Here is a 56,891-nt window from a genome sequence, read left to right as displayed (position 1 = left end):
GCGCGCGACTGTCTGGATCGAAGCGATGTGGACGGACGAGGTTGTCTCTATCCGTATTCTCGATGACGGGCGCGGGTTCCCGCCGCAGCTGATCGGGCGAATCGGCGATCCGTTCATGCGTCGGCGCCGGTCCGACGCAGATCGGCGCGCGCGACCGGAATATGAAGGGATGGGCCTCGGCCTTTTCATCGCCAAAACGCTTCTGGAACGTTCTGGTGCGGAACTCAGCTTTGCCAACGGCTCTGATCCTTACGCGCCGATGACGGCGCCCGGCAACCCCGGCGGCGCCATTGTCGAAGTCGTCTGGCCGCGCGAAAAGATCGTGGCCAAGACGCCGCCAGGCACGCCCCTGGGTGAAAATCAGCGTTTCGATCACTGACCATAACAAAGCCCTTGCGCGTTTAACGCGTCGTTAACCATCATGAAGTATCCCGAGAGTTGGGTAGGTGAAAATGTTATGTAGGACCACTGAAGGGGCGTAAGTTTGCAGGAAATTGCAGTGATGGCGGTCGGGGCCAGCGTCGGAACGACGGCACTTGCGGTCCTCTTTTTGGCATTCGCCACGCTCAGACGCCGACAGTCAGGTCCAGAGGGCCGCCCCGTGCCGTCAGAGACGGTTGTCCTTTTGCGCAATGGGCGCGTTTTTGACCACACCGACGATGTCGTTCACCTGTTCAATCGCAGCGATATCAATGGCATGACCTGGTTCGAACTGCGTGACTCGCTGCTTTCCGGGTTTCCTGACCTACCCGAAGACGCGCCAACCGTGCCCGACGCATGGACCTGCGAATTCGTCGAAGGCGCGACACTGCGCGCCATGCCCTCTGGCACGACACTGCGGCTGACACTGCAGGCGCCAATGAGCAAACCGGCGCAAACCTATCGTGCCGCGCAGATCGAGCAATCCTTTGACCGGTTGTTTACCATTTGCGGCAACACCCCCTATCCCGTCTGGCAAACCTCCCGCGACGACGAGGTGACCTGGTACAACGACGCTTACGAAAAACTCTGCGAAGAGATCGGACAAGATCCAAACGACTGCCTGCCGTTTGCTCTGCCGGTGCCGCCATCTCGCAGCACACAAATGAATCGCCTAAGTCTTAGCGACGACACGGATAAAGCTCATTGGTTCGAGGTAATCTCCACGCCCACCGGGGAGGGCTGGGTGCACTTTGCGACCTCCATTGACAGCCTTGTCAACGCCGAGATGGCCCAGCGCAACTTTGTCCAGACGCTGACAAAGACCTTTGCGCATCTGCCTATTGGCCTCGCCGTTTTTGACAAGAACCGGCAATTGGTCCTGTTCAATCCATCCATGGTGGATCTGACGCATCTGCCGGTGGATTTCCTGAGTTCGAAACCGAATCTGCTCTCGTTCTTCGACCACATGCGCGAGAATCGCACGATGCCTGAGCCAAAAAACTACGCCAATTGGCGCGACAAGCTTTACGATGTTGTCACCGCCGCGCGCGAGGACCGCTACGCTGAAACATGGAACCTGCCCTCCGGCCTGACCTACAAGATCACCGGACGGCCACATCCCGACGGTGCCGTCGCCTTTTTGCTGGAAGACATATCCGCCGAGATCAGCCTGACACGCCGCTTCCGCTCCGAGCTCGAACTGACACAATCGGTGCTGGATTGCTTCGGGGATTCGGTCGCCGTTTTTTCGCGTCTGGGCGTGCTGACCTTTTCCAACGCAGCTTACCGCGAACGCTGGAAATGCGAGTCGGATTGCACCTTTGCCGAAGTGACGATCGTTGATGCCGTTTCCATCTGGCGCACAGCCTGCAAGCCCAGCCCGATCTGGTCCGAGCTACGGGAATTTGTGCTGACGCTGCGAGAGCGAACCGCATGGGAATCGGAACTGACAACCAACGACGGGGAGCGCCTGGTGTGCATCGTGGAACCGGTGGCCGCCGGTGCCACGATGGTGCGCTTTGCCAACCGCAGCGCTTCCGAAGCGACCGGAACGCTGCGCTACGTTCCCGCGGCCTACGCGGACCCGCAAATGCAACAGATCGAAGACGATCAGATAAAACAGCCCGGCCGCAGTCACGGCTGACCTTGCGGTGCGAAGATCCCTTGATATTTAGGCGGTATGAACAAGGTATCGCCGATCACAGCGCTCAACCTCGCCTCTCCGGAGGCCACCGCCGACTTCGCGCGCGCGTTGGGCAGCCAATTGCGCGCCGGGGACGTGCTGTTGCTGACCGGCAGTATTGGCGCCGGCAAGACGCATTTCGCTCGTGCGCTGATTCAGTCGCTGCTGACAGAGCCAGAAGACGTGCCATCGCCCACTTTCACCTTGGTTCAGGAGTATGAAACCGACCGGGGCCCGCTGTGGCACAGCGATCTGTACCGGCTTAACAGCCCTGATGAGATCGAAGAGCTTGGCCTGCTTGAGGCATTTTCCAACGCCATTTGCATTGTCGAATGGCCCGACAGGCTTGGCGATCTGGCCCCTGTCTCGTCGCTTATGTTGCAGTTCAGCGATGGCCCATCAGACAATAGCCGCCAGCTTGACATGCAATGGACCGATTCAGATTGGAACAAACGGATCGACGCCGCTTTGACCATGACATCCGGACCCGTGCATGGAGACGAGGTTGCAGATTTCCTTGCCACGTCCAACTGGAACGACGCCGAGGCGACACAGCTTGCAGGGGATGCCTCCTCCCGCCACTACACACGCCTTGATCGCCGAGGGCAAACCGCGATCCTTATGCAGGACCCGGATGGTGATACATCGCTTTTCGCAACCCTTGCACGTCACCTGACACACCAAGGCCTGTCCGCGCCCCACGTATTGGCGGAAGCGCCGGGCCTTCTTCTGCTCGAAGACCTTGGGGATGGTCTGGTGGCGAAATTGGCGATTGATGCCGAGGCGGAGAAGCAGCTCTACCTCCAGGCGGTGGACACATTGGTCGCGCTGCATCAAAAGGCCGCGCCGTCCCGCCTGCCCCGTGCGACGCCAGAGCTGCTCACTCAGTCAATTGACCTCGCCTTTACGCATTACGTCCGGAAGTATGAATTGCTGGAGGAGGCACAAAAGGCATTTGGCCCGATACTCGCTCAGCATGCCTCTCCGCAGGACGTGATGGTGCTGCGCGACTTTCACGCGGAAAACATCCTGCATCTGCCCGACCGCACGGGCGCAGCGCGCACAGGCTTGCTCGATTTTCAGGATGCGGTCTGCGGACACACCGCGTACGATCTGGTGTCGCTGTGCCGTGACGTGAGACGCGATCTTTTTCCCGATACCGAAAACGCCTGCATAGAGGCATACCTCGCCGCCACTGACAGCGATCCAGAAGCGTATCGCGCCGCATATGCCGTGCTTGGCGTACAGCGCAACCTTCGCATTCTTGGTGTCTTTGCCCGGCTCGCGGTCACGCACGGCAAGACGCGCTATCTCGACTTTCTGCCGCGGACATGGGACCACATTCAGGCACAAATGACCCATCCGGCTCTCGCCCCCATGCGCCCGATCATCTTGCAATTGCCCGCGCCCGAGGGCGACCATCTGAAGGATTTGCGCGCGCAATGCCCGACCGGATGACACCCGACGCGGTGATGCTTTTTGCCGCCGGGTTCGGCACACGCATGGCCCCGTTGACGAACACGCTGCCAAAACCGCTGATCCCCGTTGCGGGTCTTCCCCTGCTGGACCACGCCTTGAAGCTGACCGCAGGGCTCAGCACACGCGTGGTAAACGCCCACTACAGAGCCGATCAGATCGTCGCACACTTGGCCGGAACAGATGTGCACGTGAGTGTCGAAAAGCCGCAGATCCTCGACACGGGGGGCGGCCTGAAGCGGGCTTCGCCGATCTTGGGGGATGGTCCGGTTTTTACGCTGAACACGGATGCTGTTTGGCAGGGGCCAAATCCTTTGCAGCTGCTGCATGACGCCTGGAACCCGAACGCGATGGACGCGCTTTTGCTGTGCGTGCCGCTGTCCAACGCCACAGGGCGCAAAGGGGGCGGGGATTTCACCCTGACAGACGGCGGGCTGCATTGGGGAGGTGACATGGTCTACACGGGTGCCCAAATTGTAAAGACAGAAGCGCTGGCGCACATCGAGGACGAGGCTTTTTCTCTGCATAAGCTGTGGCACGAGGCAGAGGCAAAAGGCAGGTTCTGCGGGCTGTCCTATCCCGGTCTGTGGTGTGATGTGGGCCACCCCGGCGGCATCACCTTGGCCGAAGAGATGCTGCGCAGCACCGCCCCTGACAAAAGCTGACATCCTGGCCGAAACCGCCGGTTGCCCCGCGCCTCGGGACGGTCCATCTTGTGGGTCCGACGTGGGCGTCGGCTGATTGGGCGCGAGAGTTATATGTCTGAAACCAAAATCTTTTCCGCCAGTGGTCCGCGCCTGTATGGCCTGCCGTCAGGCGTCGATTTCCCGGCGGCTCTGATCGAGGGGCTGCGCGCGCGACTGGAAGGACAGCCGCCTGAAGCCATCGCGCAGGTCGAGCTCTATGTGAACACCGATCGCATGCGCCGCCGTTTGCGCAGCCTGTTCGATGCCGGTCCCGCGTCCCTGCTGCCGAAAATCAGGTTGGTCACCGACCTTGCCGACCCTCTGACCCGCGCGCAACTGCCCGCGCCTGTTCCCCCGCTGCGGCGCAGGCTTGAACTGACCGGTCTCGTTTCAGCCCTGTTGGAAAGCGCGCCAGAGCTCGCCCCGCGCGCCGCGCTGTTCGATCTGTCCGACAGTCTCGCCACGCTGATGGAGGAGATGCATGGCGAGAATGTGCCTCCCGATGCCGTTGCCGGCCTTGATGTCACCGATCAATCCGGCCATTGGGACCGCGCCTTGCGCTTCTTCAATATCGTGCAGCAGTATTTCCAGGACGACAGCGCACCTGACGCGCAGGCCTTCACCCGGCGGGCGCTGGCCCTGCGTCTGGCGCAATGGGAGCTTGATCCGCCGCAGCATCCCATCCTGATCGCAGGGTCGACCGGATCGCGCGGCACCACCCATGCCTTCATGCGCGCTGTTTCCCGGCTGCCGCAAGGCGCGGTTATCCTGCCCGGATTCGACACTGATATGCCGCAAAACGTCTGGGAGATGCTCAACGATCCGCTTACCGGGGAAGACCATCCGCAGTATCGCTTTGCCAAGCTGATGCGTGAACTGGATCTGAATCCGTCCGCCGTCCGTGACTGGGCGGAGACGAAGGCCCCCGCGCCGGAGCGCAACCGCGTGGTTTCGCTCGCCCTGCGCCCCGCGCCAGTCACGCACCAATGGTTGTCCGAGGGGCCGAAGCTGCCGGATCTGCCGAAAGCGATGGAGGATGTCACGCTGCTTGAAGCGCCGAGTTTGCGTGAAGAAGCGCTGGCCATCGCGCTCCGCCTGCGACAGGCGGCGATTGACGGAACCGAGGCCGCGCTTATCACGCCTGACCGGATGCTGACACGGCAGGTGACGTCGGCCCTGAACCACTGGGGCATCGTCCCCGACGACTCCGCAGGCATCCCGGCGCAGCTGACCCCGCCGGGACGCTTTTTGCGGCTTGTGGCCGATCTGTTCACCCGCCCCCTGGCTGCAGATTTGATGCTGTCGCTGCTGAAGCATCCTCTGTGTCACAAGGGCAAGGATCGCGGCCAGCACCTGCTGAACACACGCGATCTGGAACTGTCAATCCGGCGTGATGGCATGCCCTACCCGACACCTGAAACTTTGGCCGAATGGGGGACGAAGGCCGAACGACCCGCCTGGGCCGAATGGATTGCGCAGCTGTGCACGCAACATCATCCCGCGCCGCGGCCGCTTTCTGAGTGGGTGGATACACATCTCACCTTGGCCGAAGCCTTGGTCGCCGGTCCCGATGGAACACCCGCGCCGCTTTGGGACGAAGTGGCAGGCCGTCGTCTGCGCCAGATCACGGAGACCCTGCGCGCGGAGGCCGAGAATGGCACCGCCATGAGCGCCCGCGACTACGCCGACCTGTTCCAGGCTTTGCTCAGCCGCGAGGAAGTGCGTAATCCCGACACGCCGCACCCGCGCATTCGCATCTGGGGCACTTTGGAAGCGCGCGTGGCCGGGCCGGAGCTGCTGATCCTTGCCGGGTTGAATGAAGGCTCCTGGCCCGAAAGCCCTGCCGCCGACCCTTGGCTGAACCGCCGGATGCGGGCCGAAGCGGGTCTGTTGCTGCCGGAACGGCGTATCGGCCTGTCGGCGCATGACTTCCAACAGGCCGTTGCAGCGCCGCAGGTCTGGCTGACCCGTGCAATGAAATCCGACGATGCCGAGACGGTCCCAAGCCGTTGGATCAACCGGCTGGTCAACTTGATGAACGGCCTGCCCGATCGACACGGCGAAGAGGCGCTGACCCAGATGCGGGACCGCGCGAAACCGTGGCTGGCACTGGCCCGTGCGTCGGAAGCACCGATCCACGCAGAACCAGCCGTGCGCCCGTCCCCCGCGCCACCGGTTGACGCGCGTCCGACGCAACTGTCGGTTACGGCCATCAAACGACTGGTGCGTGATCCCTACGCCATCTACGCCAACAAGGTGCTGAACCTCAAACCACTGGACCCTTTGATGCAGGCCCCCGACGCATTGATGCGGGGCATTCTGACCCACAAGGTGATCGAAGATTTCATCCGCGAAACAGTCTCTGACCCGGCGCAACTCACACCGGAACGGCTGCGGGAGATCGCGGCGACCGAGCTGGCCCAAATTCCCTTCCCCACGGTTCGGACTCTCTGGCAGGCGCGGGTGGATCGCTTTTCCGGTTGGTTCGTCGCGTCCGAAGCGGAGCGTCGGCAACGCGCCGCACCGCAGGAGGCGAACTTTGAAATCACAGGTCAGGCGGAGCTCCCCATGCTGGGGTTCACGCTCACCGGCACGGCAGACCGCATCGACATGGACGCGCGTGGCGGCGCACATGTCTATGACTACAAGACCGGCGGCGCCCCCACGGAATCGCAGCAAAAGACCTTTGATAAACAGTTGCTGCTGGAGGCTGCGATGCTTCTGCAAGGGGCCTTCCCGAACTTGAAACCACGCCACATCGCGGCGGCCACGTATATCCAGCTCAAGCCCGGCGATCCAAAGGAGATCCCCGCCCCGCTCGACGATTGCCCGCCCGATCAGACATGGGCCGAGTTCACCGCGCTCATCGCCGCCTATATGCAGGCGGACAAGGGCTATACCGCGCGCCGCGCCCTGATGAAAGACACCGATCATGCGGATTATGACCACCTGTCGCGCTTTGGCGAATGGGATGTCACCGCCGAGGCCAAGCTGGACCCGCTGACATGAGAGACGACGCAACAGAAGCGCAGGTGCGCGCCGCCGCGCCCGGCCATTCGACGTGGCTTGCCGCAAACGCTGGGTCAGGCAAGACCCGTGTGCTGACCGACCGCGTGGCGCGTTTGCTGCTCGAGGGCGTCGACCCGAGCCATATCCTGTGCCTGACCTACACCAAGGCCGCCGCGACCGAGATGCAGAACCGCCTGTTCAAGCGGCTGGGCGGCTGGGCCATGCTGGCCGAGCCGAAGCTGCGCGATGAGCTGGATGAGTTGGGCGTCGATCAACAACCGACACCAGAGTTCCTGCGCGAGGCGCGAACCCTGTTTGCCCGCGCGGTCGAGACGCCCGGCGGGCTGCGCATCCAGACCATCCACTCATTTTGCGCGTCTCTGCTGCGGCGCTTCCCGTTGGAGGCACAGGTCTCCCCCCAGTTCAAGGAGATGGAGGATCGCGCGGCGGAACTGCTCCGCGCCGATCTGCTCGAAGACATCGCCGACGGCCCGGACAGGGGCCTGCTGGAGGGTATCGCGCCGTATCTGTCCGGCGACGATACGGAGGGACTGCTGCGGAGCCTTTGCGCGCGCCGCGATGTCTACCTCACGCCACCTTCGCCTCAGGACATTCGGGCCCATTACGGGCTGCGTCCCGAAGAGGATGAGGCCAGCGTGCTCGGGTCGATCTTTCTCGGCTCAGAAGGAGCGCTCGCCGCTGATCTGGTCCCGGTGTTCCAACAAGGCGGCAAGACTGAGCAAGGCATGGTCCCCGCACTGCAAGCCATCCATGGCAACGATGCCGCAGCGCTCGACCTCTGGAAGCAGATCTGCCTGACGCAGGCGGGCACCCCGCGCAAGAATTTCCCGACAAAGAAGACGCGCGGCAATTTTCCTGACCTCTGCGAACGCTTTGACCAGCTGACGGGGCGGATTGCGGATGCGTTGGAGGTGGAGAAGGCCCTGCATGCTGCCCAGCGCGACATTGCGCTGACCGCCTTTGCGGCGCGCTTCGTGCCCGCCTATGAGCGTGCAAAGCTGCTGCGCGGCTGGCTCGACTTCGATGACCTGATCACCCGCGCCCGCGATCTGCTGTCGAACGAAAAGGTGGCAGATTGGGTGCTTTACAAGCTCGACGGCGGCATTGACCACATTCTGGTGGACGAGGCGCAGGACACCTCGCCCGTGCAGTGGCAAGTGATCGAACGGCTCGCGCATGAGTTCACCTCCGGCGAGGGGGCGCGCACCGAGACGCGGCGCACGATCTTTGTCGTCGGCGACAAGAAGCAGTCGATCTATTCCTTCCAGGGGGCCGACCCCCGTGAATTTGACCGTATGCGCGAGGATTTTCGCCAACGGCTGGTGAATACGGATGCGCCGCTGGTAAACTCGGAGCTGGCCTTTTCCTTCCGCTCGGCAGAGCCGATCCTGCGGGTTGTGGACAACACCTTTACCGACGCGGCAGAGAGCGGTTTCGACGGCGCACTGCACCGGGCGTTCAAATCGAACATGCCGGGTCGCGTGGACCTCTGGCCGGTGGTCGAGAAGGTGAAGGACGACGATGACGGGCCCTGGCACGAACCGCTGGACCGCGCGGCGGCAACGCACCATTCGGTGATCCTCGCCCAGCGCATCGCGCGCTTCATCCGCCAGACCATCGACGCAGGCCATCCCATGCCGAAGGAAGTCGGGTTCACCAATACCTACACGGCGCGTCCTGTGCACGCCGGCGACTTTCTGATCCTCGTCCGGCGACGCGGACAATTGTTCAAGGAGATCATTCGCGCCTGCAAACAAGAGGGTCTGCCCATCGCCGGGGCCGACCGGCTGAAGGTTATGGCAGAGCTGGCGGTGCGGGATATCATCGCCGTGCTCAAGTTCCTTGAAACGCCTGAGGATTCGCTGTCGCTGGCCACGGCGCTGCGCTCGCCGCTGTTTGGCCTGTCCGAGCAGGACCTGTTCACGCTCGCGAATAACCGCCCGCGCAAATATCTATGGGAGGTGCTCCGCGGCAGCGATGCGCCTTATGTTGCGGTGCTGAACGATCTTCTCAAAAACACAGACTTTCTGCGTCCCTACGACCTGATTGATCGCATCCTGACACACCACAAAGGTCGGCGCTTGCTGATCGGGCGGCTTGGCGCAGAGGCGGAGGACGGTATCAACGCGCTTCTGCAACAGGCGTTGAGTTACGAGCAAACCGAAGTGCCGACGATGACCGGCTTCCTCGAATGGGCACAGGCAGATAATCTGGAGATCAAGCGCGCACCGGACGGGGCCGGCGCGACCCTGCGCGTCATGACGGTACATGGGTCTAAGGGTCTGGAAGCGCCCATCGTCATCCTGCCCGACTGCGCAAAGCCCGATACCTCGGTCAAGGCGGACCTGCTGGCCGACCCGGAGGGGGTCATGTGGAAACAGAGCGCCGCGCATCAACCAAGCCGTCAGACCGAGGCCATCGACATTGCCAAGGCACGGGAAGCGCAGGAGCGCGACCGCCTGCTGTATGTGGCCCTGACGCGGGCGGAGAAGTGGCTGATCGTCGGAGCAGCTGGCGAGTTGGGCAAGGATGGAGACGCCTGGTACGATCAGGTGGCCAAAGGCATGGAACGGTCCGGGGCCTTGCCGCATCCCTACGACTTTGGCGATCTTGGCGGTGGTGAGGGGCAGCGCATCGAATACGGCGACTGGTCGCTGCCAACCGAGGCCGCAAAGGATGTGCCTTCTGCCGAGCCGTTGGCGTATCCAGAGGCGCTGGACCGCCCCCTGCCCGCCCCGGTCCTGCCGCCAGAAACCCGCAGCCCGTCTGATCTTGGCGGGGCCAAGGCCTTGCCCGGTGCGGCCGGCGACACCGAAGACGTGGCCAAAGCACGCGGCACTGCCCTGCACCTGCTGCTGGAAACGCTCGCACCACTGACCGCCGCGCAGCGCGACCAGCTTGCGCCCTCTCTTCTGGAGGAAATGCGGCAAGGGGAAGATGCGGAACTCATCACGGAGCAATTGCCAATCCTTTTGCAAGAGGTCCTGACAGTGCTCGACACCCCTGCGTTGGCCCATCTGTTCACCAAGGGGGCGCTGACCGAAACCGCCATCACCGCTGATCTGCAAGGCCTCGGGCGTGTTCATGGCATCATTGATGTGCTGCATGTGACAGCAGACAAAATTACCATCGTCGATTTCAAAACCAACCGCACTGTGCCGGAAAAAGCGGAACAGACACCGGAAGGTTTGCTGCGCCAGATGGGAGCCTATGCCGCTGCTTTGACCCAACTTTATCCCGGACGCGAGATCGAGACAGGGCTGCTTTGGACGGCCACCGCACACTATATGCCGCTACCGCACGACCTCGTGACCCAAGCCCTTGAGAGGGCCGCCACACCTTGACGGCTGAGTGGGGCGTCCTTAGTTTCCAGATCCTGAATGGGCACACCCGCCCAAACCGCGATTCCGCAGCACTCCAACCCTCAGGAGAGATCCCATGGCCACCGTTGCCGTTACCGATGCCACATTCGACGCCGAAGTTAAAAACTCCTCCGTTCCGGTCGTCGTCGACTTCTGGGCCGAGTGGTGCGGCCCGTGCAAGCAGATCGGCCCCGCTCTCGAAGAGCTGTCCGCTGAATACGGCGACACCGTAAAAATCGCCAAGGTCGACGTGGACAGCAACCCGAACTCCGCCGCTGCCATGGGCGTGCGCGGCATTCCGGCGCTGTTCGTGTTCAAGGACGGCGCACCGGTGGCCAACCTTGCAGGCGCCCGCCCCAAGGCCGCGCTGAAATCCTGGATCGACGAATCCATCTGAATTTTGTCTGTTTCAGGCACAGTTTGAGATCGAGGGCCCCGTTTGGGGCCCTTTTGCGTCAAAGGGTGGCCGACAGCGTTGCTCCGTCCTTGGCGCGACACTCCGATCGCTTTATTTTCCCCCTTGTGCCCAGCCCCTGTTAACCTGCCATTTGCAGAAATGAACAAGCGGTGACGACCATGGCACGAGACATTGTCCTCCTCCTCGACGGCACCTCGAACGAGATTTGTGCCGACCGGACCAATATCCTGCGTTTGTACGGCACGCTGAAAAAGTCCGAGAGCCAGATCGTGTGGTACGATCCAGGCGTCGGCACATTTGGCGCGGAAAACAGCTGGTCGGAACTTTCTCGCAAGGCGCAAGAGCTTTGGGGCATGGCGACGGGCTGGGGTCTGGACAGCAACGTCAAGGAGGCCTACCGATTTCTCGTCGACACCGTGCAGACAGACGAGGACGGCGAACGCGACCGCATCTGGATCTTCGGGTTTTCTCGCGGGGCCTATACGGCGCGGGTGCTGGCTGGATTTTTACATGCCTTTGGCTTGATGGACCCCCGCAACCTGAACCTGCTGAATTACGCCTACCGCGCCTACAAACGCATTGGCAGCACCCAAGGCGAAGACGCCTTTGCCGAAATCGGTCTGTTCGAGAAGATCATTGATCCCCAGCGGGTCACCATCACGTTTCTCGGGCTGTTTGACACCGTGTCGTCCGTTATCGAAAGCGGGCGATTTCTGCCGCGGTTGCGCAGCCATGCCTTTACCAAGGTAAACACCTCCGTCGTGGCCGTTCGCCACGCGGTCGCCCTGTCGGAACGACGCACAATGTTCCGCCCGCAGCATTGGCCGGAGGGGCAGACCTACCGCAAGAACGTCTTCAACCCCAACAGCGGCGTGCCCCAGGACGCGCGAGAGGTGTGGTTTCGCGGCGTCCACGGGGATGTTGGCGGCGGCTACCCAGAGGACGAATCTGCACTGGGGAAGTTGCCGCTCTACTGGATGATAAGGGAGTCCGAGGAGCTTGGCCTGAAGTACATCCCGCAGACCGTGAACCGCATCGTGATGGGCCACAAATATCCCAGCGACGACAAGCAATACACTGCGCCTGACCCCAAAGCGAAGGAACACGATTCCATGTCGAAGGGGTGGAAACTGCTGGAGTACATCCCGCGCCGCAAGCCTACCGGATCGCAGAGAACGGCGTTTCGTGGGTGGATCTTGCCGCGCTCAGAGCCGCGAAATGTTCCTGATGGCGCGCGCATCCATGCCTCTGTTCTGGCGGCCGGCCCTTTGCCACCACAGATCCCCGCAGATCACGTCATCGAGCCGCAGCACATCTGGACCCCACCCACTCCGTAACGGCCGCACCCTTGCCTCCTGCGCACGCCGTTGCCATATCCCTCCCAAGCAAAGGAGACGACATGAGCAATGAATTCCCCGGCTGGCACGGCACCACCATCATCGGCGTCCGCAAGGGCGGCAAAGTCGTCGTCGCAGGCGATGGGCAGGTCTCCCTCGGCCAGACCGTGATCAAGGGCACAGCGCGCAAGGTGCGCCGCCTGTCGCCCGGCGGCTCTGACGTGGTTGTAGGGTTTGCCGGGTCGACCGCAGATGCCTTTACCCTGTTGGAACGGCTGGAGACGAAGCTGGAAGCCACCCCAGGCCAACTGCAACGCGCCTGTGTCGAACTGGCAAAGGACTGGCGCACCGACAAATACCTGTCCAAGCTCGAAGCCATGCTGATCGTCACCGATGGCACCGACCTTCTGGTCGTGACCGGGGCGGGCGACGTTCTGGAGCCGGAACATGACGTGGCTGCCATCGGCTCGGGCGGCAACTTTGCCCTCGCGGCGGCGCGCGGCATGATGGACACCGATAAGGATGCCGAAACCGTAGCACGCGAGGCCATGGCCATCGCAGCAGACATTTGCGTCTATACCAACGGGCGCCTGACGGTCGAAACGATCTAGGAACGTCTGCCTGTGCCTCCGCGTTGATCTGCGAAACGCAGCACGACGCGGAGGACGCAAAATGGAACTCTTTGTAAATGACACAGGCGGCACCGGTGATCCGATTGTCCTGATCCACGGTTGGCCACTTTCATCGGACGCGTGGGAGCCGCAAATCCCCGCTTTGGTCGACGCCGGCTATCGTGTGATCGCTTATGACCGCCGCGGGTTTGGCAAGTCTGACAAGCCGGGTGAAGGTTTTGACTACGACACTCTCGCGCATGACCTGCACGAATTGATCGAAAACCGTGGCCTCTCGAAGGTGACGCTGGTGGGCTTCTCCATGGGGGGCGGCGAGGTCGCGCGCTACATTGGACGATTTGGCGAGGATAAACTGCGGGCCGTAGTGTTCGCCTCGGCCGTTCCACCTTTCCTGATGAAGAGCGCGTCCAACCCAGATGGGCCGCTTGACCAAGCCACGGCCAACGAATTCGAAAAGAACCTTACCGACGACCGCGATTCGTTTTTCGAAGGCTTTACAAAGGATTTCTTTTCCGCCGACGGCGAGTTGAAAGTCTCCGAAGACGCGCGTCAGAAGGCGCTTTCGCTGTGCCACCAATCCTCGCAAGAGGCGGCTTTGGGATGCATGAAGGCCTGGGCCACCACGGATTTCCGCGACGATCTTGGGCAGATCAGTGTCCCGACATTGGTTCTGCACGGGACGGCTGATGGCATCGTGCCGATCGAAGGATCAGGCGAGCGGACGCATGAGATGGTCAAGCAGAGCATACTGCACCGTATCGAAGGCGCTCCGCACGGCTGCAACACGTCGCATCCGCTGGAATTCAACAAGGCGATTCTGGATTTCCTGATGGCGCCGGCGCGATCTGTGTCCGCTGAATAACCACAAGAAGGGGCGCCCCCATTGCGCCCCTTTCTTTATGCTTCCAGCGGCCCGTCTCTGCGCACCCACTGCCCGTTTTCTATGAAGAAACTCCGGGTTAGGCGCGGTGAGAAAATCAGGTTTTCCGCTCCCCAGCTTTCGACCCGGACAGAGTCAGCCGTGAGGTCCAGCACGTTGAACATGTTCTCTTCGCCGCGCACACGGCTGGACAGGCATGTCCCTGCCTGAACGAACAGAAGCTGCGGCCACGCCCGGAAGGGTGAGATCACCGTGTTGTGCAAATGCCCTGAGAGCACAATCTGTGCCCCACATTCCGCAAATGCTTTCAACGCGTCATCCGCGCCTGCCATCAGGCGCTTTTCGACTTCCGGCCCGTGCTGTAACGGATGGTGCAGCATCACCAGCCGTGACCGCTCATCGTGATCGCCAAAGGCCCGACAGGCGCGCTTTACCCGGCGATTTGAGAGTTTCCCACGCTGCCAGGCAAATCGATTTACCGTGTTCACGCCGACCACGACCATGCCGTCATCTTCAAAAACAGGCTCCAACTCGCCATGAATAGCGCGCTTGTAGCGCTTCCATGGTTTCGTCAATCTGACCCAGAGATTGTCCAACGGCGTATCATGATTGCCCGGCACAGCCAGCCAAGGCACGGTCAGCCGATCCAGAAACGTCGCTGCGCGATCAAATTGACCGCGGCGGGCGCGCTGCGTGAAATCGCCGGATATGGCCACCAGATCCGGGGCGAGCCGGTCGATGGTTTTCAATAAGGGATCTTCGAGATCAGCGCGGTCCTTGCCGTAGTGCAGATCAGATAGGTGTAGAACGCGCTTCATTCTTCCTCCGTCTCGTTGGCCAAGGGTTGGTAGCCTTGTGGGACGACCAGGCGCAACGGCGTATCAGACATGCCAAATTTCAAGGGCGCGTCCACCCGGCGCTTCTCGCCGTCATAGGCCAGCAATACGCGCTTGCGGCCCTCGACCTCCACGCACACTTCGTTGGCGGCAAAGAGGTCGTAATCCACGCCCTCTTCGACCGTGCCCAGCGCCAGTTTGAAGACGCGGCGGAACAGCTCCATCCGGGTATGCGCGTTGACCAGCAGCACGGCGAAGCCACCGCCCTTGATCGCGTCCGTCCCCTCCAGCCTGAAGTTTTCCAGCTGAAAGGCAGATCGCGCCACGAACACCAAAGCCGTGCGGTAGCGTCCGGCCACCCCATCGACGGTTATGCGCACCTTCATCGGTTTCCGGAACCGCAGGAATGTCTTTACCACCGACCAGTGCGCCATGATGCGACGACGGCCCCATTTCTGGTAGACCGTCTCGCGTACTTTCAGAATAGACGGGTAGATGCCGACCGAAGCATTGTTGAGAAAAGCCTGGCCGTTCACCTGACCGATCGTGATGTCGATCACCCGCCCCTGAGCCAACTGCTGAGCGGCCTCGCTTGGATCTTCGCTCAACCCCAGTCCGCGCGCAAAATAGTTGAAGGTTCCCAAGGGCAGCACACCATAGGCGACATCGGTCCCGAGGAAAGCATTCGCCACGGCCATCGCCGTACCGTCGCCTCCGGCGGAGATCACCAAGGACGGGCGACGTGCGCGGACCTGCTCGATGGTTGCCATCAGACCTTTGCCACCGCTGAACGATGCGATCTCACCTCCCAGCGTCTTGGCAGCTGCTTCAACGGCTTCGCGGTCGCGGGAATTACGACCCGATTTGCGGTTGGTGATGATGATCACCGGCCCCTCGCTGGCGAGCGGTGTCGGCAAATCCATGGGATAGGGACCTTGATCAGGCATGAGTTGCACTCCGTTACCTGGGTAAACACCCATTGGCGCGCGGCAGTTCCTTGGCGGCTGCAAAACCCCATCGTGCGGCAGGGCTTGGAATTTCCGTCTTAGCGGTTATCTGAGGATCAATCGTTGAAAAGGACCCCCATGACCGACCTCACGCCCCGCGAAATCGTCTCGGAACTTGACCGTTTCATCATTGGCCAGCAAGAAGCCAAGCGCGCCACCGCCGTGGCCCTGCGCAACCGCTGGCGTCGCAAACAGCTTGGCGATGACCTGCGCGACGAGGTCTATCCCAAGAACATCCTGATGATCGGCCCCACCGGCGTCGGCAAGACCGAGATCAGCCGCCGTTTGGCAAAACTGGCACGCGCCCCGTTCATCAAGATCGAAGCCACCAAGTTCACCGAGGTCGGCTATGTCGGCCGCGACGTGGAGCAGATCATCCGTGACCTGATGGATACGGCGATTGTCGACACCCGAGAGCACATGCGCGAGGACGTCAAGGCGCGCGCCCATGCCTCTGCCGAGGAACGCGTCATCGAGGCCGTCGCCGGCAAGGATGCCCGCGAGCAGACCCGCGAAATGTTCCGCCGCAAGCTGAAGGCCGGTGAACTGGACGACACGGTGATCGAGCTCGACGTCGCCGAGACCGCGAACCCCTTTCAGCAGATGGACATCCCCGGCCAGCCTGGCGCTGGCCAGATGATGAACCTTGGCGATATTTTCGGAAAGGCCTTTGGCGGGCGCACAACGCGCAAGTCGATGACCGTTGCACAAAGCTACGAGACGCTGATCGCCGAAGAAGCGGACAAGCTGCTGGACGATGAAAGCATCAAGGCCGCAGCGCTGGAAGCCGTGGAGCAAAACGGCATCGTCTTCCTCGACGAGATCGACAAGGTCTGCGCCAAATCCGATGCGCGCGGCGGGGATGTGTCCCGCGAAGGCGTACAGCGTGACCTGCTGCCGCTGATCGAAGGCACCGTTGTGTCGACCAAGCACGGCCCTGTGAAGACCGACCACATCCTGTTCATCGCCTCCGGTGCGTTCCACATCGCAAAGCCCTCGGACCTGCTGCCGGAATTGCAGGGCCGCCTGCCGATCCGCGTCACGCTGAGCGCGCTGACCGAGAATGACTTTGTCCGCATCCTGACGGAGACGGACAACGCCCTCACGCGCCAATATACGGCGCTGATGAAAACGGAGCAGGTCACTGTGACCTTCACCGAAGACGGTATACATGCGCTGGCGCGGATCGCGGCGGAGGTGAACGGCTCGGTCGAGAACATCGGCGCGCGGCGGCTGTACACGGTGATGGAGCGTGTCTTTGAGGAACTGAGCTTTCATGCGCCAGACAAGACCGGCGAAGAGATCACGGTAGACGCGGCTTTTGTCGAGGCGCAGCTGGGCGACCTCACCCGCTCGACGGATTTGTCGCGCTACGTTTTGTAAGCTTGTTTCAGGCGAACCGAAAAAAGCCCCGCATCTTTTGCGGGGCTTTTTGCTTTGGTCGGTGGCGCCTTCGTCAGGCCATCCACCAGCGTTCTGCCATGCGGGCATTGTCCATTTGCCAAAGGTTGCCCAGCATGTGCGGGCTGGCAATTTTGCGGCTCACGGCGTGCAGTTCGTTCGCGAACATCGGCACGATCACCCCACCGTCGTCGCGCAGGATGACCTGCATTTCGCGGTACATCTCGCGGCGCTTCATGCTGTCGAGCTCGACCCGTGCGGCCTTTAGCAGAGATTGAAACCGCGCGCTGTCCTGCCCGCTCCACTGGCTGTCGTTCCAAGGCGCAGCGCTGTCATAGGCGGTGGCGAACATCCAGTCCTCCGTCGCGCGCCCGGACCAGCCGCTGGCGCAGAAGGGCTTTTGCATCCAGACGTCGGACCAGTACCCATCCGCCCGCTCCGACACCACGTCGATGTGAATGCCGCCCGTCGCGGCGGAAGCCTGATAGAGGCCCGCTGCCTCCAAAGCCCCTTCGAAGGCCGCGTTCGAGGCGGAAAGCGTGATATCGAGCCGATCAAGACCTGCCTGTTTCAGATGATACCGTGCCTTGTCCGGATCATACGGCAACGGCGCGAGGTCGGCGGCGAAATACTGGTTGGCCGGTCCGATCGGGGTGTCATTGCCGACGCGACCATGGCCCAACAAAATCTTGTCGACCATGGACTGCCGGTCGATGCCATGCTTCAGCGCCTTGCGCAGGTTCACATCCCCTAGGGCAGAGGCCTTTGTCAGCATGGGAAAACTATAGTGCTGGTTGCCGGAGACCTCCCGTACCCGCAATTTTGCGTCTGCCTCCACCGCTGCGCGCGCTGCCGGGTTGATCCGATTGATCGCATCCACCTCGCCGCTGTGCAAAGCAGTCATCCGCTCCGCCGCGTCGTTCATGGCGATATATTCGATCTCGTCGAAGTGACCGACGTTGTCGCCCTTGTAGTGGTCAGGCACTCGGGTCGCTGTCAGACGCTCGCCGGGAGCGAAGCTCTGCACCCTGTACAGTCCGGTGCCGATGCCCTTGGCGATGGATTCCTGGATTTGACCCGCCGGATAAATCAGCAGGTGATAGTCAGACAGTAAATAGGGAAAATCCGCGTTGCCCTGCGCCAGCGTGAACTGCACCTGCCGCTCGCCAGTCTTTGTCATGTCGGTGATGGCCGCGACGATGTTGCGGACGGGGGACGCTGTGCCGTCCTCCAGATGCAACCGCAGGCTTTCGATCACGTCATCCGCACCAAAGGCTTTGCCGTTGTGAAACCGCACGCCTGACCGCAGGTTAAAGGACCAAGTGCGGGCGTCGGGCGTCGTCGCCCAATCGGTGGCAAGCTCTCCGGTGAGGGTGCCGTCTGCCTTCACCTCTGTCAGGCAGTCGAACACCGCGCCTTGTGCGCAGGCCATCATGAAGGTGTCCCGGTGCGTGCGCGCGTCCCAGCTGTCGGTTCCATGCGCACCGGACAACCCCGCCCGCAAACGCCCGCCTTTGCGCGTCTGTGCACGCAACGGCAGACCGGAGGCCGCCAGCACACCTGCCGCCGCGCCGGAGGTCAAAAGACCGCGTCTGCTAATCCGTGTCATACGTCGCTTCCTTGTCTGAACGCACAAGTCGCAAAACCTTAGTCACTCCGCCTGCCGGGGATCAACACCCAAGCGCACGCATCACGCCATTGCGAGTCAGGTCGCGTTCGGCGTTTGCAGCCCATCGCGTCGCGCGATTTCGTCCATGGCGCGCACCAGTTCGGCGCTGATGCCCGGCTCTGACAAGGCATGGCCGGCGTTTCGCACCATCCGCAGGTCGGAATCTGGCCAGGCCTGTGCCAATTCCCACGCCCGGCGCGGCGGGCAGATCATGTCGTAACGCCCCTGGACGATCACCCCGGGAATGCCTGCGAGCTTATCTGCGTTGTTCAGGATCCACCCGTCTTCGGGCAAGAAGCCCTTGTTGACGAAGTAGTGGTTTTCCAGCCGGGCAAAGGCGCGGGCGTATTCGCCGGGGGCCTCTCCGCCGTGCCCGTTGGAATAGACCGAAGCCAGCGCATTTTCCCACGCAGACCACGCCTGGGCAAACCGCGTCTCTTGCCGCATGTCACCACTGAACAGGCGGCGCGCATAGGCGGCGATGTAGTCGTGCTTTTCCTCATCGGGAACCAGATGCGTGAACCGCGCCCAAGGTTCCGGCCAGAATTGCCCGGCACCGCCGCCATAGAACCAATCCAGCTCCGCCTGCGTCATCAAAAAGACACCGCGCAGGATCAGGTGAGACACCCGCTCTGGATGGGAAATCGCATAGATCAGGGACAGAGTCGCCCCCCAGCTGCCGCCAAAGACACTGGCTTTTTCGATCTCCAACGTCTCTCGGATCAGTTCGATGTCGTGGACCAGATCCCATGTCGTGTTGTTTTTCACGCTGGCATGAGGGCGCGACCGTCCGCAGCCGCGCTGATCAAACAGGATCACCCGGTAGACCTGAGGGTCGAAATAGCGCCGCATTGCAGGGCTACAGCCACCGCCAGGCCCCCCGTGCAGCACGATGACCGGCCAGCCGTCAGGGTTGCCGCATTGCTCGACATAGACGCTGTGCCCGTCGCCCACGTCTAGCGTGCGCTGGTCGAACGGGTCGATGGGGGGATAAAGATATTGCACTGCGCGCTTTTGGCCCGGGATTTTGTCCATGTCCTACCTATATTGCGTAGTGTCAAAGAAAGACCATGGGGAACGCAATGACAACCACCGTCGACGCGCACGAGATTGCCAAATTCGAAGCTATGGCCGCCGAGTGGTGGGACCCCAACGGCAAGTTCAAGCCGCTTCACATGATGAATCCGGTGCGCCTGGATTATATCACGACGCAGATCGCCGGGGAGTTTGACCGCGACCTCACGTCGCAGCGCCCGTTTGAAGGGCTGCGCATCCTGGATATCGGCTGCGGCGGGGGGCTTTTGTGCGAACCGATGGCGCGGCTGGGGGCCGACATCGTGGGCGTCGATGCCGCCGAGCGCAACATCCCTGTCGCCGAGGCGCACGCGCGTCAATCCGGGCTGGACATTGACTACCGGTTCACCACGGCCGAAGCGATGGCCGACGCGGGCGAACAATTCGACGCCGTGCTTAACATGGAAGTGGTGGAACACGTGGCCGACCCGTTGGCCTACCTGACCGCCTGCCGGCAGTTGCTCAAGCCGGGCGGGCTGCATCTGTGTTCGACGATCAACCGAAATCCCAAGAGCTTTGCCATGGCGATTGTCGGCGCGGAATATGTCATGCGCTGGCTGCCCAAGGGGACGCATGAATGGTCGAAGTTCATCACGCCAGAGGAATTGTACGACCTGATGACACGTGCCGGAATGACGCCCGTGGACCGCAAGGGCTATGTTTTCAACCCGGTGTCGTGGAAATGGTCGATCTCTGACCGCGACCTTTCCGTGAACTACGTGACTGCCGCTTTGAAGCCGGAGGCCGCCTGATGCCCATCCCGGCCGGTCACCACTTGTTTGTCATCGACATCCGCTACACGGCACCGTCCGAGGATATCGAATCCGTCCGCGCCCCGCATATGACGTTTATTCAGCAATGCCTCGACGATGGGTTTATCCTTGTGTCTGGTCCGAAGGTGCCGCGTGACGGTGGGTTGATCATCGCCGTGGGCGAGAGCATGGACGCCGTGCAGGCGCGCATGGCGCAAGACCCCTTCAGCACCGCTGGCGTGGTGGAGATGACGTTTACCGAGTTCGATCCAAGCACGCGCCACCCGGCCTTGGCCGCATTGGCGCCACAGGCTTAAGCCTCAAGCTTGCTGCGCAGCTCACGCAGAACCGGAATGGCGGCGCGGACCTTTTCCTCCCCCAGGTCGCCCATGACTTCGTCAATCAGCGGGGTGATAGCGGCCAGCGCGGCATCACGGGCTGACCGCCCAGCAGGCGAGATCGACACCATTTTGCGCCGCGCGTCGTCCCAATCGGGGCGAATATGGACGTAACCTGCGATTTCCAGCTTTGACAGGGTGTTGGTCATTGCACCGCGCGTCACGTGAAACGCCCGTGCGAGTTGTGCGGGACTTTTCTCACCGCCGCGGGCCAGTTGGTTGAGCACCGAGAAATGCGAGATTTCCATCTTGTTTGGCAGGACCTTGGTCAGCCGGGCACGCAGCAATTGGTCGGCCACCAGCAGCTCGGAGAACAACGATATAGCGAGCCCGCTGCCTTCGCTCATGCGTCTGGCCCCTTGAACGTGCGGTCATGGGTCAGGGCGGGCACCTTGCGACGGGCATCCTCTACCTTGGCAAGATCCAGATCGACGCAATGCACGCCAGGGTCAGTGCCCGCATCCAGCAGCACCTCTCCCCACGGTGCGATTACCATCGAATGACCATAGGTCTGGCGTGACTTGCCGGATTGCGCCGGGTGCGTTCCGCATTGCGAGGGCGCGAGGACAAAGCATCCGGTTTCGATGGCGCGCGCCTGCAACAGCGGCTGCCAGTGCGCAGGTCCCGTGCCGGGCGAGAACGCGGACGGCACTGTCAGGATCTGCGCACCGGCCTGCGCCAAGGCTCTGTAAAGATAAGCGAACCGAAGATCGTAACAGATCGTCAGGCCAAAAGTCGCGCCCAGCGCCTGAGTGGTCACAGCGCGGTCGCCCGGCGCATAGCCGGACGATTCGCGGTACGTCTCAGCCTCGGATACCTGCACATCGAACATATGCATCTTGTCGTAGGTCGCAGTCACCGCCCCCTCGGGCGAGATCATCAGCGACCGGTTGGCAAAGCGCTGCTCCGGCGGGTCGGACTTCACCGCCAGCGACCCAAGCAAAACCCAGAGGCCCAGCGCCTGCGACTCTGCCTGAACCATGTGCAGCAGCTGGTCGTCCTCTTGAGGGGCCAAGACCCGGTGTTGATGCGCCCGGTCCATGGAGACGCAGTTCGTCACCTCCGGCGTCAGGGCCATCTCTGCCCCGGCGCCCTTGGCGGCGCGCAGCATCTCCCGCAGCGTGGCGCTGTTTTCGACCGGATCGTCGGACGAGGTCATCTGAAGCAGCGCAATCCGCATCAGGCTTCGAGCATCGGGTCCAGTTTGCCCGCCCGCTCCAGCGCGTACAGCTCGTCACAGCCCCCCACATGCGTTTCGCCGATGAAGATCTGCGGCACAGTGTGGCCGCCGTTTGCGCGGTCCATCATCTCGGACTTGCGCGCGGGGTCCTTGAGAACGTCGATCTCTGTGAAGTCGACACCCTTGGAGTTCAGCAGGCGCTTGGCAGAGTGGCAAAAGCCGCACAGCGGCGAAGTGTATATTTCAATATTCGGCATGGTGTTTTCCCTTTCGGCGTTACGGCCAGTTAAGGGTACTTAGGCATCCTGTGCAACGCGTGCCAGAACCGATACACAAACCTCACTTGCGCCTGCGGCGAGACAGGCCTCCGTACAGGCGGCGAGAGTCGCCCCGGTGGTCATCACATCATCGACAATCAAGACGGGCCGATCCTTTAGTAAGCGGGTGCGGATGGACGGCACGCTGATGCGCCCAGCGAGGGTTTCAAACCGTTCATGTCGGCTTTTGCCGTCGAGTGAGGGGGTCGCCTGCTGGCGCCGAAGCGCATCCGGGCACCAATCGCAGTCCAGTTGCTCCGAAAGTGCCTGCGCCAGCAACGCCGACTGGTTATATCGCCGCGACAGATGTCGGTGGAGGTGTAACGGCACGGGCACCAACAGCGTATCAGTATCAGGACGCAGGATTGGCCGCGTCACGCGCGCCATCCACTGCGCCGCAGGGCGCGCGATGTCGTGGCGGTCGCCATGTTTCAGCCCAAGCACCAGCCGCCGCCCAACATCCGCGTACACCAACGCCGCACGTCCCTGCGCCCAAGGCCGCGCAATCGCCAAGCACTCATCGCAATGCTCCACCCGGTCCGATTGGCCGGGTAAAGGCTTACCGCACGAATCGCAGACCAGCCCGGAAATGAATTGCGTGTCGCGCCAACACCCGCTGCACAAGCCAAAGTCAGTTTCCACGAGCCCGCCGCAATTCAGGCAGCGCGGCGGAAAAACAAGATGCACGAGGGTTTGCATCTGGGACGTCCAGAAATTATCTCCTCCCATATGGATAAACCCCCTCGCCTGACCGATCCCGAAGCTCTGCGGCGAAACCGCCGCCGCGCGCGCGCCGACGCACTGTTTCTGCATGACCTCGCTTTGGACGAGGCAGAGGATCGTCTCGCGATGGTTAACAAGACGTTTAAGAACATTGCGATCATATCGCCGTTTCCAAAGCTATGGCGTGCGCGTTTTCCCGATGCCATCTGCGTTCCCGATACCGAGGTGTTGGACCTGACGCCGGGTGCGCATGACTTGGTAATCCACGGCGTGTGTCTGCACTGGGCCGATGATCCGGTTGGGCAATTGGTCCAGATGCGGCATGCCTTACAGCCGGACGGCATGGCGCTTGTGGTGACGCTGGGCGGACAAACGCTGCACGAACTGCGCGCAGCCCTGGCGCAGGCGGAAACCGAAGTCACAGGGGGTCTGTCCCCGCGCGTGTTGCCAATGGCCGATATCCGCGACCTCGGCGCGTTGATGCAGCGGGCTGGTCTGGCCCTGCCGGTTGCAGACAGTGCGCCGCTTCGTACAAGCTACGCTACGCCGCTGCACCTGATGCACGAGCTTCGCGCGATGGGGGAGGCAAACGCGCTCGACAGTCGCCTTCGCCATCCGACACGACGCTCCGTTCTGCTGCGTGCCGCCCAGATCTATGCCGAGAGCTTTCCGGCGGAAAACGGTCGTGTTGCAGCGACCTTTGAGATGATTACCTTGGCGGGATGGGCACCCGACGCCAGCCAGCCGCAGCCGCTGCGGCCCGGCACTGCGACCCATCGTCTGGCACAAGCGCTTGGCACAGATGAAACCAAGCTAAAGGATTGACCGTATAAGCGGACAGGATACTTACGACACAACACATTCAAAAATTGGGACACAACCGATGCTCGATGCCGCAAACGAGGGCACCTGCCCTGTGCACGCCCCCGCCGACCACCCAAAAGTCAAGCCGCGCAAGGTGGGCATCCTGCTGGCCAATCTCGGGACACCGGATGGCACGGACTACTGGTCCATGCGTCGCTACCTGAACGAATTCCTGTCTGACCAGCGTGTCATCGACTATCCAAAGTGGAAGTGGCAACCACTGCTGCAAACCATCATCCTGACCAAACGTCCCTTCACCTCTGGTGCGGCGTATAAATCGATCTGGAATGAAGCGGCGAATGAAAGCCCGCTGATGACCATCACCCGTGCGCAGACGGAAAAGATCACCGACCAGCTGCGCGCCACCTATGGCGATCAGGTGGAGGTCGATTTCTGCATGCGTTACGGGAATCCGTCGACCCAGTCGAAAGTCAAAGACCTGATTGCCAAGGGTTGCCACAAGATCCTGTTTTTCCCGCTCTATCCTCACTACGCGGGGGCGACCACTGCCACGGCGAATGACCAGTTTTTCCGGGCTTTGATGGAAGAGAAATGGCAGCCGACAGCCCGTGTGGTGGACCCGTATTTCGAACACCCCGACTACATCGACGCGCTCGCGAAATCGGTTGAGCGCGCGTATGCGGCGGCGCCGAAAAGGCCGGAACTTCTGATCTGCTCCTACCACGGGTTGCCGCAGCGCTACCTGATGGAAGGCGACCCCTACCATTGCCAATGTCAGAAGACGACGCGCCTGCTCAAAGAGCGGCTTGGCTGGGACGACTCACAGATCAAGACCACCTTCCAGAGCCAGTTCGGCCCGGAGGAGTGGCTGCAACCCTACACCGTCGAAGAGGTCGCGCGCCTGGCAAAGGAAGAGGGTAAAACCAACATCGCTGTTTGTGCCCCGGCTTTCTCTGCCGACTGCATCGAAACGCTCGAAGAGATCAACGAAGAGATCAAGGAAAGCTTTGAGCACGCGGGCGGTGAGGATTTTCTCTACGTGCCCTGCCTCAACGACGACGGTGCCCATGTGGATGCGCTTTGCGCTGTCATCGGTGAAAATCTGGGCGGCTGGGTGCGCCCCATATAAAAATTTCTGTTGCGGTTTCGGCCGCAACATACCCCCAGAAAAGCAAAAAGGCGGAACCGTCGCCCCGCCTTCTTTAATCTTTGTTCCCGCATCAGAGCGGGAGATACTGACAATTAGTCAGCAGCAGCGGCCGCAACGATTGCGATCAGCAGCAGCGGGATGAGCAGAGCTGCGGAAGAAGAAGACGCTTGAGTCTCTTCAACAACAACAACGGGCTCAACTTCCATGACCACGTCGTCCTTAGCGTAGGAACCGGCCATTGCGGATGTAGCGGCAACACCAAAAGCGGCGGCGAGTGCGATTTTCTTCATGTTATTCTCCAGATATTTGCCTGCCTCAGTCGCGAATGGACGTACAGCAAGGCACCCAAGACTTACCTCGTGAGTCGTTCTAAGCAGTATTTTGGAGAGTTTGCAATTGCTAGTTAACCCTCGAAATCCGCCGTTCGACTCCATGTCGTCAAATTAGCAACACCTGCGTGCCTACCTGCGCCATCTCGTACAACTGCTCAACGTGCTCATTGTACAGGCCAATGCACCCATTGGAGGACCGGCGACCGATTTTGCGCGTGTCGTGCGTGCCATGGATACGGTAATACTGCCATCCCAAGTGCATTGCGCGCGAGCCGAGCGGGTTATCGGGACCGGGGCCAACATAGTCTGGCCATTCGGGATTGCGGATTTTCATTGCGGGGGTCGGGCGCCAGTCCGGGGCCGGATCCTTCAACGTAATTGTGGTGCGACCGCGCCGCGTGAGATCTTCGGTCAACGGGACAGAGCACGGATACAGGTGGTAAATCCCGCTAGGCTGCCAGTAATGCAGCGCCCGCGAAGCAATATCCACCAAAACAGCACCCTTGTTCAGGTTGGAGAAATACGGCTGCCAATCCAGCGTACGAAAGCTGGAAATGTTGCGCCGCACAGATGTGTTCAGCTCGCGCTCGATCTCTGTCGTGGCAACGCCATTGACGCTCTGCGCCAGCGCGGGGGTCGCCAATACTGCGGCGGAGCCTGCCAGGAACGCACGCCGGCCCAGCTTGTTCTTTGACCAATCAGCCATTGTCCTATCCTTCCAGACGAAAAAATGCTGCAGGCTGGCATGATATGGCCTGAAAGCATCAGTCGCAATTCAAAGCGTCGTGTTTGCGCAGGCTCACGCCGATGTGGGTTTGATTGGCAACGCCTTAAAGGGTAAGCCGAGAGAAACGCACAGTCGAGAGCACTTTACATGAACCGTCGCGCCTTCCTTGCCCTTTCCTCAGCCGCTGCGCTTGCAGCATGCACCACCGGACCCGCACCGTCTGGCGGTGGTGGAATCGGACCGGACGGGCGGCCATTGCCGCGTGTCTACCGCATCGGCATGGGCCAGCGCGCCGAGATCGAATACCGGATGCTTGATGCGGTGAATGCGCTGCGTCAGGCCTCTGGCGCGCCAAACCTGCAGCTGGACGGCAAGCTTCAGGCCGCTGCCGCCACGCATGCGCGCGACATGTCGGTGCAAAACCGCCCATGGCACTTTGGCTCAGACGGATCGTCGCCTGTGGATCGTGTTCAGCGCGTAGGCTACAGCGGCCGCCTCGTGGGCGAAACGATTTCCGAAACCTACGAGACCGAACTCGAAACCCTGTCTGCATGGATGGAAGAAGAACCCACCCGTCGCGTGATTCTGGATTCCTCTGCTACTGAAATGGGTTTTGCCTGGTTTCAGGAACAGAGTGGAAAAATATGGTGGTGCATGGTGCTCGGCGCAGCAGGTATGGCTTCCACTCCCGGGATGCAGAGCTAAACCTCTCGACAGAAATAAAAAAGGGTCGGCACATCAGGCGCCGACCCTTTTTTTCATGTCCGACGCTTTGTCGTCAGGGCGTGATTATGATCGGCGTGCCATCCTGCACCATCGAATAGATGTCGCGGATCTGCTTGTCCGAAACTGCAATGCAGCCGGCCGTCCAATCGCGTGGCGCACCCTTGGGATAATTGTCTCCGCGCCCGTGGATAAAGATGTCACCGCCGGGGCTTTTGCCCATGGCTTGCGCAGTCGCCCGATCGTAGGGATTCGGATAGCTGACGCCGATGGACAGGTGGAATTTTGAATTCGGGTTGCGACGGTCAATGTAATAGAGCCCTTCCGGCGTCTTACCGTCTCCCTCGACGACCTTGTGCCCGCGCGGCGCGAATCCCAGACCGATATCATAGGACTCAAGCACCTTGTTGTGGTGCAACAAGTGAAGCCGACGCTCGCCCTTGTTCACCACAACCTGCGTCACCTCAGGGCCGCGGTAATTGTAGAATTTCTTTTGCGAACACGCCGCTGCGCTCAACAGCGCGAGAGCCAAAAGACCAAACTTGAGAAATCGCATTTCACTGCCTCGATGCGTTTTTTCTCCTTATACACCGGATCACACGCCCGTTACATCTCACGATTTCGCCAGCGTCAGCTGCGCCACAAGCTCCACATGCGTTGACCAGCGGAATTGGTCCACCGTCTGCACCCAATCGAGCCGGTAGCCTGCGGAGGTCAGGATTTTGGCGTCGCGGGCAAATGTCACCGGATTGCAGGACACAAAAGCGATTCGCGGAATACGTGCCTTGGCCAGCTGTGTGACCTGTGCTTCGGCTCCGGCGCGCGGGGGATCAATGACCACTCCGTCAAAGCGTGTCAGTTCATCCGGCAGCAGTGGGTTTCTGAAAAGGTCACGCGCTTCATGGGTCACATGGCGCAGCCCCTCGGCCATACGCCAGCCTTTGTCGAGCGCAAGCACCATCTCCTTGGATCCCTCGACAGCATGGACGCGTCCGAGTCGCGCCAGCGGCAAGGCAAATGTGCCACATCCGGCAAAGAGATCCAGCATGTGCTTCGCGCCGTTCAGCGCCTCGGTAACACAGGCGAGCAGCTTGGCCTCACCTTCTTGTGTCGCTTGTAGAAAAGCGCCCGGTGGCGGCACCACCTGTGCAGATCCAAACGTCTGGAAGGGAGGGCGCAGCGTGAGGACTTCTTCGTCCCATGCCAGGCGCGCCACGTCGTATTCCTGTGCAATGCCCGCGAGGGTCACGCGAAAATCGTCGTCGATGATCTTGCCGCCCGTCACCGACACGTCCAAGCCCGCCTCGCTGTCTGTCATTTGAACCGTCAGTTCGGCCTTCCGCGATGTTCCCGCGACGGCCAAAGCCTCTGCCAACGGCAGCGCAGCGGCCAGTCGAGGTCGCACCAGCTTGCAATCGGGCACAGCGATCAGAACGTCAGATGCCTTGGCGTGAAATCCCGCCAAGGCGCCTTTCTTGGTCCGTCGTGATGAAAACCCGGCCCGACGCCGCGATTGCGCAGGCGAGGTGGTGCAAGGCCGCTGTTCCGTCTCAAGCCCCTGCGCCGCCAGGGCACGCGCCACAACGTCGCTTTTCCACCCTTCGACAAAAGCATCTGAGGCGTGCTGTAGCTGACAACCGCCACAGGACTTCGCATGGCGGCAGGGCGGAGAGACGCGATCCTCGACCGGGGTGACGATACGCGGACTGGCCATGACGCCATTGTCCACGACGCCTTCGACCACCTCACTGGGCAAAATGCCGGGCACGTAGATCGGACCTTCGGCGATGCCATCGCCACGATGACCCAGCCGTTCGACGGTGACGCGCATCTCTTCGGACATAAGATCAGACCCTGTACTTCGTTTAGTGGATATATCGATTACACCGCCCATGCCGCACAGACCATGGTCAGGGCAAGGGATTAGCGCAAATTTGCCACGGTCATTCGGCCGCCTCTGCGCCAAGGAAACCGCCAGACTGCCGTGCCCAATAGCGCGCATATAGACCCTGTTGCGCCAGAAGCTCGTCATGCGTGCCCTGTTCAACGATTTGCCCGTGGTCCATGACGATGATCCGATCCATGGCAGCGATGGTGCTAAGCCGGTGGGCGATAGCAATGACGGTCTTGCCCTGCATGACCTGCTCCAGAGCGGTCTGGATCTCTGCCTCCACCTCGGAATCGAGAGCGCTTGTCGCCTCGTCGAGGATCAGGATCGGCGCGTCTTTCAGAATCGCGCGAGCCAAAGCGATGCGTTGTCGCTGGCCACCGGACAATTTCACACCCCGTTCGCCGAGTCGCGCATCATAGCCAGCGCGCCCCTTGCTATCTGTCAGTGCAAGGATGAAATCGTGCGCAGACGCCCGCCGCGCGGCCTCAAAGACCTCTTGATCCGTCGCGTCGGGCCGACCGTAGCGAATGTTATCCATGGCAGAGCGGTTGAACATCGATGTGTCCTGCCGCACCACTGAGATCGCCTCACGCAGCGCGGTCTGTTTGAGGTCGCGAATGTCTGTGCCGCCCAGCAAAATTCGACCCTTTTCAACGTCATGCAGCCTTAAAAGCAACGACACCGCGGTGGATTTTCCGGCGCCGGAGGCCCCTACCAAGCCAATCTTCTGACCCTCGCCGATCGTCAGATCAAAGGCCCGCAAAGCGTTGGTTTCCCCGCCATAGGCAAAGCCGACCGCGTCGAAACGGATCGCACCGCGCGGCGCCGTATCGGCCGCCCCTGCCCGGTCCAAAATCGCGTGCGGCGGCGCCAGCGTTTCGACACCATCCTCAATCTCGCCCACTTGGGTGAAGATCGAGATGGCCACACGCCCCAGTCGATTGGTCAGCATGGACAGCCGCGTCGTCATCATCGCGGTCATGGCGATATCGCCGGCCGTTGCTGTACCGCGACTGAACAAGAAGAGCGCCAGCAGAATCGACACCATAGGCAGCAAGCCACCAAGCGTCATCAACACCATGCGAAACAGCGCCGAGAGTTCACCAAAATCGAGACTACTCAACCTGTAAACGTCCAACGTGTCGCGTGTGGTGCGATCCTCGTCGTCGTCCCGCGCAAAGAGTTTGACCGTCGAAATGTTGGAGTAGGTGTCCACGATCTGACCGATCACCTGGGTCCGCGCCCCGGCCCGTCTGGCGGATCGAACCTGCACGCGCGGGATGAAATAACGCAATGCAGCGGCATACAGGACACCCCAGATCACAAAGACCAACAGCAGCCGCCAGTCCACGCCCCCAAGGATAAAGAAGGACCCTGCGAACATGGCCAGCGCGTAAATCACCACGTCGGTGAGCTCGATCACCAGATCGGTCAGCGCACGCGCAACCTGGTTGGCCTTCTGGCTGATCCGCCCGGCGAAGTCGTTTTCGAAGAAGGCCATGGAGTGGCCAAGTGTGTGATTGTTGATCCGCGCAAGGATCAGCGGAAACAAGTTCGGGCTCAGCATCACGCCGCTCACGGCTGCATCGATCAGGAACAGGGCGGGACGGAACACCATGTAGAACCCGACGCCCACCAGGATTTGTGGCCAGAAGGCATCCCAGAACGCGCCCTGCCCCGCGGCTTGGGCGCTGTCGATCACCCATGCGGTGTAACGCGCCACGATGACTTCGGTTATCCCGACAACCAATGTCACGCAGATGGCCAGCGCGATGGCGTGCCAGGACCCTTTAAGCGCCCACCTCATAAATGGCAAAAGACCGCTTGGCGGCGGTCCGTCTGCTGGCTGGAATGGGTCGATCTTTGGCAGCCAGTTTCGGATCACTCTGCGGCCTCCTGTTTGTCCAACCCGATAAAGCCGCCAGATTGCCGATCCCAATAGCGGGCATATAGACCCTGTTGCGCCAGAAGATCCTCGTGGCTGCCTGCTTCGGCAATGCGCCCCTGATCAAGCACAATGATGCGGTCCATGCTGGAAATGGTCGACAGCCGGTGCGCAATGGCCAGCACGGTCTTCCCCTCCATCACGTGGTCCAGCGCCGTCTGGATCGAGGCCTCCACCTCGGAATCCAGGGCGCTGGTCGCTTCATCCAGGATCAGGATGGGTGCGTCCTTCAGAATGGCCCGGGCGAGAGCGATCCGTTGGCGTTGCCCGCCGGACAACTTCACCCCGCGTTCGCCCAAATGCGCGCCATAGCCTTGCCGTCCTTCGGCGTCTTGAAGATCCAGTATGAACTCATGCGCCTCTGCCCGGCGCGCGGCCTCGAACACCTGCTCATCCGTGGCGTCCGGACGACCGTAGCGAATGTTGTCCAAAGCGGAGCGATTGAACATGGACGTTTCCTGCGTGACCATGCCGATCTGCTGGCGCAGGCTGTCTTGGGTGACGTCGGCCACGTTTTGTCCATCAATGCGCAACGTGCCTTTTTCGGTGTCATAGAGCCGCATAAGCAACGCAACGAGCGTCGATTTGCCTGCGCCAGAGGCACCGACAATGGCCAGCTTTTCCCCCGGTGCGATGGTCAGGTCGATCCCCTCGATGCCGCCACTGTCGCCGCCGTAGGTAAAGGTGATCTGGTCGAAGTGGATACGTCCCTCTGTCACGTTCAGCGTACCGGCGTCAGGGGCATCGGTCAGGTCATGCGCCACGGACAACGTGTTCATGCCATCCTCGACCTCGCCCAGATGGCCGGAGATCACCATGATCGAGAAGCTGATCCAGCCGGTCATTTGAGCCAGCCTCAGCGATGCCCCCCCGATGGCGGCAATATCGCCCGGTGTCACGCTGTCGCGCAATACCACTGCCGCGCCAATCAATGCCACAGGCAGCAGCCCCGCGATGCAGATCAAGCCAAGGCGAAAGCTGGTGGTTGCCTCGCCAAAGCGCAGCGCCTTGGTTCGCAATTCATCCAGTGTGCCCAACGTTTTGGTATCTTCGTACTGGCGTCCGGCGAATAGCTTGACCGTCTTGATGTTGGACAGCGTATCCACCACCTGCCCCGACACCATAGCCCGTGCGCCTGCCCGGCTGGCAGAGCGGCTGCGGATCGTCGGCAGGTGACGCTTCAAGAACCACAAATACCCAACAAACCAAGCCAGAAGGATCAGCACCAACCAAAGGTTTACTGCCCCGAGCAGCGCAGCCGTGCCCAGCACCGTCGCCAGACCCAAGGTCAGGGCATTGACGCTTTCGATCACGGTCTCGGTCAGCGAGTTCGCGGCCTGCACCTTTTTCTGCGCCAACCGTCCGGCGAAATCGTTGTCAAAAAAACTGACGGATTGGTCGATGGTCCAGCGGTAAAGCCGCGTCATCACCAGATTGAATACATTCGGCCCGATCATCACCGTCTGTGTGAGCGCCAGTCCACCAAACAACAGCGGACGCAGTACCAGCATCAACGCGGCTGCGCCCAGGAACAAAGGCCAATGGTCGAGCAATGACCCGGCCTCACCTGCTGCATCCACAATTAATCCGAGCAGGTACATGGACAGAACTTCCGTGCTGCCTGCGGACAGCGAAATCAGTGCGCCCAGCAGGATCACCGGCCAAGCCCCCTTGAGCGCCCAGCGGATAAACCGTGCCAGCGTGCGCGGCGGCGGCCCCTCGGCCTGTGCGCGTGTGTCGATCAGGCCGCCGGCCTTGTGGATGATGTGTGCGATCATTCCGCTGCCTCTTCGTCGAGATCCAGAAACCCGCCCGATTGGCGCGCCCAGAAGCTGGCATATAGGCCACCCTGAGCCAAAAGCGCGTCATGGCTGCCATCCTCGACGATATGTCCCTGATCGATCACGAGGATCCGATCCATTCGGGCGATGGTGGACAGGCGGTGCGCGATGGCGATGACAGTCTTGCCCTCCATCATGCCGTAAAGCGTATCCTGTATGGCGGCTTCGACCTCTGAGTCCAGCGCGCTGGTGGCCTCGTCGAGGATCAGGATTGGCGCATCCTTCAGGATGATGCGTGCCAAAGTCACACGCTGGCGTTGCCCGCCAGACAGTTTCACCCCACGCTCGCCCACTTGGGCGTCGTAGCCTCGGCGCCCCTGCGGATCGGTGAGGTCCAGGATGAAATCATGCGCCTGTGCCTGTTTGGCGGCGGCAATCATTTGCGCCTCAGTCGCGTCTGGACGTCCATAGAGCAGGTTATCGCGGACGGATCGGTGCAACAGGCTCGATTCCTGCTGAACCATGCCAATGTTGGCCCGCAAACTGGCCTGTGTGACTTGCGTAATGTCCTGCCCGTCGATGCGGACTGTGCCGCTTTCGGGATCGTAAAACCGCAAAAGCAGCTTCACCAGCGTCGATTTCCCCGCGCCGGACCGGCCAACCAAGCCGACCTTCTGACCAGGCGCAATGGAGAGGTGGAGACTGTCCAAGCCGCCTGCCCCGCGACCGTAGTGATGCGACAATGCGTCGATCTCGATCCGACCTTGGGTCAATTGCAGCGGCTTAGCACCGGCTGCGTCCGTCAGGTCAATGGGCTGGGCGATGGTTTCCATGCCTTCCTGAACGATGCCCAACTCACGGAACAACGATGTCGTTGCCCACATGATCCAGCCGGTCATCGCGTTCAGCCGCAAGACCAGAGCCGTCGCCGCAGCCACCGCCCCAGCGGAGGTGGCGCTGTTCAACCACAGCGCCAGAGCCATTCCAACAACCCCCACGATCAACAACGCGTTGAGCACGTTCAGAACCAGATCCATGGTGGTATAGAGCCGCATTTCGCGTTGAAAGGTCACGCGGCCATGCTCGATCGCCTCTTGTGCGTAATCCATCTCGCGGTCGTGATGGTCGAACATCTTCACCGATTGAATGTTGGTGTAGGCATCCACCACGCGCCCGTTGATCTGGCTGCGGGCGTCAGAGCTGGCCTTGGATGCGGGCGCCACATGCTTGATCGTCCAGCGGATCAATCCTGCGTAGAGCAGCATCCAGACCCCGAGCGGCACCATCAACAGAGGGTCCATGTCCCCCAACAGCACCATCGCGCCAATGACATAGGCCAGCGAAAACGTCACCGCATCGAACACCTGAAACGCCACTTCACCCGTCGCGGGCGGCGTTTGCATGATACGGTTGGCTATGCGCCCGGCAAAGTCGTTCTCGAACCAGCCGACGGACTGCCTCAGCACATGCCCATGCGCGCGGTAGCGCACGAGCGTGCCAAGGTTTGGCAGGATGGTTTGGTTGATCAGAGCCACATCGAACACGTTCAAAAGCGGGCGCAGGATCAGCAGGAACAGCGCCAGAAAGATCAGCGTGGCCCCATGCGTGGCCCAGACTTGCGCCGGATCGCCATCGAGGATGTCCACCACCCAGCCCATGCCGTAGATCAAACCGATCTCGACCGTGGCCGTCAGGATCGAGGTCACGGTGGCAATCATGAACACCCCCCTAAACGGGCGCGTGTACTGCATCAGAAAGGGGAAAAGCCGCTTGGGGGGTGTGTCGGTGCGCGGATATTCGGCGTAAGGGTCGACGAGATTTTCAAAGAAGCGGAACATTCGGATCGCCTTTTGGTGGGCGTGGATCGGGCATGACGATAGAGCGCGGGGGCCTGAGGCTGCCCGCGCGTGCAGGGTCAGTCAGACAAAGCTGGGCAGGGACCGTGCAATCATCATCAGGTTGGCTCCGAGTGCGTTCAGTCTCGGTTTAGCCCGGTTGGATGCTCATGTCACGCATTTATAGCTGGGCCAGCAACGCCGCCTTGGCGAGCGTAAAGCCAGAGTCAATCCAGTTCCGCTCCAGCCGCTTGAGCGCATCGCCCAGCGCCTTGCCTTGATACGCTGTCTGCAGGTCTTTTCCCCGTAAGGGAAACCGCGCATTTGCGGCGTGCTCAAGAGCCTGTCGGTCGATCTGAGGCAGGGGCGTCTCAAAGCTTGCAGCGCGCGCTGCCAAGACATCCAGGGCAATGTCGACACCATGGCGATACGCGATTTCAATCGGGGATTGGGTCACGCCTATCAAATCCTGATAGAGTGCCAGACGCTTTTGCTTTGGCTTGGACAGACGGAGCGAGCGACCGTCCGATACCCCCATGACTGCGAGACGACGAAGAGGCTCCGGCGGTAGCATGAGGCTCTGCTCGTGCACCAGAAGCGGGCCAAGCGGCACCTCGGTCGCGCCGGGCAGCACCTTTGCCAGAACGCCGGTGCGCGCCATGATACAGGCGGCGGGGTAGGGGTCAGGCGCACCGAACAGTTTTACCAACTCTTGCCCCACACGTTCGCGAGACAGCAGGTCCAATCCATCAAGATTGCTGGAAATGGCGGACATGGCATCTGGGTCCACGCCATCCGCCGGGTCGCCGTACCAGGCGAAGAACCGGAAGTAGCGCAGGCTGCGCAGATAGTCCTCGCGAATACGCCGATCCGCATCTTCGATGAAGCGAACCCGTCGCGCGCGCAGATCCGGCAGACCGCCGAGCGGGTCCAGTACATGCCCATCTTTATCCGCGTACAGCGCATTCATGGTGAAATCGCGCCGCACAGCGTCGGCGTGAATATCATCCGAAAAAGACACGACAGCGCGTCGACCATCCGTCTCTACGTCGGCGCGAAAGGTGGTGACCTCATAGCCCTGACGGCCTGCCACGACAGTGATTGTACCGTGTTCAAGACCGGTGGGGACAGGTTTCAGGCCCGCCGTCCGGGCCAATTCCATCACTGTCTCGGGCCGTGCAGAGGTAGAGATGTCCACATCCGCGACCGGCTCTCCCAACAATGCGTTTCGGACACAGCCGCCAACGGCGTAGGCCTGATGACCAGCATTCTCCAACATGGCGAAGACAGCCTGCGTGCCGGGCGTGGTCAGCCAGTCGCCGGAAACGGTGGTCATGCCACCCGCTCTGCCAATGCGCGCAGCATCCGCGCCGTGGCGCCCCAAATGTAATAGGGACCGAAAGGGACGGTGTAATAGAGCCGCCTTTGGCCGCGCCAGCGCCGGTGCTGAACGCTATAGCGCGCCGGATCCATGACGTGATCGAACGGCGTGTAAAACACTTCCTCAACCTCGCCGGGTTCGCGCACCGGAACAAATGGCGTGTGAATCAACGCCAAAACCGGTGTCACGGTGAATGAGGTCACAGTCTCATGGGCGGGCAGGGTGCCCAGCACTTCGACATGTCCGGAGGGCAGAGCGACCTCCTCCCGTGCTTCCCGCAGTGCGGCGGCCACCTCGTCCGCATCACCGGGATCGACCTTGCCGCCGGGAAAGGCGATCTGTCCGGGATGATGCTTGAGGTGGGACGACCGCTTGGTCAACAGAAGATGCAACCCGTCTTCGCGCGGCTCAAAGGCCACCAGAACCCCGGCGGCCCGCAGTTTGCGCCCCTCTGCCGGGGTCACCTCCGGGTTCAGGTCAAAATCCGAAGACGGCGCGCCAACCAATCCGGAAGCGCGCCGCAAAGCGTTTATCTGGTCGTCGACCTTGGTCACTTCCCGTTGTCCGCCTCGAAGCCGACGGTCTTGGGATCCAGCTCGTAATGCGCGCTGCAGAATTGGCAATCCGCAGTGACGAGGCCGTCGTCGGTCGTCATCTTCTCAATATCCTTGGCCGAGTAGATCGACAGCGACTGGCGCACCCGGTCCTCGGAGCAAGTACACCCGAACCGGATCTGCTGGCTGTCATAAACGCGGGGCTGTTCGTCGTGAAACAAACGCACAAGCAGATCAGTCGGCGGGACGGAGGGGCCAATAAGTTCCAGCTCTTCCACCGTGCCGAGGTGCATATTCACCCGGCTCCAATTCTCCTGCTCGTCACCGCCGAGCAGATCTTGCGCCGCGACGAGGCTGTCTTCACCCGAGGGCGCGTCCTTGGCGTAGGGCGACGCTTTTGGCATGTGTTGCAACATGATCCCGCCCGCGCGCCATTTCTCCGCCTGACCGGACTCGGTCGAGCGACCGTAAGACAGCGCAAAGGTGGTCGGCAGCTGCTCAGACTGCGCAAAATAGGCCGCTGCACAGTCAGACAGGCTTGTCCCGGCGATGGGCGTGATGCCCTGATAGGGTTGCATGCCAGTGCCCTGATCGATCATGACCGCAAAGTAGCCCGTCCCCAACTGCTGGAACGGCGAATCATCAGTGATCCGATCGGCATCAAAGCTGGCGTAGGCGCGAATGCGCGCAGGCTCACCTTCGGCCTCGGGACCATAATAGTCGGTGGCGATCATGCGCACCGGCCCATTGGTCTGAACTTGCAGAGAAAGTTTCCAACGCAGCTTGATCGTCTGACCAATCAGAGCGGTCAGCAAGGCCATTTCGGCCACCAGCGCTTCGACGGGCGCGGGGTAATTGTGCTGTTGCAGGACGCCTGACAACACTCCGTCGAGACGGGCCACGCGGCCACGCATGTCGGAGCGGTCAAGTTGGAAGGGCAGGACGGTGTCGTCCCAGGCGATCTTGTCACCGAAGCTCATGAGGAGATCCTTGGGGGTTTTCTTGGGTGCCAATGGCTGGCAGTTAAGGCGAGCATATAGGCGCTATGGCAGAAAACGCAAAGGGGGCAGAGCATGCGCAGGTACGGTGAGGCCCCGATTGACGGGCAAAATTACATTTTTCGACCCGGTGTGTATGCGGTTTTGCCACAGGGCAATGATCTGCTGCTGACCCATCAGTCAGAGCCGTTCCCCGAATATCAGCTGCCAGGAGGTGGCATTGATCCCGGTGAAAGCCCATTGCAGGCGCTGCATCGCGAAGTGTGGGAGGAAACCGGCTGGAAGATCGCAAACCCGCGCAGACTGGGGGCCTTTCGGCGTTTCACTTGGATGCCTGAATACGAAATATGGGCTGAAAAGCTATGCATGCTGTATGTCGCGCGGCCTGTCCTGCGATTGGTTGAGCCAATTGAACCCGGTCATTCTGCTGTCTGGATGGACGCCAATCAAGCCGTCAGAGAGTTGGGCAATCCGGGCGAACGTGACATCGTGGCGCGGTATCTGCGCTGATCAGGTCGGTCGTGACAGCACGTCATACTCCAACAAGGCGGCGGATACATCGTCGCCCAGCTTCTCGGAATCGGCCATTTCTGCGGTGAGGCGCCAAAACATATCCTCCATGATGTCAGGTCCGCTTCCCGCGGCAGCACTCTCTCGGAACAGGCGGACGAGACCGTCGTCGCCAAGCATTTCGCCGTTTTTCATCACTGCTTCGGTAAAGCCATCTGAATACAGCAGGAGCAGATCGCCTTTGTGCAGCATGAATTCATGCTGGTCGTAGCTGACCTCCTCGACCAGGCCGATGGGCAAACCGCCATCGCCAATGAATTCCGTCCGGCCATCCGCACGCAGAAGAAGCGGCGGCGAATGACCCGCCTGCACCATGCGCATCCGTCCTGTCGACAGGTCGGCGGCGACATAGGCCATCGTCAGGTACTCCTCCACTCCCGGGTCGGCGGAGAGCCGTTCGTTGAGCATCTTTGCAGCTTCTGCCGGTTCACGCATGGTAAACGTGCCGTCGAAGCCACGGTTCAGCGCGAGGTTCTGTTCCGGGAAGGTGCTGGAAAGATATCCTGCAACCCGCGCCGTCACCATTGCAGAGGTGATGCCATGCCCCGAAACATCGATACTATACAGTCCGAGGTCGGTGCCGCCCGGCCGAAACATGCCCACCAGATCCCCGCCCACGTGACCACAGGGTTGCAACAACAGGCTCACGCGCGATGTCGCCAATTCGCAGACACGTTCTGGCACCAAAGATTGCTGAATCGTCCGCGCCTGGCGCAGATCGTTGTCGATGGCCTGATGGATCTCACGCAGCTCTTCCAGCGCGACCGAGAGGTCGCGGTTTTTTTCCGACAATTGGCGTTGCATGAACAGGATCCGCTCGCCCGCATTGATCCGGGCACGCAATTCGTCGTTGCTGACCGGCTTGGTCAGGAAATCATCTGCACCGGCATCCAGTCCTTGAGCCACATCACCCTTTTCGCTTTTGGAGGTTACGAGAATAAAATATCCGTACCCCTCGTGATCCAATTCACGAAAGCGACGACACAATTCCAGCCCGCTCATCCCAGGCATCATCCAGTCGGAAAGCACCAGATCCGGAGGATCGGTAGCGCAAATTTTCAACGCCTGTGGGCCGGATTCCGCGGTCATCACCTCGAATCCCCAACGTTTGAGCACGCTGCCGACCAGCTTGAGCTGCAAACGGCTGTCGTCGACGACCAGCACCCGCCGGATAGAGGCCGTGAGCTGCCGAGGCATATTCAGAGGATCTGCCTGCAAACCAAGCCCCTTGTTCATCTTCGCCTGTTCGGCACAGGTGTTACCCTGGCACCGTTAACAGCACCTCAAAGATCAAAGTCGATCTAAATTCGCTGTCATCGAAAGATCGCGTTCACCTTATATCGGTACAAGATTTGCGTGAGCAGGAGGTGACGCATGATAGATTGGGCACGGGTGCACGAGCTGGTTGACGAAATCGGTGCCGAAGATTTCGCCGAAGTGGTCGAGCTGTTTCTGCTGGAGGTCGAAGGCGCGATTTCCATTCTGGACACGGCCGATTCCGACCTGGTGATTGTCGAGGAACAGATGCATTTCCTGAAAGGGGCGGCGCTGAACCTAGGGTTCGAGATGTTGGCGCAACTCTGTCTCAAGGGGGAAAAGGCAGCCAATGCCGGACGGCCCAATGTGGTGACCGTCGAACAGATTCGGCAGATTTATCAAACTTCGCGCGCGCAGTTCGAGCAGGATCTGCCAAAGCGTATCGCAGCTTGAGCCCAGAGGTCCGACGGCCTTACGGGCCGCCAACGATCAGATCACAAATTGCGCGAGGATCTCGTCGTCGGTGATATCTTGATAGCTGAACCCATGCGCCGTGATCTGGGCAAAGAGCCTCTCGAAATTCTCTGGCGCGCTGGTTTCGATCCCGATCAGAACAGACCCAAAGTTGCGCGCCGATTTCTTGAGGTATTCAAACCGCGCAATATCATCCTCCGGACCCAGCAGGTTCAGGAAATCTTTTAGCGCGCCCGGCCTTTGGGGCAGGCGGAGGATGAAATACTTCTTTATGCCGGAATAGCGCTGCCCACGCTCCTTAACCTCCGGCAGTCGCTCAAAGTCAAAGTTCCCCCCAGACGTGATGCAAACCACAGTGCGGCCAAGGATGCCTTGGCCAAGATCCTTCAACGCATCCACCGACAAGGCACCCGCAGGTTCCAGGACCACGCCTTCGACATTCAGCATCTCCATCATGGTGGTGCAGAGACGGTCCTCGGGAATGGTCAGAGAGTTCGCAAGACCGACCCCTTTCAACCGGGCAAACGTACGTTCCCCGATTTTCGCCACCGCCGCGCCGTCGGCAAAGGTGTTTACTGTCTCCAATGCCACAGGCTTACCCGCCATCAGCGCCGCGCGCAGACACGCACCACCAGATGGTTCGACAAACGTATATTGCGTATCCGTCCCGAAATAGGACAACACCCCGGCGCTCAAACCGCCACCGCCGACAGGGATGACCATGTGGTCAGGCACACGACCAAGCTGGCGCTCGATCTCAACTGCGACAGAAGCTTGCCCCTCGATCACATCCTCATCGTCAAAAGGCGACAGAAAGTGTCCGTCCGCCTCGGCACAGTACGCCTGAGCCGCAGTGAGACAGTCATCGAAGTAATCCCCGGTCAGGCGAATCTCGATGTTGTCGCCCCCAAACATGCGGGTCTTCTGAATTTTTTGCTGCGGCGTCGTGACCGGCATGTAGATCACGCCTTTCACGTCCAGATGGCGGCACATGAACGCCACACCCTGTGCGTGGTTCCCGGCACTCGCCGCCACATACAGCCCCACATCGGGCCGCTTGCGCATGGCGTTGAACGCGCCGCGCAGCTTGTAAGAGCGCACAGGCGAGAGATCCTCGCGCTTGAGATAGACATCGGCCCCGAAGCGCGCCGACAGGTGATCGTTGCGCAGCAAGGGCGTGGCGGGGAAAACTTCGCGCATGGCCTCTTCGGCAGCGCGGGCGAGAGCGTTGAAATCTGTCATGGGCTTTCGTTTCACGAGAAACAGGGTTTAGGCAAGAGCTTTACTCCCCCATGACTGTGCGTCGGTACACGACCGTGACCGCACTGGTGAACGCCAGCACTTGGATCCAGAAGGCCGCGACGATGAACAACGGCTCGTAGGCAGAAATCTCGGCTCCCTCCGGCGCCATCGGAAATTTCAAAATGGAGCTCAGAAACAGCGTTCCCGCAGCCAGACCAAGACAGGCGCGATTGGCACCCCGCGTGGCGCGCCAAGCCTCACCTCTTGTCAGGGGGGCACCGACCGGCACCCCGGCCAGAACGGGACTGATACGGTGAAAGACAAATGCCAACCCCAGGTAAAGCGTGATGTAGCGGACCCACTCCCCCGTTGGGCGAAGAGTCCAGAAATGGTCTGTCGTTGCGACCACACCCTCTGCCACCACCCAGAACCCGCAGGCCAAACCAAACAGCCGCAGGCCATAGCGCCGCCATGCCCGAGGCGGAAACAGGCCGCCGATGGCTGTCTGAGGCTCGCCCAGCAGCACCAGTCGCATCCATCGGATCGCAAACCAAGCATGGCAAAAACACAGCGCCAACAGCTCCAACAAAACAAAGCACAGGTAGGACAGACCTGTCGACGGCTCGCCACCAGCGTATAGACGGCCCAGCATCCAAATCCCCAGTCCGCACAGAACGGGCAGCACCGACAGCCGCAGGGCCGCAAAGATGCGCTGGTTCAAAAGGCCAAGCGTGGGCCGGAGAAAAGCGAAAAACCCCAAGGTCACATCCTAGTGCGGCGAAGCAATTCATCTTAAAGGCGGATGCTTGCCCTTGCTGTCAAGGCTCACGAAGGCGCGCACCTTGCCGTCAAGGCAAAAACCCGCTATCGCGCGTGCGATCCGAACAAAGGGAAACATTATGTCCGCGCCCAAGAAAGTCGTGCTGGCCTACTCCGGTGGCCTTGATACCTCGATCATCCTGAAGTGGCTTCAGACCGAATACGGTTGCGAGGTGGTGACCTTTACCGCCGACCTGGGCCAGGGCGAAGAGCTGGAACCGGCGCGTAAAAAGGCTGAGCTGCTCGGTATTCCATCTGAAAACATTTACATTGAGGATGTGCGTGAAGAGTTCGTAAAGGACTTCGTCTTTCCGATGTTCCGCGCAAATGCGGTCTACGAGGGGCTGTACCTACTGGGCACGTCCATCGCCCGCCCGCTGATCTCCAAGCGTCTGGTGGAAATTGCGCGTGAAACCGGCGCCGATGCCATCGCACACGGCGCGACCGGCAAGGGCAACGATCAGGTCCGCTTTGAGCTGTCCGCAGCCGCGCTCGACCCCGATATCAAATGCATCGCGCCATGGCGTGAGTGGGATTTGACCTCGCGCACAAAGTTGCTGGAATTCGCCGAGGCAAACCAGATCCCGATCGCCAAGGACAAACGCGGCGAGGCTCCGTTCTCCGTCGATGCGAACCTGCTGCACACCTCTTCCGAGGGCAAGGTGCTGGAAGACCCCGCCGTCATGGCGCCCGATTATGTGTTCCAGCGTACCGTCGCACCCGAAGATGCCCCCGAGACGCCGGAATACATCGAGATCACCTTTGACAAAGGTGACGCGGTTGCCATCAACGGCGAGGCCATGTCGCCCGCCACGATCCTGACCAAGCTGAACGAGCTTGGCGGCAAGCACGGTTGCGGACGTTTGGATTTTGTTGAAAACCGGTTCGTCGGCATGAAATCCCGCGGTATCTACGAGACGCCCGGTGGCACTGTTCTGCTCGAAGCGCATCGCGGCATCGAGCAGATCACGCTTGATTCCGGCGCGGGCCATCTGAAGGACAGCCTGATGCCGCGCTACGCGGAGCTGATCTACAATGGGTTCTGGTTTTCGCCCGAACGCGAGATGTTGCAGGCAGCCATCGACAAGTCACAAGAACTTGTGTCCGGCACGGTGCGTCTGAAGTTGTATAAGGGTTCGGCCACCTGTGTGGGGCGTTGGTCTGACAGCTCGTTGTATTCCGAGGCGCATGTGACCTTCGAGGATGACGCCGGCGCCTATGATCAAAAGGACGCGGCGGGCTTCATCCAGTTGAACGCACTTCGCCTGCGTCTTCTGGCCGCACGGAAACGTCGCTTGGGTTGATCATCTGTTAGCAGCGATTAGGAAGGCTCGCCCATGGCGGGCCTTTTTCATTTTGAGCCGTAACGTCGCCGTTGCGCCCGACGCCAGGGCTGCTCAGGTACCTGTGCGAAATGGGAGAACGGGCATGACCTTGAATGAAATCGCGGCAAAGATGCAACGCGGATTGGACAAACACCCTTTGGCTGAGACGATCAAATTTGACTGCGGCACGGACGGCGCGATCACGCTGGAGGAGGGCAAGGCTCTCACTGAGGACCGTCCAGCGCAATGCACCATACATATTTCGGAAAAGAACCTGTCGAAGCTCATCGCTGGCAACCTGAACCCGATGGCAGCCTTCGCCATGGGAAAAATCAAGGTCTCTGGCGATATGACCCTAGCCATGAAGCTGGGGCAGCTTCTTGGCTGACCGGGAAACGGCACAAGGTGCCCCGCAGGGCGGGACACCTTGGTAAACACATCACTCGTTAAGTACCCTAAGTACCTTTTACCGACACCAAACCACACGCACTCGTTACGAACCGACGTGGCAGGCAAGCCACCCAAAGAGCGGCACAGGCTTGCTGCGATGTATCTATTGCGCGGTGATCACGGTCATGACGAGCTTGTCGTCGATCTTGATCGGGCCGTCTTCCTTCGCACCGAGCGTGTATTCGAAGATGCCAGTCTCCGTACCGCCTGCTTCGGAATGGACCATCAACATCAGCATGTCGCCTGCGGCCACATCTTCGGTCAGGATCGCGGCCACATCCATCGTCTCACCCTTACGCAGCGGCGCATGACCAACAACGGGGCCCGGCTTCATCTCGGCGTCTGTACGGTGCACGACCAACCAGCCGTTGGCGTCTGCGACGATCTTGTCGGCCGACACGACGCCGTTTTCCACGGATTGGTCAGAGGCGTCGACCATCGGTGTCATGGAGTGGCTGGCCGCGAACGCGGTGGAAGCTGTTGCGATCAAAGCGGCGGCGGTCAAAATACGCGTTTTCATACTAAAATCCTTTCGAAATAGGCTGGCGAACCGATGAACGATCCGTCCTGGACGCCCTTAGTCACGCTGTGCGCGGGGGTGTAGTTTCAAAATTTTTAATTTTTTTAATTGTCTTCATGAGAACGCGCCTGGCACCGGCCTTCACGCGCCGGTCACCATAAGGTGAAAGCGTGCTTCATACTGTTGCCAGACAGAAGAGACCGTGGGCAGGCTGGCTGCAAAGAGGAGACCAGTCATGACCAACTTTCGCAAATCCTGCCTGGGGGCGTTGTCCCTGATGATCGTCACCGGCGCACAGGCCCAACCAGCCGACGCCGCCGAAATCACCGTCGCAGGTGGCTGTTTCTGGTGCGTCGAGGCCGACTTCGAAAAGGTCAAAGGCGTATCAGAGGCTGTCTCTGGCTTTACCGGCGGGACGGTTGCCAACCCGACGTACAAGCAAGTGACGCGCGGCGGCACTGGTCACTATGAGGCGGTCGAAATCACATACGATCCGTCTCAGGTAACTGCGAAAGCGCTGTATGACACGTTCTTCCGCTCGATTGACCCGACGGACGCGGGGGGCCAGTTCTGCGACCGGGGCGACAGCTATCGCACGGCGATTTTCGTGGACGGGCCGGACCAACGCAAAGCAGCCGAAGCCGCAAAAGCTGCGGCGGAACAGGCTTTGGGCCAGTCCATCGTGACGCCAATTCTGGACGGCGCGGCCTTCTATCAAGCCGAGGATTACCATCAGGACTATTACAAAGGCGAAGACCGCATCCTGACACGCTTTGGCCCAATCAAGATGAAAGATGCCTACAAACGTTACCGTGACGCCTGCGGGCGAGATGCCCGAGTCAAAGAGCTTTGGGGCGACGCAGCGCCGTTCGTAAACTGATTACGACGGGAAGGCATCGCGCACGTCCTTGAGGTCCGGGATCACATCCGCCGTGCCTTGGCGCTGGACCATCAGGGCGCCGGCTTTCTGGGCGAGCCGAATGGCCTGTTCCATCGGCTCGCCGCGGTCCAGACCCGCCAGCAAATAGCCGGTAAAGGTATCGCCAGCCCCGGTGGTATCCACTGGGGTGACTTTGTGGGCCGAAAAGTCCTGCGCCTGTTTCCCGTGAAACCAGCGGCACCCTTTGGCCCCAAGGGTCATCACAACATCCGGAACGCCGATGTCTGTCAGCGTCTGGCCTGTGGCCGTCTCCAGCTGCTGCGCTTCGACCTGGTTCAGCACCAAAAGGTCGAGGTCGCCAAGAACGGCCTGAATCGCGTCTGCGTCGAACGGCGCGGCAGCGTAGGCCACGCGCATCCCTTTGGACGCAGCGATGCGCACGGCGTCGGCCTGCATATTGGTTTCGTTCTGGGTGACGAACGTATCGCCCTGCGTCGCCTCCGACAGGGCCGCAATCACGGAAGACATGGAAATCTCTCGGTTCGCGCCCGGATGAATGACAATCGTATTTTCGCCCGTTTCATCAACATAGATGATGGCGTGACCCGTGGTCTCGGCGCGCTGGATGTGCTGTGTGTGGACGCCGCTTTCCATCAGGCTCTGGACCGCCCAATCGCCATCGCGGCCAACCGCGCCGATATGCACCACGCGTCCGGCCGCGCGCGCCGCCGCGATGGACATATTCGCGCCCTTGCCCCCAAGTCCGCGCTGAAAACCAGTGGTGGAGAGAGTTTCACCGGGCAGGGGCAAGTGCGGCACGCGGTACACTATGTCCGCGTTGATAGATCCGAGGTTGAAGATCGTCATGGGCACTCCGAGGCGTAGGGTGGGGCTGTTGCCCCACCTTAGCCCCGAATTAACCGACCTTACAGGCCGACAGAACCGCCATGTTCAAGATATCGTTCGCCGTCGCGTTGGTCGAACAGATCTGGATGGAGTGATCGACACCCGCAAGGATCGGGCCGATCACCGTAGCGCCTGCCATTTCCTGCATCAGCTTGACAGATATCGACGCCGAGTGCCGCGCCGGCACCACAAGGATGTTGGCCGGACCGCTAAGACGCTGGAACGGATACGCGGCGCGTGCCTTTTCGTTCAGGGCGACATCCACCGTCATTTCACCTTCGTACTCGAACGACACCTTACGACGGTCCAGAACTCGCGGCGCAAGATGCATTTTTTCCGCGCGCTCAGACACCGGATAGCCAAAGGTGGAGAAGCTGACAAAAGCCACGCGTGGCTCAAGGCCGAGGTGCTTTGCAACATCGGCGGCACGTTCCGCGATGGTGGCGAGATCCTCCTCATCGGGCCATTCATGGACCAGCGTGTCGGAAATCAGAACCACTTTGCCCTTGTGCAGGATCGCCGTAACACCGGCTGCACCGTGTTTGGCATCGGCGTCGAACACGTGGTTCAACAACTGCATCACGTGCGCGGATTTGCGCGTCGCCCCGGTCACAAGCCCGTCTCCGTGCCCGTGCGCCAACATCAGCGCGGCAAATACGTGGCGGTCTCGCGCTGCTAGACGGTGGATGTCCTGCCGGTCCATGCCACGTCGCTGCAACCGCTCGTAAAGAAAGTCCTTATACATATCGAGGTGACGCGTGTTGGCGGCGTTCACCACCTCCAGCTCACGCACGGCGTCAGCGAGCCCGGCCTCTTCCAGCTTTTGCTTTACGTCGGAATCACGGCCCACGACCAACGCCTTGCCGAAGCCATTGCGCTGGTACATCACCGCCGCCCGCAAGACGCGTGGATCGTCACCCTCGGCAAAGATCATACGCGCCTGTGCCGCACGGGCCCGGTTGTTGATCGACCGAAGGATCGGCGTGGTCGGGTCCATGCGACCCTTCAGCCGCTCAGTGTACCCTTCCATATCCACAATAGGACGGCGCGCCGCACCGGTGTCCATACCGGCCTTTGCCACGGCGGGCGGAATGCGCCAGATCAGCCGGGGATCGAACGGCGTCGGGATGATGTAGTCACGGCCAAAGGACAGCGTCTTGCCATAGGCGAGACCAACCTCGTCAGGCACATCCTCGCGCGCCAGTTCGGCGAGCGCCTCGGCACAGGCGATTTTCATCTCGTCGTTGATTGCGCGGGCGTGAATGTCCAATGCGCCCCGGAACAGATAGGGAAATCCGAGGACGTTGTTCACCTGGTTCGGATAATCTGAACGACCGGTTGCGACGATGGCGTCGGGACGCACTTCATGAGCCTCTTCCGGGGTGATCTCCGGATCGGGATTGGCCATGGCGAAAATAACCGGGTCGTCGGCCATGTCCTGAACCATCTGTTGCGTGACCGCCCCTTTTGCAGAGACGCCAAGGAACACATCTGCGCCCTTCATGGCGTCTTCGAGCGTGCGCAATTCCGTGGCTACGGCGTGGGCCGATTTCCACTGGTTCATACCTTCTGTGCGCCCTTGGTAGATCACGCCCTTGGTGTCACAGACGATACAATGGTCGTTTTTGGCTCCCATGGATTTCAGCAGTTCGATGCAAGCGATGCCAGCCGCACCTGCGCCGTTCAGCACGATTTTCACGTCTTCGATCTTTTTGCCCGACAGATGCAGGGCGTTGATCAAACCGGCGGCACAGATCACCGCGGTGCCGTGCTGGTCGTCGTGAAAGACGGGGATGTCCATCTCTTCCTTCAGGCGCTGCTCGATGATGAAGCATTCGGGCGCCTTGATGTCTTCGAGGTTGATCCCTCCGAAGGTCGGGCCCATCAGACGCACCGCCTCGCAGAAGGCATCGGGGTCTTCGGTGTCCAGCTCAATGTCGATGGAGTTCACATCGGCAAAACGCTTGAAGAGAACAGATTTGCCCTCCATCACCGGTTTTGACCCTAGCGCCCCCAGATTGCCCAGCCCCAGAACCGCAGTCCCGTTGGAAATCACCGCGACGAGGTTGCCCTTATTGGTGTAATCATACGCCAGTTCGGGGTTTGCAGCGATATCTTCGCAAGGCACGGCCACACCCGGAGAGTAAGCCAGCGACAGGTCGCGCTGCGTGGTCATAGGGACCGTGGCCGTGACCTCCCACTTGCCGGGAGTCGGTTCGAGGTGAAAGGCGAGGGCTTCCTCGCGGGTGAACTTCACTTTTGACATGTGATCCTGCCTGGAAATCTGGTTTTACCCATGGGTCGGTGGCCTTACTGTCACGGCGAACGGACGGGGAAAAGAGTTGTGAGCGCTAACAAAGGAAATAAAAGTACCGTCACACCCATGATGGCGCAATATTTGGAAATCAAAGCGCAGTACCCTGACGCTTTGCTGTTCTACCGCATGGGTGATTTCTATGAATTGTTCTTCGACGACGCGGTTGCGGCATCGGAGGCACTGGATATCGCCCTGACGAAACGCGGTAAACACGAGGGAGAGGATATCGCCATGTGCGGTGTACCTGTGCATGCGGCAGAAGGCTACCTTTTGACGCTGATCCGCAAGGGGTTCCGCGTCGCCGTCGGCGAGCAGTTGGAATCACCGGAAGAGGCCAAGAAACGCGGCTACAAGTCCGTAGTGAAACGCGATGTGGTGCGTCTGGTTACCCCGGGCACGTTGACAGAGGACACGCTGCTAGAAGCCAGGCGGCACAACTACCTGTGTGCTTTGGGCAATGTCAGAGACGAATGGGCATTGGCCTGGGCCGATATATCCACCGGGGCGTTTCATGTGATGCCCTTGGGCCAGGCGCGCATTGGCGCGGAATTGGCAAGGCTCGCGCCGTCCGAGGTGTTGGTGTCCGAAAAGACCGACGAGATGCTGCGAGAAGTTCTGGGCGACCTGGGGATCGAAGCAACCACACTTGGCGCATCTTCCTTTGACAGCGGCGCGGCGGACGGGCGGCTTTGTTCCACGTTTAACGTCGCGACGCTGGCTGGCTTCGGCACATTTGATCGCGCAGAGCTGTCCGCCATGGGTGCCTTGGTCGACTATCTCGACATCACGCAAAAGGGCCGTTTGCCGCTGCTCCTGCCACCAAAGCAGGAGGCTGGCGCAAGGCTGATGCAGATCGACGCCGCCACACGGCGCAATCTGGAACTGACGGCTGCCATGTCCGGCGGACGGGCAGGGAGCCTGCTGGCGACGATTGACCGCACGGTGACGGCCGGCGGTGCGCGCTTGCTGGAACGCCGGGTGTCTTCGCCCTCTCAGGATCTGTTGACCATACACGAACGCCTGGAAGCCGTGCGCTGGGGTGTCGAAGGCTCGTTCTCTGACGCATTGCGAGAGGTGCTGCGGCGGGTTCCCGACGTGGAACGCGCATTGTCTCGGCTCGCTTTGGACCGTGCCGGTCCCCGAGATCTAGCCGCCGTGCGCAACGCGCTGTCGCAGGCTTTGGGCCTGTCTGAACGCTTGGAGGGCGTAGACCTGCCGGCCCTTTTGGGCCGGAGTAGAGCCTGTTTGACCGGGCACGACGCTTTGTTGGAGCTTTTGGACTCCGCCTTGGTGGCCGAACCGCCTTTGCGTGTGGCCGACGGTGGGTTTATCGCGCCGGGGTACGATGACGGGCTGGACCAGTCCCGAACGCTGCGCGACGAGGGCAGGGGCGTCATTGCCCGGATGCAGGGGGAATACGCACAGGAAACCGGGATTGGCTCGCTTAAGATCAAGCACAACAACGTTTTGGGCTACTTTATCGAAGTCACAACCACCCACGCCGAGAAGATGCATGCGCTGAATGAAAGATTTATTCACCGTCAGACAACCGCCAACCAAGTGCGCTTCACCACAACTGAACTGTCGGAACTGGAAACGCGTATTCTGAATGCCGGCAACGATGTCGCCGAAATCGAAAAGCGGCTCTATGACACCTTAAAAGCCGAAATTCTAAGCTCCGCCAGCGTGCTGGGCGAACTGGCCAGCGCTCTGGCGGAATTCGATCTTGCGCTAGGGCTGGCCGAACTGGCGCGGCAGAGAGATTGGTGTCTGCCGCTCGTGGACGACAGTCGCGCGTTCCAGATCGACGGCGGGCGACATCCCGTGGTGGAGGCCGCTCTGCAGAAATCCGGAGACCCCTTCATCGCAAACGACTGTGGTCTGACGGCGGAGGGCGAGGCGGCGTCGGTCACGCTGCTGACGGGCCCCAACATGGCTGGTAAATCGACCTATCTGCGCCAGAACGCGCTGATCGCATTACTGGCTCAGATCGGCTCCTATGTTCCCGCACAGTCAGCGCATATAGGCGTGGTCAGCCAGATCTTCTCACGCGTGGGGGCCTCGGATGATCTTGCCCGTGGCAGATCGACCTTCATGGTGGAAATGGTGGAAACCGCAGCCATCCTCAACCAGGCCGACGCGCATGCCTTGGTCATTCTGGACGAGATCGGTCGCGGCACAGCGACCTATGACGGTTTGTCCATTGCCTGGGCCACGCTCGAACACCTTCATGAGGTAAACCGCGTGCGCGGTCTGTTTGCCACGCACTACCACGAATTGACGGTGTTGGCCGGCAAACTGGCGGGCGTGAAAAACGCCACAGTGGCGGTGAAAGAGTGGGAAGGCGACGTAATCTTTTTGCACGAAGTCCGAGAGGGGGCCGCAGATCGGTCCTACGGCGTGCAAGTTGCGCAACTCGCAGGGCTGCCAAAAGCGGTTATCACCCGCGCACGCGATGTCCTCGAAGCGTTGGAGAAGGGCGAGCGGGAACGCGCATCCCCCAAAGCGCTGATTGACGATTTGCCGCTGTTTTCTGTCGCAACAAAAGCCGCTCCACAGACGGTTTCACGGGAAACACCTTCGGAACTGGAAGAGCGGCTAAAATCCATCACGCCCGATGATATGTCGCCACGAGAGGCGCTGCAGGCGCTTTATGAGTTGAAGGGTCTGGCGAAATCTGTGTGACCTCGACCTTATGACTGAAACGTAAAAAGCCGGGCAAATCGCCCGGCTTTTTCATGTCGAATCTGCTGGCTTACGCCGGGGTCGAACTGACCCCGACCTGCGCCGGGCGCAAGAGGCGATCATAGAGCAGAAAGCCCTCGGTGGAGACTTGAATGATCTCCCCCGCAACGGTGCCCGGTACTGGGGCCTCGAACATGGCTTCGTGCTCTTTGGGATCGAACTTGTCGCCGATTTCGGGGACAATTCGCTTCACTCCGTGACGGTCGAAGACGTTCAAAAGCTCTTTGAGCGTCAACTCCACGCCTTCGACCAACGCGGTTGACGCGCCGGAGTCCGTTTCCTTCGCCGCAAGCAAGGCACGGTTCAAGTTGTCATAAACGGGGAGGAGGTCACGCGCGATGCGCGTTCCGCCGTAGGCTTGCGCCTCCTGACGGTCCTTTGCTGCGCGCTTGCGAGCGTTTTCCGCATCGGCCAAGGCGCGCATGAATTTGTCTTTCATCTCGTCGCGCTCTGCGCGCAGAGCATCAACTTCGACTGCCACGTCGTCCATCTCCTCTTCGTCTTGCGCGTAAGCTTCAGCTTCGGCGCTGTCGATATCGTCGAGGAAGTCTTCTTCTTTCGGATCTGCCATTCTTCACCTCTGGCTCCGGTCGGTGATAAGCTTGCCGACCAGTTGCGCTGTATAATCCACGATCGGAACGATCCGCCCATAGTTCAGACGGGTGGGGCCAATCACCCCGACCGCACCGATAATCTTTCGGTCTGCGTTCATATATGGAGACACCACCAGAGAGGAACCCGAAAGTGAGAAAAGTTTGTTCTCAGACCCAATAAAAATGCGGACTCCCTCGCCATCTTCGGTCAATTCAAGGAATTCGGCGATGTCACGCTTGCGTTCGAGGTCATCAAACAGGCTACGGATTCGGTCCAGCTCCTCTTCGGCGGCTTCATCAATCAGGTTCGCGCGCCCCCGAACGATCAGACGTTCCGTGCGCGTGTCCTGACCGTCCCACACTGCGATACCCGCGTCGATAAGATCCGACGCGAGCGTGTCGATTTCTGTCCGACGGCGCGTGATCTCCGCCTCCATCACTTTTCGAAGACCGGAAAGCGTGCGCCCCTCCACCAGCGAATTGATGAAATTTGCCGCTTCGCGCATCGCAGAGGGCGTGAGTCCCGGCGGCGGCGTAAACACGCGGTTTTCCACATGACCGTCAGCAAAAACGATAACCACAAGCGCGCGTTCCTGAGACAGCGAGACAAATTCTATGTGTTTCAACGGCGCTTCGTGTTTGGGCGTCAGGACCAAAGACGCGCCACGTGTGACCCCGGACAGTGCCGAGCCAACATGATCCAATAACCCACCCACATCGTCGGAGCTGCGCCCGGCGGTCGCGTCCAACGCCTCTCGGTCGAGATTATCCAACTCTCGGACCTCGAGAAGACCGTCAACGAACATCCTCAGGCCTGTTTGCGTCGGAATCCGACCCGCAGAAACATGCGGGCTGTTGAGCAGGCCAAGGTATTCCAGATCTTGCATCACGTTGCGAATCGTCGCGGCAGATACCTTTTCCGTAAGGGTCCGCGTCAAGGTTCGGGAGCCCACTGGCTCGCCGGTGTCCAGATATCCTTCGACCACACGGCGGAACACCTCGCGGGAGCGAGCGTTCATCTGTGCCAGAAGATCATTTGTCTGGGTCATTGGTATCCCTTCAAGGGCCATTAAAGAGGACATGCGCGTGGCGTCAATCGGGGTTGCGCTTTACTCGGTGCCCTGTCTATCCCGATAGGGACAATGAAAGGATACACCATGCGACCGTCAGGAAGAGAATTAAGCGAAATGCGCGCGGTTTCAATCGAAACCGGGGTGACGAAGCACGCCGAAGGGTCGTGCATGATCAAGATGGGCGACACGCATGTGCTGTGTACCGCATCGCTGGAGCCACGAGTGCCGCCATTCATCAAAGGGTCGGGGCAGGGCTGGGTGACCGCAGAATACGGAATGTTGCCGCGGTCCACCACATCACGAATGCGCCGTGAATCCACGATGGGCAAGCAAGGCGGCCGCACGGTCGAAATCCAGCGCCTGATCGGTCGCGCGTTGCGCGCCGGTGTGGATCGCAACGCGCTTGGCGAACGTCAGATCACAGTGGATTGCGACGTCATTCAAGCGGATGGCGGAACCCGTTGTGCATCTATCACCGGCGGTTGGGTGGCACTCCGTCTGGCCGTAAACAAATTGATCAAAGCGGGCGATATCGTCACTGATCCGCTGGTGTCGCCTGTGGCCGCGGTGTCCTGTGGCATCTACGCCGGGCAGCCGATTTTGGACCTCGACTACCCCGAGGACAGCGAAGCTGGTGTGGATGGAAACTTCATCCTGCGTGGCGATGGTGCTCTGATCGAAGTCCAGATGAGCGCTGAAGGCTCCGTTTTTTCTCGCGCACAGATGGATGACTTGATGGGCCTCGCCGAAAAGGGTGCGGCTGAACTGGTGGCGGCGCAAAAGGCCGCGGTAAGCTGATGCGGGAACAAATTGGCGACAAGCTGCTGGTGGCGACGCACAACCAAGGCAAGCTGGACGAAATCAAGGCTCTGCTGGAGCCCTTTGGCGTGACCTGTGTTGGCGCAAAGGAAATGGGCCTTCCAGAGCCAGAGGAAACCGGCACGACCTTCATTGAAAATGCCCGGATCAAGGCGCATGCTGCGGCACAGGCCACCGGCTTGCCCGCACTTTCCGACGACAGTGGGATCGAAATCGACGCACTGGACAAGGCACCCGGTGTCTACACCGCCGACTGGGCCGAAACGCCCAATGGGAGAGATTTCGTCATGGCCATGACGAAGGCGCACGACAAGCTGGTCGAGAAGGGCGCAGCGGAACCTTGGACCGCGCGGTTCTGCTGTACTTTGGTTTTGGCATTGACCGATGGCAGCGATCATGTCTTCCCCGGTGTCATGGAGGGACAAGTGGTCTGGCCGATGCGCGGGGCACAGGGGCACGGATACGACCCCATCTTCGTCCCCGAAGGCTTTGACATCACTTTTGGTGAAATGGACCGTTGGAAAAAGAACGAGATCAGCCACCGTGCTGATGCGTTCAAGAAGTTCGTCGACGGCTGTTTTGCCTGAGGTCGTGCTCGAAAACTGGCAGCAGGGGGGCTTTGGGCTATACGTTCACTGGCCCTTCTGCGAAGCCAAGTGCCCCTACTGTGACTTCAACAGCCACGTGGTCAGTAAAATCGACCAAACCCGATGGGCCAACGCCCTCGCTGCCGAGGTTCGCCGCGTCGCCGCCGAGGTGCCCGGGCGGGTCTTGACCTCCATTTTCTTTGGCGGTGGCACGCCATCTCTCATGGCGTCTGAAACGGTGGCGCAGGTGATCGACGCCGCGCGGGACTGCTGGACCTTTTCAAACAACATAGAAATTTCTCTGGAGGCCAACCCACGATCCGTCGAAGCCGCGCGCTTTGAGGGCTACGCGAGGGCAGGCGTCAATCGCGTGTCTCTTGGAGTGCAGTCCTTGCGTGCACCCGATCTTAAGAAGCTGGGCCGCTTGCATGACGTCAACGAAGCTCGGGCCGCTTTCGGCATCGCACGCGAAGTGTTCGACAGGGTGAGCTTCGACCTGATCTATGCCCGTCAGGGCCAAAGCCTTCGCGACTGGGAAGTCGAGCTTCGAGAAGCCTTGGACATGGCTGTGGATCACTTCTCGCTCTATCAATTGACGTTGGAGCCAGGGACTGCGTTTTGGGATCGAGCGGAACGCGGTGGGCTACGCGGGCTTCCAAGTGAAGATCTTGGCGCGGATATGTATGATCTGACGCAAGAGGTCTGCGCCGCAGCGGGCATGTCCGCATATGAGGTATCCAATCATGCGCGTCCCGGTGCGGAGTCGCGCCATAATCTGGTCTACTGGCGCTATGGAGACTGGATGGCTGTGGGCCCTGGCGCGCATGGTCGTTTCACGACACCATCGGGCCGCCAGGAAACGGTCGCCCATAAAATGCCCGGAGCCTGGTTGGCTGCCGCGGAACGTGGGAACGGAGAAGAAACCCGACTGATTGCGCCGTCCGATGAACAGGCCGCGGAATACCTCATCATGGGTCTTCGGCTGAACGAAGGTATAGATTTGCCCAAGCTCCACCGCATGTCGAACGATTTTGCAACAGAGGACCAGATCAAGGGTTTGTCCGAGATGGGTCTGGTTGCATCTGACACCTCTCGGCTGTGGGCAACGCCGAGAGGTCGATTGGTTTTGAACAGCGTGATCGAAAAGTTGGTACCTTAACGATGCGTGCTGAGCAGAGCACAGAGTGTATCCAGGTCCTCTAGACTCTCGTAGGATATCGAAACGCGACCCTTCTCAGACCCCGCTTTGTGATCGATAAACACTTTCATACCCAAAGCAGCAGATAGATCTCCTTCAAGAGCCTTGGTGTCCGCATCTTTTCCGACATTGACCCCACCTTCAACCGAAGGTTTTTTCGGCTTTTCAGGGTTCGGGCCAGACTTGACCAGCTTCTCCGTTTCACGAACGGAGAGGCCCTTCTCCGCAATGGTCCTTGCCAATTCCTCAGGGTTTGGCGCAGTGATCAATGCGCGCGCGTGCCCGGCGCTAAGGGTCCCTTGCGACACCATATCCTGAACTGTCTCTGGCAGATTCAACAGACGCATCAGGTTGGCGATATGCGACCGTGATTTACCCAAGGCTTCAGCTAGCTTTTCTTGGGTGTGTCCAAATTTGAACATGAGTTGACGAAACCCGGCGGCTTCCTCAATCGGGCTCAGGTCCGCGCGTTGAATGTTCTCGATGATGGCGATTTCAAGAACTTCGGTGTCGTTGAAGTCCCGGATAAGAACCGGAACCTCGTGCAGCTTCGCCATCTGGGAGGCCCGCCAGCGGCGTTCACCCGCGACAATCTCATACATCCCCTCCGCTTTGGGATCGGGCCGCACAATGAGTGGCTGAATGACACCTTTGGTCCGGATAGAATTGGCCAGATCCTCAAGATGCTCCGGCGTGAAAACGCGACGCGGCTGGTCTGGGTTGGGGCGAAGAGATTCAATGGGAAGTTGCCGATCGGCTCGACGCGGCGCTTCCGTTGGTCCAGTGTCCTCAGCTGGGGCCACGTCTGCCATAAGCGCTGAAAGGCCTCGACCAAGCCCCCGACGCGTGTCTTTCTTCTCTGCCATAGTGGCCTCCTTCGCGCGCATTTATGCAGCGCGCTTGTCGTTCTTTTTGATAAGTTCTTCTGCGAGCGCTCTATACGCTTTTGCGCCCTTTGACGCGGTATCGTATGCGAGAACGGGCAGCGCATAAGACGGCGCTTCACTGACACGAACGTTGCGCGGGATGACAGTGTCGAACACCAATTCCCCGAGGTTCGCACGCGCATCGGCTTCCACATGTTGGGAAAGGTTATTGCGTGCGTCATACATCGTGAGAACAATCCCCTCAATTCGAAGCGCTTGGTTAGCTGTCTGCCTGACTTCTCGGACAGTCAGCATGAGTTGAGACAGACCTTCCAATGCAAAAAATTCACTTTGAAGCGGGACGAGGACGGAATGAGACGCCACCATTGCGTTAACAGTCAGCAGGTTCAGGGACGGCGGACAATCGATCAAGATCACATCGAATTGAAACGCATCCATTGCCGGTTGACGCAAAGCGTCGTGCAGCAAAAAGCTGCGCTTTTCATTGGCAATCAGTTCCATATCTGCAGAACTCAGATCGACCGTTGCAGGGATCAGATGTAGCCCATCCGTCCCGGTCGGAAGGATAACATCCTCCAGCGCTGCATCGTCAACCAACAGCTCGTACGTGGTGAGTTCACGATCCTCAATCTCGATACCCAGACCAGTGGAAGCATTCCCCTGCGGGTCCAGGTCCACAATCAGGACTTTCTGACCCATTTCGCAGAGCGCCGCACCGAGGTTAATTGTCGTGGTGGTTTTACCCACGCCGCCTTTTTGGTTCGCAACGGCGATGATTTTCGGCGCGCTAGAACGCAATGGATCA

Annotated in this window: 54 protein-coding genes (3 of these 54 only partly in view); 25 read left to right on the top strand and 29 right to left on the bottom strand. The window is 60.4% G+C overall.

The window, feature by feature from the left end; all coding sequences use genetic code 11:
* The 10 genes from regB to J4E08_RS04905 form a co-directional block, all read left to right on the top strand.
* Positions 1–379, top strand: the final stretch of a protein-coding gene (gene regB / locus J4E08_RS04950) for a sensor histidine kinase RegB (RefSeq protein ID WP_349537545.1). 1,025 nt of this gene lie to the left of the window's left edge; 379 of the gene's 1,404 nt are visible here — the last part of the coding sequence; the start codon falls outside the window, past its left edge; it ends in the stop codon at positions 377–379.
* Positions 380–484: 105 nt separating this feature from the next.
* Entirely contained in the window at positions 485–2,065 is a 1,581-nt protein-coding gene (locus tag J4E08_RS04945; protein ID WP_349537544.1) for a PAS-domain containing protein, read from the top strand.
* A gap of 36 nt (positions 2,066–2,101) precedes the next feature.
* Entirely contained in the window at positions 2,102–3,562 is a 1,461-nt protein-coding gene (gene tsaE, locus J4E08_RS04940; protein ID WP_349537543.1) for a tRNA (adenosine(37)-N6)-threonylcarbamoyltransferase complex ATPase subunit type 1 TsaE, read from the top strand.
* Positions 3,547–4,245 (top strand): nucleotidyltransferase family protein, encoded by a 699-nt coding sequence (locus tag J4E08_RS04935; protein WP_349537542.1) that lies wholly within the window; start codon positions 3,547–3,549, stop codon positions 4,243–4,245. Before tsaE ends, J4E08_RS04935 begins: the two co-directional genes overlap by 16 nt.
* A gap of 93 nt (positions 4,246–4,338) precedes the next feature.
* Positions 4,339–7,275 (top strand): double-strand break repair protein AddB, encoded by a 2,937-nt coding sequence (addB, locus tag J4E08_RS04930; RefSeq protein ID WP_349537541.1) that lies wholly within the window; start codon positions 4,339–4,341, stop codon positions 7,273–7,275.
* Entirely contained in the window at positions 7,272–10,640 is a 3,369-nt protein-coding gene (gene addA, locus J4E08_RS04925) for a double-strand break repair helicase AddA (RefSeq protein ID WP_349537540.1), read from the top strand. The genes addB and addA overlap by 4 nt, the downstream gene beginning before the upstream one ends.
* A gap of 94 nt (positions 10,641–10,734) precedes the next feature.
* Positions 10,735–11,055 carry a thioredoxin gene (gene trxA / locus J4E08_RS04920; RefSeq protein WP_183962402.1) on the top strand — a complete coding sequence of 107 codons (321 nt, stop codon included), beginning with the start codon at positions 10,735–10,737 and terminating at the stop codon, positions 11,053–11,055.
* A 179-nt stretch (positions 11,056–11,234) separates the two neighbouring features.
* Entirely contained in the window at positions 11,235–12,413 is a 1,179-nt protein-coding gene (locus J4E08_RS04915; RefSeq protein ID WP_349537539.1) for a T6SS phospholipase effector Tle1-like catalytic domain-containing protein, read from the top strand.
* A gap of 62 nt (positions 12,414–12,475) precedes the next feature.
* The gene (gene hslV, locus J4E08_RS04910; RefSeq protein WP_183962398.1) at positions 12,476–13,024 is read left to right on the top strand and encodes an ATP-dependent protease subunit HslV; all 549 of its coding nucleotides are present in this window, start codon (positions 12,476–12,478) and stop codon (positions 13,022–13,024) included.
* A gap of 61 nt (positions 13,025–13,085) precedes the next feature.
* A complete protein-coding gene (locus tag J4E08_RS04905) occupies positions 13,086–13,907 on the top strand; it encodes an alpha/beta fold hydrolase (RefSeq protein WP_349537538.1) in 822 nt (273 codons plus the stop codon).
* A 35-nt stretch (positions 13,908–13,942) separates the two neighbouring features.
* On the opposite strand, the gene J4E08_RS04900 is transcribed toward J4E08_RS04905, so the two are convergent.
* Together J4E08_RS04900 and J4E08_RS04895 are read right to left on the bottom strand one after the other, a co-directional pair.
* A complete protein-coding gene (locus tag J4E08_RS04900) occupies positions 13,943–14,743 on the bottom strand; it encodes a metallophosphoesterase family protein (protein ID WP_349537537.1) in 801 nt (266 codons plus the stop codon).
* A complete protein-coding gene (locus J4E08_RS04895; RefSeq protein ID WP_349537536.1) occupies positions 14,740–15,708 on the bottom strand; it encodes a diacylglycerol/lipid kinase family protein in 969 nt (322 codons plus the stop codon). The genes J4E08_RS04900 and J4E08_RS04895 overlap by 4 nt, the downstream gene beginning before the upstream one ends.
* Before the next feature lie 138 nt (positions 15,709–15,846).
* On the opposite strand from J4E08_RS04895, the gene hslU reads away from it, so the two are divergent.
* The gene (hslU, locus tag J4E08_RS04890; protein WP_349537535.1) at positions 15,847–17,151 is read left to right on the top strand and encodes an ATP-dependent protease ATPase subunit HslU; all 1,305 of its coding nucleotides are present in this window, start codon (positions 15,847–15,849) and stop codon (positions 17,149–17,151) included.
* 73 nt (positions 17,152–17,224) lie between these two features.
* Here hslU and J4E08_RS04885 read toward each other — a convergent pair whose 3' ends face one another.
* Both J4E08_RS04885 and pip read right to left on the bottom strand, forming a co-directional pair.
* A complete protein-coding gene (locus J4E08_RS04885) occupies positions 17,225–18,778 on the bottom strand; it encodes an ABC transporter substrate-binding protein (RefSeq protein ID WP_349537534.1) in 1,554 nt (517 codons plus the stop codon).
* A gap of 96 nt (positions 18,779–18,874) precedes the next feature.
* Positions 18,875–19,873 carry a prolyl aminopeptidase gene (pip, locus tag J4E08_RS04880; protein ID WP_349537533.1) on the bottom strand — a complete coding sequence of 333 codons (999 nt, stop codon included), beginning with the start codon at positions 19,871–19,873 and terminating at the stop codon, positions 18,875–18,877.
* Positions 19,874–19,920: 47 nt separating this feature from the next.
* Between pip and ubiG the strand changes: the two genes are divergently transcribed.
* Positions 19,921–20,664 (top strand): bifunctional 2-polyprenyl-6-hydroxyphenol methylase/3-demethylubiquinol 3-O-methyltransferase UbiG, encoded by a 744-nt coding sequence (ubiG, locus tag J4E08_RS04875; RefSeq protein ID WP_349537532.1) that lies wholly within the window; start codon positions 19,921–19,923, stop codon positions 20,662–20,664.
* Positions 20,664–20,981: a YciI family protein gene (locus tag J4E08_RS04870; RefSeq protein WP_349537531.1), complete on the top strand. Its 318-nt coding sequence runs from the start codon at positions 20,664–20,666 to the stop codon at positions 20,979–20,981. Before ubiG ends, J4E08_RS04870 begins: the two co-directional genes overlap by 1 nt.
* Here the strand turns inward: J4E08_RS04870 and J4E08_RS04865 are convergent.
* From J4E08_RS04865 to J4E08_RS04850, 4 genes are read right to left on the bottom strand one after another with little or no spacing between them, the layout of a single operon-like run.
* Entirely contained in the window at positions 20,978–21,409 is a 432-nt protein-coding gene (locus tag J4E08_RS04865; RefSeq protein WP_183962383.1) for a MarR family winged helix-turn-helix transcriptional regulator, read from the bottom strand. The two genes, J4E08_RS04870 and J4E08_RS04865, sit on opposite strands and share 4 nt — an antisense overlap.
* The gene (locus J4E08_RS04860; RefSeq protein ID WP_349537530.1) at positions 21,406–22,242 is read right to left on the bottom strand and encodes a carbon-nitrogen hydrolase family protein; all 837 of its coding nucleotides are present in this window, start codon (positions 22,240–22,242) and stop codon (positions 21,406–21,408) included. The genes J4E08_RS04865 and J4E08_RS04860 overlap by 4 nt, the downstream gene beginning before the upstream one ends.
* Entirely contained in the window at positions 22,242–22,499 is a 258-nt protein-coding gene (grxC, locus tag J4E08_RS04855) for a glutaredoxin 3 (RefSeq protein ID WP_183962379.1), read from the bottom strand. Before grxC ends, J4E08_RS04860 begins: the two co-directional genes overlap by 1 nt.
* Positions 22,500–22,538: 39 nt before the next feature.
* Complete coding sequence (locus tag J4E08_RS04850; protein WP_349537529.1) at positions 22,539–23,258, bottom strand: ComF family protein; 720 nt, start codon at positions 23,256–23,258, stop codon at positions 22,539–22,541.
* Between the two features lie 30 nt (positions 23,259–23,288).
* On the opposite strand from J4E08_RS04850, the gene J4E08_RS04845 reads away from it, so the two are divergent.
* Both J4E08_RS04845 and hemH read left to right on the top strand, forming a co-directional pair.
* A complete protein-coding gene (locus J4E08_RS04845) occupies positions 23,289–24,107 on the top strand; it encodes a methyltransferase domain-containing protein (RefSeq protein ID WP_349537528.1) in 819 nt (272 codons plus the stop codon).
* Between the two features lie 58 nt (positions 24,108–24,165).
* Positions 24,166–25,236 carry a ferrochelatase gene (hemH, locus tag J4E08_RS04840; protein ID WP_349537527.1) on the top strand — a complete coding sequence of 357 codons (1,071 nt, stop codon included), beginning with the start codon at positions 24,166–24,168 and terminating at the stop codon, positions 25,234–25,236.
* 113 nt (positions 25,237–25,349) lie between these two features.
* On the opposite strand, the gene J4E08_RS04835 is transcribed toward hemH, so the two are convergent.
* Together J4E08_RS04835 and J4E08_RS04830 are read right to left on the bottom strand one after the other, a co-directional pair.
* Complete coding sequence (locus J4E08_RS04835; protein ID WP_183962370.1) at positions 25,350–25,547, bottom strand: hypothetical protein; 198 nt, start codon at positions 25,545–25,547, stop codon at positions 25,350–25,352.
* Positions 25,548–25,695: 148 nt separating this feature from the next.
* Entirely contained in the window at positions 25,696–26,295 is a 600-nt protein-coding gene (locus J4E08_RS04830) for a L,D-transpeptidase (RefSeq protein WP_349537526.1), read from the bottom strand.
* A gap of 168 nt (positions 26,296–26,463) precedes the next feature.
* Here J4E08_RS04830 and dalA point away from each other — a divergent pair, with 168 nt between their 5' ends.
* Complete coding sequence (dalA, locus tag J4E08_RS04825; RefSeq protein ID WP_183962365.1) at positions 26,464–27,021, top strand: divisome-associated lipoprotein DalA; 558 nt, start codon at positions 26,464–26,466, stop codon at positions 27,019–27,021.
* Positions 27,022–27,094: 73 nt separating this feature from the next.
* Here the strand turns inward: dalA and J4E08_RS04820 are convergent, their stop codons facing one another.
* The 8 genes from J4E08_RS04820 to hslO form a co-directional block, all read right to left on the bottom strand.
* Positions 27,095–27,595: a L,D-transpeptidase family protein gene (locus J4E08_RS04820; protein ID WP_349537525.1), complete on the bottom strand. Its 501-nt coding sequence runs from the start codon at positions 27,593–27,595 to the stop codon at positions 27,095–27,097.
* Between the two features lie 57 nt (positions 27,596–27,652).
* Positions 27,653–28,882, bottom strand: coding sequence for a class I SAM-dependent RNA methyltransferase (locus tag J4E08_RS04815; RefSeq protein ID WP_349537524.1), 1,230 nt, complete (start codon positions 28,880–28,882; stop codon positions 27,653–27,655).
* Between the two features lie 100 nt (positions 28,883–28,982).
* The gene (locus J4E08_RS04810) at positions 28,983–30,737 is read right to left on the bottom strand and encodes an ABC transporter ATP-binding protein (RefSeq protein ID WP_349537523.1); all 1,755 of its coding nucleotides are present in this window, start codon (positions 30,735–30,737) and stop codon (positions 28,983–28,985) included.
* A gap of 74 nt (positions 30,738–30,811) precedes the next feature.
* Positions 30,812–32,653, bottom strand: coding sequence for an ABC transporter ATP-binding protein (locus J4E08_RS04805; RefSeq protein WP_349537522.1), 1,842 nt, complete (start codon positions 32,651–32,653; stop codon positions 30,812–30,814).
* Positions 32,650–34,494, bottom strand: coding sequence for an ABC transporter ATP-binding protein (locus J4E08_RS04800; protein WP_349537521.1), 1,845 nt, complete (start codon positions 34,492–34,494; stop codon positions 32,650–32,652). The genes J4E08_RS04805 and J4E08_RS04800 overlap by 4 nt, the downstream gene beginning before the upstream one ends.
* Before the next feature lie 178 nt (positions 34,495–34,672).
* The gene (locus J4E08_RS04795) at positions 34,673–35,827 is read right to left on the bottom strand and encodes a CCA tRNA nucleotidyltransferase (protein WP_349537520.1); all 1,155 of its coding nucleotides are present in this window, start codon (positions 35,825–35,827) and stop codon (positions 34,673–34,675) included.
* Positions 35,824–36,426 (bottom strand): CoA pyrophosphatase, encoded by a 603-nt coding sequence (locus J4E08_RS04790; RefSeq protein ID WP_349537519.1) that lies wholly within the window; start codon positions 36,424–36,426, stop codon positions 35,824–35,826. The genes J4E08_RS04795 and J4E08_RS04790 overlap by 4 nt, the downstream gene beginning before the upstream one ends.
* A complete protein-coding gene (gene hslO / locus J4E08_RS04785; RefSeq protein WP_349537518.1) occupies positions 36,423–37,406 on the bottom strand; it encodes an Hsp33 family molecular chaperone HslO in 984 nt (327 codons plus the stop codon). Before hslO ends, J4E08_RS04790 begins: the two co-directional genes overlap by 4 nt.
* 93 nt (positions 37,407–37,499) lie before the next feature.
* Between hslO and J4E08_RS04780 the strand changes: the two genes are divergently transcribed.
* The gene (locus J4E08_RS04780; protein WP_183962349.1) at positions 37,500–37,934 is read left to right on the top strand and encodes an NUDIX hydrolase; all 435 of its coding nucleotides are present in this window, start codon (positions 37,500–37,502) and stop codon (positions 37,932–37,934) included.
* Here the strand turns inward: J4E08_RS04780 and J4E08_RS04775 are convergent, their stop codons facing one another.
* Positions 37,935–39,191, bottom strand: coding sequence for a SpoIIE family protein phosphatase (locus J4E08_RS04775; protein ID WP_183962976.1), 1,257 nt, complete (start codon positions 39,189–39,191; stop codon positions 37,935–37,937). It abuts the gene before it with no gap.
* A 177-nt stretch (positions 39,192–39,368) separates the two neighbouring features.
* Here J4E08_RS04775 and J4E08_RS04770 point away from each other — a divergent pair, with 177 nt between their 5' ends.
* A complete protein-coding gene (locus tag J4E08_RS04770; protein WP_349537517.1) occupies positions 39,369–39,704 on the top strand; it encodes an Hpt domain-containing protein in 336 nt (111 codons plus the stop codon).
* Between the two features lie 36 nt (positions 39,705–39,740).
* Here the strand turns inward: J4E08_RS04770 and ilvA are convergent, their stop codons facing one another.
* Both ilvA and J4E08_RS04760 read right to left on the bottom strand, forming a co-directional pair.
* Positions 39,741–40,967: a threonine ammonia-lyase IlvA gene (gene ilvA, locus J4E08_RS04765; RefSeq protein ID WP_349537516.1), complete on the bottom strand. Its 1,227-nt coding sequence runs from the start codon at positions 40,965–40,967 to the stop codon at positions 39,741–39,743.
* Positions 40,968–41,007: 40 nt separating this feature from the next.
* Entirely contained in the window at positions 41,008–41,727 is a 720-nt protein-coding gene (locus J4E08_RS04760) for a hypothetical protein (protein ID WP_349537515.1), read from the bottom strand.
* A 139-nt stretch (positions 41,728–41,866) separates the two neighbouring features.
* Here J4E08_RS04760 and J4E08_RS04755 point away from each other — a divergent pair, with 139 nt between their 5' ends.
* Positions 41,867–43,090, top strand: a complete 1,224-nt coding sequence (locus J4E08_RS04755) for an argininosuccinate synthase (RefSeq protein WP_349537514.1) — start codon at positions 41,867–41,869, stop codon at positions 43,088–43,090.
* 124 nt (positions 43,091–43,214) lie between these two features.
* Entirely contained in the window at positions 43,215–43,499 is a 285-nt protein-coding gene (locus J4E08_RS04750; protein ID WP_349537513.1) for an SCP2 sterol-binding domain-containing protein, read from the top strand.
* 165 nt (positions 43,500–43,664) lie between these two features.
* Here the strand turns inward: J4E08_RS04750 and J4E08_RS04745 are convergent, their stop codons facing one another.
* Positions 43,665–44,081, bottom strand: a complete 417-nt coding sequence (locus J4E08_RS04745; RefSeq protein ID WP_349537512.1) for a DUF7282 domain-containing protein — start codon at positions 44,079–44,081, stop codon at positions 43,665–43,667.
* A gap of 235 nt (positions 44,082–44,316) precedes the next feature.
* Here J4E08_RS04745 and msrA point away from each other — a divergent pair, with 235 nt between their 5' ends.
* A complete protein-coding gene (gene msrA, locus J4E08_RS04740; RefSeq protein WP_502949243.1) occupies positions 44,317–44,961 on the top strand; it encodes a peptide-methionine (S)-S-oxide reductase MsrA in 645 nt (214 codons plus the stop codon).
* On the opposite strand, the gene J4E08_RS04735 is transcribed toward msrA, so the two are convergent.
* Both J4E08_RS04735 and J4E08_RS04730 read right to left on the bottom strand, forming a co-directional pair.
* A complete protein-coding gene (locus J4E08_RS04735; RefSeq protein WP_349537511.1) occupies positions 44,962–45,828 on the bottom strand; it encodes a ribokinase in 867 nt (288 codons plus the stop codon).
* A gap of 49 nt (positions 45,829–45,877) precedes the next feature.
* Positions 45,878–48,133 (bottom strand): NADP-dependent malic enzyme, encoded by a 2,256-nt coding sequence (locus tag J4E08_RS04730; protein WP_183962331.1) that lies wholly within the window; start codon positions 48,131–48,133, stop codon positions 45,878–45,880.
* Between the two features lie 117 nt (positions 48,134–48,250).
* Here J4E08_RS04730 and mutS point away from each other — a divergent pair, with 117 nt between their 5' ends.
* A complete protein-coding gene (gene mutS / locus J4E08_RS04725; protein ID WP_349537510.1) occupies positions 48,251–50,869 on the top strand; it encodes a DNA mismatch repair protein MutS in 2,619 nt (872 codons plus the stop codon).
* Positions 50,870–50,939: 70 nt separating this feature from the next.
* Here the strand turns inward: mutS and J4E08_RS04720 are convergent, their stop codons facing one another.
* Entirely contained in the window at positions 50,940–51,500 is a 561-nt protein-coding gene (locus J4E08_RS04720; RefSeq protein ID WP_183962327.1) for a nucleotide exchange factor GrpE, read from the bottom strand.
* A gap of 3 nt (positions 51,501–51,503) precedes the next feature.
* Positions 51,504–52,571 (bottom strand): heat-inducible transcriptional repressor HrcA, encoded by a 1,068-nt coding sequence (hrcA, locus tag J4E08_RS04715; RefSeq protein WP_349537509.1) that lies wholly within the window; start codon positions 52,569–52,571, stop codon positions 51,504–51,506.
* A gap of 108 nt (positions 52,572–52,679) precedes the next feature.
* Here hrcA and rph point away from each other — a divergent pair, with 108 nt between their 5' ends.
* From rph to hemW, 3 genes are read left to right on the top strand one after another with little or no spacing between them, the layout of a single operon-like run.
* Complete coding sequence (gene rph / locus J4E08_RS04710; protein WP_349537508.1) at positions 52,680–53,393, top strand: ribonuclease PH; 714 nt, start codon at positions 52,680–52,682, stop codon at positions 53,391–53,393.
* Positions 53,393–54,001, top strand: coding sequence for an RdgB/HAM1 family non-canonical purine NTP pyrophosphatase (gene rdgB, locus J4E08_RS04705; RefSeq protein WP_349537507.1), 609 nt, complete (start codon positions 53,393–53,395; stop codon positions 53,999–54,001). Before rph ends, rdgB begins: the two co-directional genes overlap by 1 nt.
* Complete coding sequence (hemW, locus tag J4E08_RS04700) at positions 53,964–55,160, top strand: radical SAM family heme chaperone HemW (RefSeq protein WP_349537506.1); 1,197 nt, start codon at positions 53,964–53,966, stop codon at positions 55,158–55,160. Before rdgB ends, hemW begins: the two co-directional genes overlap by 38 nt.
* Here the strand turns inward: hemW and J4E08_RS04695 are convergent.
* On the bottom strand, positions 55,157–56,065 hold the full coding sequence (locus J4E08_RS04695) for a ParB/RepB/Spo0J family partition protein (RefSeq protein ID WP_349537505.1): 909 nt from the start codon (positions 56,063–56,065) through the stop codon (positions 55,157–55,159). The two genes, hemW and J4E08_RS04695, sit on opposite strands and share 4 nt — an antisense overlap.
* A 21-nt stretch (positions 56,066–56,086) precedes the next feature.
* Positions 56,087–56,891, bottom strand: the 3' portion of a protein-coding gene (locus J4E08_RS04690) for a ParA family protein (RefSeq protein WP_183962315.1). The gene runs 5 nt beyond the window's last position; 805 of the gene's 810 nt are visible here — the last part of the coding sequence; its start codon lies beyond the right edge, outside the window; it ends in the stop codon at positions 56,087–56,089.
* On the bottom strand, positions 56,889–56,891 hold the 3' end of the coding sequence (gene rsmG / locus J4E08_RS04685) for a 16S rRNA (guanine(527)-N(7))-methyltransferase RsmG (protein ID WP_349537504.1). Its footprint extends 615 nt past the window's final position; only the last 3 of its 618 coding nucleotides appear in the window; its start codon lies off the right edge, out of view — the gene reads right to left on this strand; the stop codon is at positions 56,889–56,891. The genes J4E08_RS04690 and rsmG overlap by 8 nt, the downstream gene beginning before the upstream one ends.

The organism is Sagittula sp. NFXS13 (genome assembly GCF_040148795.1).
GTDB lineage: Bacteria > Pseudomonadota > Alphaproteobacteria > Rhodobacterales > Rhodobacteraceae > Sagittula > Sagittula marina.
The sequence above is the reverse complement of the archived record's forward strand: the minus strand, read 5'-3'. Positions and strand labels throughout refer to the sequence as shown.

Excerpts from the sequence above, each read along its gene's own strand:
- tsaE (WP_349537543.1), top strand. The coding sequence starts at position 2,102 with ATGAACAAGGTATCGCCGATCACAGCGCTCAACCTCGCCTCTCCGGAG.
- J4E08_RS04935 (WP_349537542.1), top strand. The coding sequence starts at position 3,547 with ATGCCCGACCGGATGACACCCGACGCGGTGATGCTTTTTGCCGCCGGG.
- addB (WP_349537541.1), top strand. The coding sequence starts at position 4,339 with ATGTCTGAAACCAAAATCTTTTCCGCCAGTGGTCCGCGCCTGTATGGC.
- addA (WP_349537540.1), top strand. The coding sequence starts at position 7,272 with ATGAGAGACGACGCAACAGAAGCGCAGGTGCGCGCCGCCGCGCCCGGC.
- trxA (WP_183962402.1), top strand. The coding sequence starts at position 10,735 with ATGGCCACCGTTGCCGTTACCGATGCCACATTCGACGCCGAAGTTAAA.
- J4E08_RS04915 (WP_349537539.1), top strand. The coding sequence starts at position 11,235 with ATGGCACGAGACATTGTCCTCCTCCTCGACGGCACCTCGAACGAGATT.
- hslV (WP_183962398.1), top strand. The coding sequence starts at position 12,476 with ATGAGCAATGAATTCCCCGGCTGGCACGGCACCACCATCATCGGCGTC.
- J4E08_RS04905 (WP_349537538.1), top strand. The coding sequence starts at position 13,086 with ATGGAACTCTTTGTAAATGACACAGGCGGCACCGGTGATCCGATTGTC.
- J4E08_RS04900 (WP_349537537.1), bottom strand. The coding sequence starts at position 14,743 with ATGAAGCGCGTTCTACACCTATCTGATCTGCACTACGGCAAGGACCGC.
- J4E08_RS04895 (WP_349537536.1), bottom strand. The coding sequence starts at position 15,708 with ATGCCTGATCAAGGTCCCTATCCCATGGATTTGCCGACACCGCTCGCC.
- hslU (WP_349537535.1), top strand. The coding sequence starts at position 15,847 with ATGACCGACCTCACGCCCCGCGAAATCGTCTCGGAACTTGACCGTTTC.
- J4E08_RS04885 (WP_349537534.1), bottom strand. The coding sequence starts at position 18,778 with ATGACACGGATTAGCAGACGCGGTCTTTTGACCTCCGGCGCGGCGGCA.
- pip (WP_349537533.1), bottom strand. The coding sequence starts at position 19,873 with ATGGACAAAATCCCGGGCCAAAAGCGCGCAGTGCAATATCTTTATCCC.
- ubiG (WP_349537532.1), top strand. The coding sequence starts at position 19,921 with ATGACAACCACCGTCGACGCGCACGAGATTGCCAAATTCGAAGCTATG.
- J4E08_RS04870 (WP_349537531.1), top strand. The coding sequence starts at position 20,664 with ATGCCCATCCCGGCCGGTCACCACTTGTTTGTCATCGACATCCGCTAC.
- J4E08_RS04865 (WP_183962383.1), bottom strand. The coding sequence starts at position 21,409 with ATGAGCGAAGGCAGCGGGCTCGCTATATCGTTGTTCTCCGAGCTGCTG.
- J4E08_RS04860 (WP_349537530.1), bottom strand. The coding sequence starts at position 22,242 with ATGCGGATTGCGCTGCTTCAGATGACCTCGTCCGACGATCCGGTCGAA.
- grxC (WP_183962379.1), bottom strand. The coding sequence starts at position 22,499 with ATGCCGAATATTGAAATATACACTTCGCCGCTGTGCGGCTTTTGCCAC.
- J4E08_RS04850 (WP_349537529.1), bottom strand. The coding sequence starts at position 23,258 with ATGCAAACCCTCGTGCATCTTGTTTTTCCGCCGCGCTGCCTGAATTGC.
- J4E08_RS04845 (WP_349537528.1), top strand. The coding sequence starts at position 23,289 with ATGGATAAACCCCCTCGCCTGACCGATCCCGAAGCTCTGCGGCGAAAC.
- hemH (WP_349537527.1), top strand. The coding sequence starts at position 24,166 with ATGCTCGATGCCGCAAACGAGGGCACCTGCCCTGTGCACGCCCCCGCC.
- J4E08_RS04835 (WP_183962370.1), bottom strand. The coding sequence starts at position 25,547 with ATGAAGAAAATCGCACTCGCCGCCGCTTTTGGTGTTGCCGCTACATCC.
- J4E08_RS04830 (WP_349537526.1), bottom strand. The coding sequence starts at position 26,295 with ATGGCTGATTGGTCAAAGAACAAGCTGGGCCGGCGTGCGTTCCTGGCA.
- dalA (WP_183962365.1), top strand. The coding sequence starts at position 26,464 with ATGAACCGTCGCGCCTTCCTTGCCCTTTCCTCAGCCGCTGCGCTTGCA.
- J4E08_RS04820 (WP_349537525.1), bottom strand. The coding sequence starts at position 27,595 with ATGCGATTTCTCAAGTTTGGTCTTTTGGCTCTCGCGCTGTTGAGCGCA.
- J4E08_RS04815 (WP_349537524.1), bottom strand. The coding sequence starts at position 28,882 with ATGTCCGAAGAGATGCGCGTCACCGTCGAACGGCTGGGTCATCGTGGC.
- J4E08_RS04810 (WP_349537523.1), bottom strand. The coding sequence starts at position 30,737 with ATGAGGTGGGCGCTTAAAGGGTCCTGGCACGCCATCGCGCTGGCCATC.
- J4E08_RS04805 (WP_349537522.1), bottom strand. The coding sequence starts at position 32,653 with ATGATCGCACACATCATCCACAAGGCCGGCGGCCTGATCGACACACGC.
- J4E08_RS04800 (WP_349537521.1), bottom strand. The coding sequence starts at position 34,494 with ATGTTCCGCTTCTTTGAAAATCTCGTCGACCCTTACGCCGAATATCCG.
- J4E08_RS04795 (WP_349537520.1), bottom strand. The coding sequence starts at position 35,827 with ATGACCACCGTTTCCGGCGACTGGCTGACCACGCCCGGCACGCAGGCT.
- hslO (WP_349537518.1), bottom strand. The coding sequence starts at position 37,406 with ATGAGCTTCGGTGACAAGATCGCCTGGGACGACACCGTCCTGCCCTTC.
- J4E08_RS04780 (WP_183962349.1), top strand. The coding sequence starts at position 37,500 with ATGCGCAGGTACGGTGAGGCCCCGATTGACGGGCAAAATTACATTTTT.
- J4E08_RS04775 (WP_183962976.1), bottom strand. The coding sequence starts at position 39,191 with ATGCCTCGGCAGCTCACGGCCTCTATCCGGCGGGTGCTGGTCGTCGAC.
- J4E08_RS04770 (WP_349537517.1), top strand. The coding sequence starts at position 39,369 with ATGATAGATTGGGCACGGGTGCACGAGCTGGTTGACGAAATCGGTGCC.
- ilvA (WP_349537516.1), bottom strand. The coding sequence starts at position 40,967 with ATGACAGATTTCAACGCTCTCGCCCGCGCTGCCGAAGAGGCCATGCGC.
- J4E08_RS04755 (WP_349537514.1), top strand. The coding sequence starts at position 41,867 with ATGTCCGCGCCCAAGAAAGTCGTGCTGGCCTACTCCGGTGGCCTTGAT.
- J4E08_RS04750 (WP_349537513.1), top strand. The coding sequence starts at position 43,215 with ATGACCTTGAATGAAATCGCGGCAAAGATGCAACGCGGATTGGACAAA.
- J4E08_RS04745 (WP_349537512.1), bottom strand. The coding sequence starts at position 44,081 with ATGAAAACGCGTATTTTGACCGCCGCCGCTTTGATCGCAACAGCTTCC.
- msrA (WP_502949243.1), top strand. The coding sequence starts at position 44,317 with ATGACCAACTTTCGCAAATCCTGCCTGGGGGCGTTGTCCCTGATGATC.
- J4E08_RS04735 (WP_349537511.1), bottom strand. The coding sequence starts at position 45,828 with ATGACGATCTTCAACCTCGGATCTATCAACGCGGACATAGTGTACCGC.
- J4E08_RS04730 (WP_183962331.1), bottom strand. The coding sequence starts at position 48,133 with ATGTCAAAAGTGAAGTTCACCCGCGAGGAAGCCCTCGCCTTTCACCTC.
- mutS (WP_349537510.1), top strand. The coding sequence starts at position 48,251 with ATGATGGCGCAATATTTGGAAATCAAAGCGCAGTACCCTGACGCTTTG.
- J4E08_RS04720 (WP_183962327.1), bottom strand. The coding sequence starts at position 51,500 with ATGGCAGATCCGAAAGAAGAAGACTTCCTCGACGATATCGACAGCGCC.
- hrcA (WP_349537509.1), bottom strand. The coding sequence starts at position 52,571 with ATGACCCAGACAAATGATCTTCTGGCACAGATGAACGCTCGCTCCCGC.
- rph (WP_349537508.1), top strand. The coding sequence starts at position 52,680 with ATGCGACCGTCAGGAAGAGAATTAAGCGAAATGCGCGCGGTTTCAATC.
- rdgB (WP_349537507.1), top strand. The coding sequence starts at position 53,393 with ATGCGGGAACAAATTGGCGACAAGCTGCTGGTGGCGACGCACAACCAA.
- hemW (WP_349537506.1), top strand. The coding sequence starts at position 53,964 with ATGCGTTCAAGAAGTTCGTCGACGGCTGTTTTGCCTGAGGTCGTGCTC.
- J4E08_RS04695 (WP_349537505.1), bottom strand. The coding sequence starts at position 56,065 with ATGGCAGAGAAGAAAGACACGCGTCGGGGGCTTGGTCGAGGCCTTTCA.